The sequence below is a fragment of the Actinoplanes sp. DH11 genome (genome assembly GCF_020873875.1).
GTDB lineage: Bacteria > Actinomycetota > Actinomycetes > Mycobacteriales > Micromonosporaceae > Actinoplanes.
Window position 1 is genome coordinate 57068 of record NZ_JAHWGU010000030.1, and the last position, 53204, is coordinate 110271.

Consider the following 53204-nt stretch of genomic DNA (forward strand, 5'->3'; position numbering starts at 1 on the left):
GCCGGCTCCGCACAGCGCCGGCCGATGCCGCCACACACGCCGGCCGGCCGACGCCGTACCCGCGTGAGGTCAGCCGCCGCGTCCCCTGCGGCCCGGACCACGACCGGAAGGCACCGCACATGACCATCAGGTACGGATTTCTCAGTACTCATCCGCCGACCCGCTGCGGCCTGGCGACGTTCAACGCCGCCCTCGCCGGTCAGCTCGACCGGACCGGCACCCCGGGCGGCATCGTGCGGGTCGCCGCGGCCGGTGACGACTTCCGACCGGCACCCGGCGTGGTGCACACCTGGACGGCCGCGGACCCGGCCGGCTGGCGGGACAGCGCCGAGGTGCTCAACACCTTCGACGTCGCCGTGGTCCAGCACGAGTACGGCATCTACCCCGGCCGGGACGGCGGCGAGGTGCTGTCCGTGCTGCGCCGGCTCACCGTGCCGAGCCTCGTCGTCCTGCACACCGTGCTGACCCGGCCCACCCCGCGGCAGAAGTCGCTGCTGGAGCAGGTGGTGGCGGCCGCCGGCGCGGTCGTGGTCATCTCCCGGGCGGCCCGGGACCGGCTGCTGGCGGGCTATGCCGTCGACGCCACGAAGATCTCGGTGATCCCGCACGGCGCCTCCGACTACGCGGGCGCACCGGACCGCCGGTACGAGCGGCCGCACCTGCTCACCTGGGGCCTGCTGGGGCCGGGCAAGGGCATCGAGTGGGCGTTGCGTGGCCTGGCCCGGCTGCGGAGCCTCGATCCGATGCCGGTCTACACGGTGGCCGGCCGCACCCATCCCAAGGTCCTGGAACTGCACGGCGAGGCGTACCGGGCGGGTCTGCACCGGCTCGGCGCGGACCTGGGGGTCGCGCACCACGTGCGGTACGAGTCGGCGTATCTCGACGAGGCGGCGCTGGGCGGGCTGGTCCGCTCCGCGGATGTCGTCGTGCTGCCGTACGACTCCACCGAGCAGGTCAGCTCCGGTGTGCTGGTCGAGGCGGTGGCGGCGCGGATCCCGGTCGTCGCGACCGCGTTCCCGCACGCGGTGGAACTGCTCACCGACGGGCCGGGCCTGCTCGTCCCGCACAAGAACCCGGCCGCCCTGGCCACCGCCGTGCGGCGGATCCTCACCAAACCCGGTTTCGCCGCCGCCCTGCGGGAACGCAGCGGGCACGCCGAGCCGGCGCCGCGGTGGCCGGTCGTCGCCCGGCGCTACCACGAACTCGCCGCCACGCTTGTCGCCGCCCGGGCCCGTCCGGTCGCCGGGGTCAGCACGTGACCGTCCGGGCGGTCATGACGGCGAGGCCCGGCCGGGCCGTCCCCGCGCCCACGTTCGCGCATCTGGTGCGGCTCACCGACGACACCGGCCTCTTCGAACATGCCCGGCACGCCACCGCCCGCCGCGAGCACGGATACTGCACCGACGACGTGGCCGGGGCCTGGTGGTGACCTGCCGCGAACCGGACCCGCCGGCCGAGGTGACCCGGCTGACGGAGCGCTATCTGAGCTTTCTCACCCACGCCCAGGACGCCGACGGCGCCTTCCACAACCGGCTGGGGTTCGACCGGGTCTGGACCGATCAGCCCGGCCTGGGGGACTGGTGGGGACGTGCCATCTGGGGGCTGGGCACCGCTGCCGCCCGGTGCCCGGCACCGTGGGTCCGGCAGGAGGCGCTCCTCGCCTTCACCCGGGGTGCCTCCTGCCGGTCCGCCGCGCCGCGGGCCATGGCGTTCGCCGCGCTCGGTGCCGCCGAACTGCTGCGCGCGGAGCCCGGCAACGAGGCGGCCGCCGCGCTGCTGGCCGACGCCGCCGCGGCCATCGGGACGCCGGACGACGACCCGTGCTGGTCGTGGCCGCACGATCGGCTCACGTACGCCAACGCCGCGCTCGCCGAGGCCGTCATCGCGGCCGGTGACCTGCTCGGTGATCCGTTGATGCTGCTGTCCGGCCTGCGGATGCTGACGTGGCTGCTGGACATCCAGGTCAGTGGCGGTCACCTCTCGGTCCTGCCGGCCGTGGGCTGGCAGCGTGGCCGCCCCCGGCTGCGGCACGACCAGCAGCCGATCGAGGTGGCAGCCCTGGCGGACGCCTGCGCCACCGCCGCCGCCGTCACCGGCGACGAGGTCTGGCACCTCGGCCTGCGGCGGGCCGCCGGGTGGTTCCTCGGTGACAACGACGCGGGTCAGGAGATGTGGGATCCGGCGACCGGGGGCGGGTACGACGGGCTGACGCCGCGCGGGCCCAACCTGAACCAGGGCGCCGAGTCCACCCTGGCCCTGATCTCCACCCTGCAGCACCACGTCCCGCGAGGACACCCGGTGTGACGGGCGTGGGCGTCGCCGGCGGGTGGATCAGCCCGGCGTCACCCGGCGGACGACCAGGGCTCGCACCACGTCCGGCCCGGCACAGTCCGCGGCGGCCGTGGTGACCTGACCGGTGACCGTGACGCGGGCGCCGGCGGTCAGGGTCTCGGCGGGCGTTCCGGTCAGGCTCCACCGGCGCTCGCCGACCAGCAGGAGCGTGCAACCACCGGCCTGTTCGACCACGCCGGTCAGCGTCCGGTCCCCGTGCGGCAGCCCACCCGGCAGCTCACCGGGACCGGGCGGCGCCGGGGTGCCGGCCTCCGCGGCCGGGGTCGACCCGGAGGGCGTGGCCGATGTCGGCGGCTCCGAGCCGCAGGCGGCCAGCGGCGCGAGGGCGGCGACGGCGAACAGCAGGATCGTCAGGGCGCGCATGGCGGTCACCGTCTCCATACCGGGTTGGACGGCCGCCGCGGTCGTGCGGCTCCCGTGTGTCACTGACTGTGAAAACGACCGTACCGGCGCAGCAGCCGCCACTGCAGTGCCACGGCGGCGACCGTCAGCAGCAGCATGACCAGGGTCGCGGCCGCGGCGTAGCCGTACCGCAGGTACTCGAACGCGTTGCGGTAGGCGAACAGCGGGATGTACGTGGTCGCGTACGGCGGCGGGCCCCCGTCGGTGACGACGAGCGCCGGCACGAACGAGAACTGCAGGCTGCCGATGGCGTCGCGGATCAGCAGCAGGCCGAGGACCGGGGCGATCAGCGGCAGCGTGATCCGGCGCAGCACGTCCCAGGCGGTCGCGTCCTCCAGGGCGGCGAGCTCGTAGACGTCGGGCGGCAGCGCGCGCCGGGCGGCGAGCAGGATGACGAACATCTCGCCGATGGTGAACAGGCTCATCAGGACGATCGCGGCGCGGGCGTCGGCCGGGTCGGTCAGCCACTGCGGCGGGGTACGCCCGAACACGGTCAGCCCGTTCGTGCCACCGAGCCGCAGCACCTGGCTGATCGGACCGTACAGCGGGTTGAGCAGCCAGAGCCAGAGCAGCCCGTACGCGATCTCCGGCACCGCGGTGGGCAGCACGGACGCCGTCCGGGCCGTGCTCGTCCCGGGCGCGCGGCGGTGCAGCAGCAGGGCCAGGCCGAGCGCGGCGAGCAGCCGCAGCGGCACCGCCACGGCGCCGAACACCAGGGAGTTGACGAGCGCGGTCCGGAAGATCGGGTCGGCGGTCAGGGCGGTGAGATTGGCGGTGCCGGTCCACCGCGGCGGGCGGATCAGGTCGTACTCGGTGAAGGCCAGCGCGAGCGTCACCGCGAACGGCGCCAGGACCAGCACGATCAGACCCACGAGGTACGGGGCCAGCAGCACCGCCAGCTGCCGGTGCCCCCGGTCGGGCCTCACCGGCCGGCCACCCGCCGGCCGGCGGCGTCGAAGACGTGCACGTCGGCCCAGCCGACCGCGACCCGGACCGTCGTGCCGGCGGCGGGGCGGGAGTTCGCCGGCACCCGGGCGGTGAGCACCGGGCCGCCGTCGGGACGCAGGTACGCGTACGCGTCCTCGCCCACCACGTCGACCCGCTCGACGACCGCCGCCGTACCGGTGCCGCCCAGCCGGACCGCCTCGGGCCGGAAGCCGAGCTGCCGGTCGGGCGGCAGGTCCGCCGGTATGCCCTCCGGAGTGAGCGGCCCGCCCGCCGGCACCACGTTCATCGCCGGGGAACCGACGAACCGGGCCACGAACAGGGTGGCCGGGGTGCGCCAGATCTCGTCCGGCGTGCCCAGTTGCTCCAGCCGCCCGTCCCGCAGCACCGCGAGCCGGTCGGCCAGCACCAGCGCCTCGGTCTGGTCGTGGGTGACGTGCACGGTGGTGACGCCGAGCCGGGCGTGCAGTGCCTTCAGTTCGCCGCGCGTCTCGGTCCGCAGCTCCACGTCGAGGTTGGACAGCGGTTCGTCGAGCAGGAACAGGTCGGGTTCGCGGACCATGGCACGGGCCAGCGCGACCCGTTGCCGCTCGCCGCCGGAGAGCTGCCCCGGCCGCCGGTCGAGCAGGTGGGCGCAGCCGACCGCGGTGGCGGCCGTGACCGCCCGCTCGCGGGCCGCGGCCCGGGGCACGTCGCGCACCTCCAGTCCGAAGGTGATGTTGTCGAGCGCGGTGAGGTGCGGGAACAGCGCGTACGACTGGAAGACCATCGACACGTTGCGCCGCCCCGGCCGCAGGTCGGTGACGTCGCGGCCGCCGATCAGCACCCGGCCGGTGGTCGCCGGTTGCAGGCCGGCGACGACCCGCAGCAGTGTGCTCTTGCCGGCGCCGGACGGCCCGAGCACCACCAGCAGCTCACCGCGGGCCACCCGCAGGTCGAGTTCGTGCAGCACCGGCGCCTGCCGGTACGCGGCCGACACCCCGGCCAGCTCCAGTCCGGTCCCCGTCATCCATTGATCATTGCGGATACTCACCCCGGGCGAACAGGGGCCGGGTCTGTTCGTCGAGTTCCCGGATCACGTCGTCCAGGCGGTCGCCGCGGTACAGCGCGTTCTCCAGGATGCCGCCGGTGACGTCCTCGATCTCCGGCCAGGTGGAGACGGCAGGCAGCGCGCGAACCGTCGGGATGGCGTCCAGGAAGACCTTGGCGCTGCGCGGCGGTTGCGCCGGCCCGAGGAAGTCCGGGCTGGTGGACACGCCGATGTGCGACGGCACGGTGCGCCCGGTCGCCGCGATGATGCGCTGGCCCTCGGCGCTGATCGCGTACTCCAGGAAGTTCCACGCGGCAGGCTTGTTGCTGCCACCGCGGGTCATGCAGTACGCGTCGGAGTGCAGCACGCCGACCTGCTGCCGGTAGACCGGCAGCGGCGCCACGTCCCACTCGAAGCCGGTGATGGACCGGAACGTGGTGGTGGACCGCCGGGACGACAGCAGCATCGCCAGCCGCCCGTTGGCGAACCGCGACTCGTCGTCCTCGGACTCGACCTCCTCGTCGGTCGGCACCACCCCGTACGCCAGCCGCAGATCCACCAGGTTCTTCAGTGCCTCCCGGGCGGCCGGGCCGTCCAGGGTGAGCCGGGTCGGCCGGGCCGGGTCGTCGACGATCTCGCCGCCGTTCGACCAGACGAACGGCGCCAGCCGGATGATCGAGGGTTCGATGCCGACGCCGTGCACGGCAGGCCGCTGCGCCGCGCCCTCGCTCTCGGTGCCCCGGATGATCCCGCCCCGCGCGTCACGCGTCATCGCGGTCGCCGTGGTGAGCAGGTCGTTCCAGGTCCAGCCGGCCTTGGGCAGGGCGACGCCGTACTTCTCGAAGAGCGTGCGGTTGTAGTAGACGGCGAGGCTGGAGACGTTCTGCGGCAGGCACAGCTGCCGTCCCTGCCACCGGAACGCGTCCATCGCCACCGGGTAGTAGTCGGCCGGATCGATCACCGTCGAGGCGGCGATCCGTTCGTCGAGCGGCTCGATCGCGTCCTTGACCGCGAACTGGCCGTAGAACCGGTAGTTCATCAGGAACAGCTCCGGCGGCGCGCCACCGGCGACCGACGTGGCCAGCCGGGCGATCAGATCCTTGCGGTCGCTGGCCTCGACCAGCTGCACCGGCCGGCCCGGACGGGCTTTGCCGTACGCGTCGACGAGCGTGCGGTACGCGGCCAGCTCCTCGGGGGCGCCGAAGACGAGCAGCCGCACCGGGCCGGCCGCGTCGGTGTCGTCGCCACCGCCGTCCGCGCAGGCCCCGGCGGCGCCGGCGAGCAGGGCGCACAGCAGCAGGGCGGCCAGTTTTCGCAGTGTGGTCACCGGAATCGTCCCGTCGGGTCGTCGGAGTGGAAGAACCAGCGCTGGGCCAGCACGAACACGACCACCGGGGGGACGGTGGCCACCACCGCACCGGCCAGGAAGACCGGGAAGTTGGTGGGGTCCAGGACGGCGAGCGAGCGCAACGCCAGCGGCAGCGTGAAAAGGTCGCGGTCGTAGACGTACACCAGGGGGTCGAGGAAGTTGGACCAGGTCAGGATGAAGCTCAGGGCGGTCAGCCCGGCCGTCACCGGCCGGACCATCGGCAGCGCGAACCGCCACCAGGTGCGCATCGGCGTCAGGTCGGCGAGCCGGCAGGTGTCGTAGAGGTCGGCCGGCAGCGCGCGGAACGCGAGGTAGTAGATCAGCACGTACAGCGGGGAGGCGCCCAGCAGGGCCGGCGCGACGAGCGGCACCAGGGTGTCGGTCAGCCCCAGCCAGCGGAAGATGACGAACCGCGGCAGCAGCAGGGCGGTGGCCGGCGCCATCAGCGCCAGCAGGGAGGCCGCCACGACCACCCCGGTCACCCGCCGCGACGTACGGGCCAGCGCGAAACCCGCCCAGGCCGCGATCAGGACGCTCAGCGGCACCGCCAGCGCCGCCACCGCCAGCGAGTTGACCGTGGCGCGGACCAGCCCACCGAGCGGGACGGCCTCCTGGTAGCCGGCGACCGACAGCGGATCGGGCACCAGCCGGGGTGTCGGCGGGGGCGGCTGCCCCGGCTCGGTCAGCGAGCCGGACACGAGCAGCAGCAGCGGGGGCACGAAGACGAGCACCACGAAGGCGGCGCCGAGCGTGCGCCACCACCGGGCCGTCCGGGTCGGAAAGGATGCGGGACCGCGCCGGCGGCCCCGCATCGTCGTCGTCCGGGTCACTACTTCTTCAGGTCCAGCTTCCAGGCGCTCAACCCGTGCGAGGCCGCATAGAGGATGCGTTTGCCCGGCACCACGGTCAGGCCGGTCACCTCGACGTTCGGCATGCCCGCGGCCGCCTTCACCCACGCCGACGTGCCGCTGGGCAGCCGCAGCACGCCGAAGTCGGTCGCCGCGTAGAGATCACCGGTGACGTCGTCGCGCACCAGATCGGTCACCGGCTGGTCGCCGAGGTTGGACGACCGGTCCGTCCAGGTGCTCGCCCCGTCCGCCGCGACCCGCACCTCGAACGCGTGCCCCGGCGTGGCCGGCGTGTTCGAGTTGAAGCCGCTGTACGACACCCACGCCCGGCCCGGGTCGGTCGCGTCCGGGTGGATGCTGCTGACGAACCGGTTCGGCAGCAGCCGGTCGTCGTCGATGCGGGTCCAGGTCACCGCCGAGGCCGGTTCGGCGTCGGCGTTGCGGGAGACGAACACCCGCCCGGTGGTGGTGGCCGCCCACGCGGTGGACGTGTCCGCCGGTGAGCGCTCGATCGCGGCCATCGCGCCGCCGGCCTTGTCACCCCAGACGGCGTCGGTGAGCGCGGTCGGGCCCAGCTGCTCCCAGTCGCCGCACTGCTCCTCGAAGGTGCCGGTCCACCCGTTGCAGATCCGGTTCGCCTCGGCCAGGGACCGGTCGCCCAGGCCGAACGTCTTCGTCCGGTAGACGCTGAGCCCGGTGCCGGCGAACATCGTCCCGCTGACCTTCGGATCGCTGATCACCGGCGCGTAGAACTGCGTGCCCGGCTGCGCGTCGATCGGTTCGCCGACGTAGATCCAGTCGCCGGTGTCGCCGTTGTCGAAGTTCACCTCGATCTGGACGCCGGTGTAGGTGTGGAACCGGAACTCGGGACGGGCCACGTCGAACCCGGACTGCCCGCCGTCACCGATGATCGTGTTCAGCCAGCGCCGCCGCTGGCCCTTGTTCTCCCACGTGCCGTTGTCCTGGGTGCCGCCCTGCAACAGGTTGCTGTCGTGCGGGCTCACCGACAGGCTCATGAACTGCAGCGTCGACAGTCCCTCGTTGACGGCCTCCAGCTTCGACGGGATCCGGGACAGCATCTGCCGGCACCGGGCGAGCTGCGGTGCGGTGAGTGCCCGTTGCGGGTCGTCGCACCACGCCGAGCGGTCGACGAAGCGGCCGCTGGAGCGCATCACGCCGCCGTCGTTGGCCTCGAAGAACTGGTACGGGTTGCGCGGGTTGACGACGATGTCGTGCTGGTCCGGGTGCAGGCCGTTCGGGTGTAGTTCGTCGGTGCCGTCGAAGGTCATGTCGGTGCCGCTCACGCCGGCGTCGGTGGAGAGGACCACGGCGCGTTTGTTGGCGATCGTCTCGCCGTACACGTAGGACCCGCCGGTGTAGACCACGTCGGGGTGGCCGTCCGGGGAGTGCACGAACATGTCGTACCAGCACTGCGCGCCGCACTGGTTGTAGGTCGCGTAACCGGGGTCGGCGACGTTGGCACTCGTCAGGTCCTGATAGGCGGGCGCTCCGGTGGACACGTCGTCGCTGCGGAACAGCCGGGAGTACGGCGTGCCGATGTTGCCCTCGTACACGTACATCCGGGTCTTGCCGTTCGGCAGCCTCGTCACGTCGAACGCGGCGCGGGTCTGGAACACGGTCGGCGCCAGGGACGGCTTGATCTGCGTCCAGGTGGCGCCGGCGTCGGGGGAGCGCCAGATGCCGCGGGCGTACGACGACGCGTACACGATGTCACTGTTGCCCGGATCCAGCTCGAGGTGCCGCACGCCGCGCGGTGAGCAGGTGGAGTTGTTCGCGAACTCCTCGGCGCTGCCCGTGCACTGCGCCGGGTCGGCCGAGCCGTTGTGCACGAACTTCCAGCTCTTACCGGAGTCGGTGGACTTGTAGAGGCCCCACTTGGCGGCGTCCGGCACCGGGCGGGTGACACCGGAACAGCAGACGCTGGACATGCCCCGCAGGGCGGTCGTGGTCGCCACGTACAGCGTCTTGCGGTCGCCGGGCTTGACGACGATCTCCCCGATGCCCTTGCCGGCCAGTTCCTTCTTGCCGAGCGGGCCCTGCCAGGTCAGCCCGCCGTTCACCGACCGGTAGAGACCCACGCCGGCGACACAGCCGGAGGCGCAGATGTTCGCCTCGCCGGTGCCGACGTAGATGGTCAGGCCGGTCGGGTCGTTGCGGTCGATGGTGACCGCGCCGGCCGCGTTGATGCCCAGCGGGCCGCCCAGGTAGAGCCACTTGGGCTTCGCGGCCAGGACGTCCAGGGTGGCCCAGACGCCGCCGCCGGCCGGGGTGATGTAGGCGCGGCACAGCCCCGGCACGCACCGGTGGCTGATGGCGATGGAGGTGGTGCGGCCGCCGGCCACGTACTCGTTCGGCACGTAGTTGTAGGAGTTGCGGAACTCGGTGAACGGGTAGAGCGCCTCGCTGGGGCCCACGTTCGTCCAGCGCCCCTGCGCCGAGCGGTTCCGCGGCGCGGCGCGCCCGTCCGCGGCGGCGAACGCCGACCGGGACCGGTCCACCTGGGCGACCGAGATGGTGTCGGCCGGGTACGCCCGCTCGTCGAACTCGCCCTGCCCGAGCGCCCCCGGGGTGTCGAGCACGCCGCCGTTGGGTGCGGCCTGGCGCAGCCGGGCCAGGTGGGCGCCCATCGCCCCCGGCAGTTCGCCGTCACCGGCCGCGGCGGCCGGTGACGCCGGGACGGTGGCGCCGGCCAGATGCACCCCCACCACGCCGCTGGTGGCGACAAGCGTGCCGATCAGTGCTCCGATGAAGATCTGCCGACGTCTGCGGTTCACGAGACCATCGCCCCTCCCAGGGTGCGCCGCCCAGCGCGAACCGATCGGTGACCGTCACTGTCAGCGTCTCCAGGGAGGATGGCAAACGCAGCGATGACTGACAATGTCTCGGGCCGGATGATTCTCCCTGCGCGCGGCTTTTCCCGTTCTTGCGGCCCGCTGCTTGACAAGAGCCGCCCGGATCGGGTCCCCGCGGACCTGGTGATCCGGCCCGATGCGGCCGGACATCTCACATCGGGCCCGTTCCGGCCGACCATAAGGCCATGGGATACGGGGCTCGCCGATGAACCGACTGCCGGTGCTCGTCTCACCGTACGGCCCTTTCGCTGATCTCGCGCTGCACGTGCACGATCTGACCATTCGCGGTCACCACACGGAGACGCTGCTCGCGGCGGACCGGGCCGAGGCGATCGCACTGATGCTCGGCGACCACCGCACCCACCGGATCAGCCGGCTGGGCCGGATGTACGCGCTGAACGCCCTCGGCCGGCTCGACGAGTCCCTGCGCATCGCCGAGGACCTGATCGCCGAGCAACCGGTGCTGGGCGGCCCGAAAGCCACCGATGCCAAGATCATGGCGGATGTCGCCGGGGTGCTCATCCACCTCGGGCGCATCGACGACGGCCTCCACCACGTCGCCCGGGCGATGGCCCTGCTCGAGGTGGCGCCGCGCAAGGGGCCGCGGTATTTCTCCGCCATGGCGTCCCTGGCGGACGCCGCCCGCGGCGCCGAGCTGTTCGAACTCGCCGACAGTGCCATGCGCCGGGCCGTGGAGTCGTTCGAGTCACCGGACGACCTGTACCGCTCCGCCGCCGAACTGACGCACACCGAGCTGTGGCTGGAGTGGGCGCTGCGGCTGGAACAGGTCGGCCGCACCGAGGAGGCCGCCGTCCTCATCGACCGAAGCGTGACGGTGCTGCAGTTCTGGCTCGGCCAGGGCCTCGACTCCCCGGTCGGTGCGGCACTGCTCGCGGTCTGCCACGCCAAGTCCGGGCGGACCGCGGAGGCGTTCACCGCGGTCGGCGAGCTGCTGCCCCGGATGCGGGCGTCGGGCCAGCACCACGAGGCCCGCCTGCTGCACCTGGCGCACGGCCTGGCCCTGCGCGCCGGCGGTCACTGGCGGGAGGCCCGCCGCGAGTTCCGGGCCGGCCTGGAACTCGCGGTCCTGCGGTCGCAGCGGCTGCTCTTCCAGTACGAACTGGCGATCACCGCGGTGCACGAGTTCCCGGGCGAGGTCACCCAGGCGGTGCTGGAGTCGCTGCGCGGCCACGTCGAGGCGCTGTGGCAGCTGCGGCTGGACCGGCGCACGATGCTGCGCCAGGCGTACCGCCGGGTCGAGCTCGAGGCGGCGCGGACGACAGCGGACCTGGCCGCCACCTCGGACGCGCTCACCGGGCTGGGCAATCGGCGGATGTTCGACCGCCGCATCGAGGCGGTCGCGGCCGGGGGCTCGCTGCTGCTCATCGACGTGGATCACTTCAAGGAGATCAACGACCGGTACTCGCACGGCGTCGGCGACCGGGTGCTGGGCGAGATCGCGGCCGTGCTGCGCTCACACTGCCGGCACGACGAGGTGGCGATCCGCTTCGGCGGCGACGAGTTCGCCCTGTTCCTGAACACCGGCCCGGACGAGGCCCGGCAGGTCGCCGAGCGCATCCGCCGGGTCATCGAGGCCCGCGACTGGAACACGATCGTGCCCGGCCTGACGGTCACCCTCAGCATGGGTCTGGCCGCCTGCCAGGCCGGCGAGCCGGGCCGCGACCTGTACGACCGTGCCGACGCCCACCTCTACCTGGCCAAGCGATCCGGCCGCAACCAGCTGGCCGCCGTCTGACGTGACCCGGGTCAGGAGTCGGCGGACGCCTTGGCCTCCCGCTCGTACCGGCGCACGAACCGCACCAGCTCCACCACCGAGGTGACGACGGTGAGGGGAAGGGCCACGATCAGGGACAGCGCCGCGCCGCTGCCGAGGAGGTCGAGGAGACCGGGCTGATCGTCCATGGCGCCGGTGAACCCGTGCACGCCGTGGCAGTCGCTCCCCGCACAGGCCCGCGCGGCGGCGCGGCTCTGCATGAGGGTCAGCACCAGCGCGAGCACGACGCCGCCGAACGCTGTGATCGGTGCCATCAGGGCGAACCAGAGCCGGTACTCGAGGGTGCGCCACCAGGATCGGACCCACAGCAGCACGACGGCGCCGGGCAGGATCCAGAGCATCCACGGGTACGGCACCTCCGGCACGATGCCACAGCGGCGCACGCCGGCCGCCGGAGTCCTACGCTCGGACATCGATGCCGACCACTTCGCCAATATCCGGCCACCCTCCACAGTGGGACGATGCAGTTCCTGACCGAGGACCGGAGGGGGACCGTGTCCAGTTTGGGAGTGGTGATCCCGACGCACCGGGGTTCGGCGCTGCTCAGCCGCAGCATGACCTCGCTGGCCGGGCAGACCGTGACACGTGACGTGCACGTCGTCGTGGCCGTGAACGACGCGCGCGCCGACAGTTACGACCGGGCCGCCGAGCTAGCGCCGGCGCTGCGGGACGCCGGTCTGACGTGCCGGGTGGTGCGCACCCCGCAGGGGCGTTCCGCCGCGCTGCGGACCGCCGACCGCCTGCTGCCGGCCGGGGCCCGGCTCTACCTCGACCAGGACGCCGCGCTCTCGCCCGGGGCGGTCGCGACACTGCTGACGGTTCTGGCCCCCGGCACCGGGATTCATTTCGCCGCGCCCGGGATGCGGCTGGCGCCGGCCCGCAGCGCGGTGACCCGGGCCTACTTCCGGATCTGGCGGGATCTGCCGTACGTGCGGCGCTCGCCGGCGACCTGCGGGGTGTACGCGGTGTCCGCCGAAGGCCGCTCCCGCTGGGACGAGGTGCCCGACCTGCACTCCGACGACAAGTGGGTGCGGTGGCATTTCGCCCCGGAGGAACGCCGGGTGCTCGCGGCCGAGTGGTACGAGGTCGTGGCCCCCGACGGCCCGGCGGACCTGGTGCGGGCGCGACGCCGTTACCACCGCGGGAACCGGGAACTCGTCGGCCTCGCGGCGCGGCCGCCCTACCCGGACGACCACATCCGCCACCGGGGGATCGTACGATCGCTGCTGTCGAACCCGCCCGCCGCCGCCGTCTTCCTCGCCGTGCACGCCGCCGGCCGGCTGACACCGGGCCGGGCGCACGGTGACTGAGGTGGGCCGGCGCGTCGACCTCGTGATCCCCGCCCACAACGAGCAGGCCCTGATCGGCACCTGCCTGGCCGCGGTCGTCGCGGACGTGCGCGACCTCGACGCCCGGATCGTCGTGGTGGCGAACGGGTGCGACGACGCCACCGCGGACATCGCCCGCGCCGTGCCGGGCGTGACGGTGCTGGAACTGCCCGTCGCGTCCAAGCCGGCGGCACTCAACGCGGCCGGCGAGCACCTGCGGGACTGCCCGGTCGTGTACCTCGACGCGGACACGGTGATCACCCCCGGCACGACCCGTGCGCTGCTGGCGGCGATGACCGCGGCCGGCGGCCCGGTGCTGGCCGGTCCGCGCCCGGTCCTGGTGCGTCCGGCCGACCCGGTGACGAGGAGTTTCGCCACCGTCTGGTCGCGGCTGCCGGCGGTGGCCGGCGACGTGATCGGCGGCGGGTGCTACGCGGTCGACGCCGAGGGCCGCAGACGGTGGGGCGACTTCCCGGATGTGGTCGCCGACGACGCGTTCGTGCGGTCGCTGTTCGCCCCGGACGAGCGCCGGGTCGTCGAGGACGCCGGCTTCCTGCTGGTCCTGCCGTCCGGCGCCGAACTGAGCCGGGTGCTGGCACGCTGGCGGCGCGGCAACGCCGAGCTGGGCGCCTCGGCGTCACCGGCGGCGGGCGGCGGGCGGAACGCGCGGGCGGTGCTCGCCGAGCCCGGATTGTGGCGGCACATCCCGGCCTTCGTCTGGGTGCAGGCAACGAGCCGGATGCGCCGGCGCCGGCGATGGGCCCGGGCTGACGGTGTACGGGCGAGCGGCGCCCGGGCGGACGCTGCCGGGTTGGGCGCCGCCGGGTCTCCGGGCGCCGCCGGGTTGGGCGGTGCCGGGTCTCCGGGCGCTGCCGGGTTGGGCGCTGCCGGTTTGGGCGGTGCCGGGTCTCCGGACGATCTCGTGGTGATCGGTTCCGGTCAGGTCGATACGTTGCGCGCCCTGGCCGCCCGGTTCCCCGAGGCTGGCCTCTACACCGGCCCGGTGACGCGGCCGGCGTTGCGCGATGCCGTCGCGTACGGTCTCGGTCGCCGGCCTCACCGGCGCCCGCCGCCGGTGTTGCTGATCCGGCGCGCCCTGCTGGAGCGGCTCGGCGGCGCCGACGCCCGGTTCGGTGCGCACGGCGCGGTCGCCGACCTGTGCCTGCGTGCCCGCCGCCGGGGAATCACCCCGATGTCCGTCCTCCCGCCGCCCACCGCGACCCCGCGACACAAGGCCCCGCACGAAGCGCGAGCCGGCGCTGCAAGATCATCCGGCACGGTCTGAGCGGCACGGTCTGAGCGGCACGGTCTGAGCGGCAGCGGCAGCGTCTGAGTGGCACCGGCTGAGCCGGGCCGGCGCCGTCAGGAAGCCGGCTCGGTCTCGTCCATGTGATCGGCCCGGTCGTCGATCTTCTTCGCTTCCGCGGTGACAGCGTCGGCCCGGGCGTGCAGCCGAGCCGTCGTCAGCAGGTCCGGCGACTCCTCCGCGCTGCGATGCATGCGGGCCTCCACCCGTTCCAGCCGTTCGGCGGTGTCGTGCATCGCGGCGGACGTGCGCTGACGGGGAGTGAGCTCATCGTGGTCGGGCACGACCAGGCTTTTACCCGCTGTGACGGATCATGAACCCGCGTACAGCCGGTCCATGCCGAGGATCTCCAGGACTCTGCGGACGGCCGGTTGCGGGTTCACCAGCCGCAGGTCGATGCGGCGATCGAGGGCGGTGCCGTAGGCCTCGTCGAGGACCGCGACCCCCGAGGAGTCGCAGAACGTCACGTCGGCGAAGTCCACCACGACGGTACGGGTACCGGCCCGCCCGGAGGCCGAACGCAACGCGGTGTGCAGGTCGTCCGCGGTGTCGAGGTCGATCTCCCCGGTAACGGTGACGCAGGTCGTGCCCGCCGGTCCGTGGTGCAGTCGAATGGTCAAAGGGTCCTGTTCCGGTGGCTGGTCAGAGCCGCCGACTGTACCGGCTCGGCCGCCCCGTCCCCAGCCGCCGCCACCGATCTGGCCGGTCGGGGCCAAAGCCGCCCGGCCGGCCGCCGGCGAAGGCCCCCGCGGCGGCCTCGGCGATCACCGGGGTGGCCGGTCACCCGGCGGCCGTGACGGCGGCGCGCCCGGAGCCCCCGGAGTCGCCGGTTCGCCGCCGCGGCCGCTGCTCACCTGGATGACGACGACGCCGTTCTTGACGGTGCGGCCGCTCGGGTCGGTGCCGGCCGCCGTTCCCGCCGGGCACGTCGAGTCGACCTCGCGGCCGATGTCCACGGAGAAGCCGGCCCGTTCGAGACGGTTGCGGGCCCGGTTCAGCGGGTCGCACTCGACGTCGGGGATGGAGCGGCGGTCACCGTACGCGATCCGGCGGTTCTCGGGTCGTTTGAACTGGACCCGTTCCCGGCCGTCCATGTAGTCGGCGAGCGTCCGGTACACCGCCGGGTTGACCTGTTCGTGGCGGAGCCGGTCCCGGTGGTTCTGGTAGTCCGGGTTCACCAGGTAACCGGCCACCACCAGGCTGGTCGTCCCGGCGACCAGGGAGGCGGTCCGGTCCCGGTCGGTGGTGCCGGTCTTGCCGAAGACGGGGTGGCCGACCGCCCAGCGGGTGTCCCGGGCGGTGCTGCCGTTGCAGCGGCCCAGCAACGACGAGTCGCCGACCGGGCAGCGGGCCGCGTCGACGGCGGCACGGGCCACGTTCTCGTCGGTAGCGCGGATGCAATGCGAGCGGCCGACGTCGAGTTTCTGGCCCTCCCGGGTGATGATCTGCTCGATCGGGGTGGGCGGGCAGTGCATGCCGTCGGCGGCCAGGGTGGCGTAGGCGTTAGCCATGTCCAGCGGGGTGGTCGCGGAGACGCCCAGGGTGAAGGCGCCCCACTGGTGCGCGTTGCCGGGCTTGGCGAGTTCGGCGTCCGAGGAGTCCCGGAACTGGATGCCGAACCGTTTCGCGACGGCGACCACGTTCTCCGCGCCGACCCGTTCTTCCAGGGGTACGAAGTACGTGTTGATGGATCTGCCGAACCCGGTCCACATGTTGTAGACGCCTTCACCGCCGCCGCCGGAATTGCTCGGGCACCAATAGTGGGTGCCTTCGCAGGCGGACCGGTTCCCCCGGTCGATGATGTACTTCGACTGGTACCGCTTCTCGGCCTTGATCGTGTAGGCGAGCGGGTAGTTCTTCTCCAGCGCCGCGATCAGGGTGAAGATCTTCATGACCGAGCCGGCCTGATAGCCGGTGATGTCCCCACCGCCGGTGAGTAGCGGGTTCGTGGTGTTCGGGTACGAACCGCGGACGCCGTTGCGTGCCTTGCGCGGGTCGGAGGAGATCTTGTTCTGCGGTTTCTCCGGGTCGTCCAGCTTGTATTTGCGGTTCGCCGCGAGCAACCGCACCTTCCCGGTGCCGGGCTGGACCGCGGCCAGCAGCAGGGCGTTCTTGTTCTTCTCGGAGATGAGGTCGGAAATCCGCGAGCGGGCTTTCTGCTGCGCCTTGACATCCAGCGTGGTGGTGATCCGGTAACCACCGCTCTTCAGGCGACGCTCCCGATCGTACGGCGTGGGTCCGAACTCCTCCCGGCCCATCCACCACCGGTAGAAATAGTCGCAGAAGAAGCCCCAGTTGTTCTTCGCCACCGAGACGCACCCGTTGCTGACCGGCCGCACCTCGCGCGGGATCGGCTCCTTGATCGCCTTGTCGGCCTGTGCCTGGGTGATGGCGCCCATCTCCACCATGCCGGGCAGCACGTAGGCGTTGCGCCGCTGCTCGATCTCCTCGTGACCCTCGGGGGTGGTCGGGTCGTAACCGGACGGTGCCCGCACGATGCCGGCGAGCATCGCGGCCTGGCCGAGGGTCAGGTCCTTGGGCCGTTTGTTGAAGTAGACCCGGCTGGCCGCGAAGATCCCGTAGGTCTGCTTGCCGAACGGCACGATGTTGAGGTAGCGCTCGAGGATCTGGTCCTTGGTGAGCTGTTTCTCCAGCTCCAGCGCGTACTTCATTTCGGTGACCTTGCGTTTCGGCGTGTCCTTGGTGGCCTCGATGACGTCACTCGGGCTGGTCGCGGAATAGGCCAGCGACATCCGCACCCACTGCATCGTGATCGTCGAGGCGCCCTGTTTCGCGCCGCCCTGCTTGTTGTTGACGAGTGCCCGCGCCACGCCCCGCAGGTCGACGCCGTTGTGCCGGTAGAACTCGCGGTCCTCGGCCGCCACCATCGCGTCGCGCATGAACGTGGAGATGTCGTTGAGCGGCACGTCGCTGCGGAACTCGTCGTAGAACTGGGTGAGCTGGGTCTTGTTGTCGGCCGCGTAGACCCGGGAGATCTGCGGCGACTTGAACGCCTTGAGCTCACTGGGCAGGCTGGCGAACGCGGACTCCCCGGCGCGCAGGGTGAGCCCCGACATCGCGGCGAACGGGAACGCGGCAGCCGCCACGACCACGCCGGTGATCAGGCCGCAGACCAGCAGGACGAAGCCGTTGGCGAAGACGTTGTGATCCCGCCGGCGGATCCAGGAGCTCACCGAACCACCACCTGTGCTGGGGAACGATCCACGTCTATAACACCGCACCGTGTCAAGAGGGCGGGCCGGCGGGGATTGCCAACGTTGTATAGTTCGGGCGTGCCGCCGGGCCTGAAGGATGTCGCCGCGCGGGCGGGTGTGTCGATCAAGACGGTCTCCAACGTGGTGAACGGTTACGTCCACGTCGCCCCGGACACCCGCGCCCGGGTGCAGGCGGCCATCGACGCGCTGGGCTACGTGCCGAACGTCGCGGCCCGTCAGTTGCGCAGCAAGCGGTCCGGAGTGATCGCGCTGGCCGTGCCGGAGCTGCAGTCGCCCTACTTCGCCGAGGTGGCGGGCCTGATCGTGCAGGCGGCCGAGCGGCGGTCGTGGACGGTGCTGATCGACCAGACCGACGGGCACGCCGAGCGGGAGCGCAACCTGGTGGCGGGGTTGCGCCGGCACGCCATCGACGGGTTGATCTTCAGTCCGCTGGCGCTGACCGGCGAGGAGCTGGCGCGCGGCGGCGAGACGCCGATGGTGCTGCTGGGGGAGCGGGTGTGGCACGGCCCCGCCGATCACGTGGCGATCGACAACACGGCCGCCGCGGCGGACGCCACCCGGCATCTGTGCGCGCTGGGCCGGCGCAATGTCGCGGCGATCGGCGCGCAGGACTTCGCGTCGGCGACGACCGCGCACCAGCGGCTGGCGGGTTACCGGGCCGCGCTCGACGAGGCTGGTCTGCCGTTCGATCCGCGGCTGGTGGCCCGGGTTGACCGGTTCCACCGGGCCGACGGCGCGGCCGCGATGGCCGCGCTGCTGGACCGTCCGCGCCGGCCGGACGCGGTGTTCTGCTTCAACGACCTGCTGGCGCTGGGTGCGATCCGGACCCTGCTGGAGCGTGGTGTCCGGGTTCCGGAGGAGGTGGCCGTGATCGGGTTCGACGACATCGAGGACGGCCGGTTCAGCACGCCGACGCTGAGCACCGTCGCGCCGGACACGGCACGGATCGCCCATCTGGCGGTCGACCTGCTGGCGGAGCGGCTCGGCGGGGACGCGGTGGCGGCGACGCCGGCCCGGGAGGTGCGGGTCCAGCACCGGCTCGTGGCCCGGGAGAGCACCGCTCGCTGATCATCGAAGCATTTAACCAGTTCTTTACAACGCGGCTTCCAACGTTGTAAAAGTGACTCATGACAGTGGCTCGGCTCACACTCGACCCATCGTTCACCGTCGGTCCGGTCGACCGCCGCCTCTTCGGCTCGTTCGTCGAGCACATGGGGCGCTGCGTCTACACCGGCGTCTTCGAGCCCGGGCACCCCGGCGCCGACGACGGCGGGCTGCGCACCGACGTGCTGGAGCTCGTCCGCGAGCTGGGGGTCACCACGGTGCGCTACCCGGGCGGCAACTTCGTCTCGGGGTACCGGTGGGAGGACGGTGTCGGCCCGGTGGGTGACCGGCCGCGCCGGCTGGACCTGGCCTGGCGCTCGATCGAGAGCAACGCGTTCGGCCTCAACGAGTTCATGCGCTGGGCCGGTCTGGCCGGCGTGGAGCCGATGATGGCGGTGAACCTCGGCACCCGGGGCGTCGCCGAGGCGGCCGAGCTGGTGGAGTACTGCAATCTCGACACCGGCACCGCCGCCGCGGACCTGCGCCGCAAGCACGGCGTCGCCCGGCCGCACGACATCCGGATGTGGTGCCTGGGCAACGAGATGGACGGTCCCTGGCAGATCGGCAACCTGACGGCCGAGGAGTACGGGCGGCTCGCCGCCCGCGCCGGGCACGCCATGCGGCGCGTCGACCCGGGTATCGAACTTGTGGCGTGCGGCAGCTCCGACGGGGACATGCCGACGTTCGCGGCGTGGGAGGCGACGGTCCTGGAGCACGCCTACGACCAGGTCGACTACCTCTCGCTGCACTCCTACTACGACCCCGAGCGGTACGACGAGGCCAGCTTCCGCGCCTCCGCGGTGCACCTGGACGAGTTCGTCGACGCCGTGGTCGCCACCGCCGACTTCGTGCGCGCGAAACTGCGCCGCACCAAGAGGATCCGGCTCGCCCTCGACGAGTGGAACGTCTGGTACAAATCGCGGCTCGTGGAGCCGGAGGACCGGGACATCGAGGACACCCCGGCGCTGATCGAGGACGAGTACACCGTCACCGACGCGATGGTCGTCGGCAACCTGCTGATCAGCATGCTGCGGCATGCCGACCGGCTCACTGTCGGCTGCCAGGCCCAACTGGTCAACATCATCGCCCCGATCCGTACGCTGCCCGGCGGTCCCGCCTGGCGGCAGACGATCTTCCATCCCTTCGCACACACCGCCCGGCTGGCCCGCGGCACCGTCCTGCTGCCCGCGATCACCGGGCCGGCCATGACCACCGGGCACTACGGCGAGGTCCCCGCGGTCGACGCCGTCGCCACCGTGGACGGCACCGCGTTGACCGTTTTCGCCGTGAACCGCGGCACCGAACCGATTCCCCTGCACATCGACCTGCGCGCGTTCCCCGGGCACCGTCCCGGCGAGCACCTCGTGCTGGCGGCGGACGACCACCGGCTGACGAACACCGCGGCGGACCCGCAGCGGGTCACGCCCGATGTCCGGCGCAGCAGCACCGAGGTCCTGTTGCCCCCGGTCTCCTGGCACGCGCTCAGCTTCACCATCGAGGAGAAACCGTGAACGCACATCTGACCCGCCGCGGCCTGCTCGGCCTCGGCGCCGGCGCCGGCGGTGCCGTGCTGCTCGGCGCCTGCGGTGACAGCGGGCCCAACGAGAAGGTCACCGGGGGCGGCCAGAACGCGGCGCCGGCGGCGACCGCCTACACCGGGCCGAACGTCACGCTCGCCTTCTGGAACGGGTTCACCGGCGGCGACGGCGCGTTCATGAAGACGCTCGTCGAGCAGTTCAACGCCGAGCACCCGAACATCAAGGTGTCGATGAACGTCTACCAGTGGGTCGACTACTACCAGAAGGTCCCCGCCGCCGTCGCCAGCGGCAACGGCCCCGACCTGGGCATCATGCACGTGGACAGCGTCGCTACGAACGCCGCCCGCGGGGTGATCCTGCCGCTGGACGACCTGGCGAAGTCGCTGAACCTGACCGAGGCCGACTTCTCGCCGCCGGTGTGGCAGGCCGGCGTCTACAACGAGAAGCGGTACGGGGTGCCGCTCGACGTCCACCCGCTCGGCCTGTTCTACAACAAGGAGGTCATGGAGAAGGCCGGTCTCGACCCGGCGAAGCCGCCGGCCACCAACGACGAGTACATGGCCGCGCTCGACACGATGAAGTCCGCCGGCATCCAGGGCAGCTGGGCCACCCCTTTCCAGTTCACCGGCAGCATGTGGTTCCACAGCCTGCTCTGGCAGTTCGGCGGTGACCTGTTCGATGCGGGCGCCCAGAAGGCGACGTTCGCCCAGGACCCGGGCGTGCAGGCGCTCACCTGGTACACCGACCTGGTCAAGAAGGGCTACAGCCCGCGCAACGTCGCGCAGGACGCCGACCTGGTGTCGCTGCGCAACGGCAAGAACGCGCTGAACTGGAACGGCATCTGGACGGTCAACACCCTCGCGCAGGACAAGAACCTGCAGTGGGGTGCGGCGCCGGTGCCGCAGATCGGCACCCAGAAGGCGGTGTGGGCGGGCTCGCACCAGTTCGTGCAGTTCAAGCAGCGCAGCCAGGACGACAACAAGCTGACCGCCGGCAAGGTCTTCATCAACTGGATCAGCCAGAAGTCGCTGGAGTGGGCCAAGGGCGGGCAGGTGCCGGCGCGCAAGGACGTCCGGGAGAGCGCCGGGTTCAAGGCTCTGCCGGAGCAGGCGGCCCTGGCACAGCAGATCGACTACGTGCACTACCCGCCGTCGGTGCCGGGCATCGGGGACGCGCTGAACACCGTGGTCACCGCGGTCAACGAGTCGGTGCTGCTGCGCAAGGAGCCGGCCAAGGCGCTGTCCGACGCGGCGGCCAAGGCCGATCAGATCCTCGAGCAGAACCGCAAGAAGTACGGCGGCTGACCATGACCATGCTCCAGGAACGGGAGCAGACCGAGGGCGGGCAGGTGTCCCCGGGGATGCGGCGTAACGCGTCGTTCACCCCGTACCTCTTCCTGTTACCCTATTTCCTGCTCTTCGGCACGTTCATGCTGGCGCCGGCGGTCTACGGGCTGTGGATCAGCCTGCACGACTGGGACTACCTGCTGCCCGGCAAGCCGTTCGTCGGGCTGGACAACTATCAGGCGTTGTTCGACCCGGCGTCGGCGGTCTACGACTTCTTCTGGCAGTCGATGCAGGCCACCGGCGTATTCACGGCCCTGAGCGTGCCGTTGCTGCTGGTGGCGCCGCTGGCCGTGGCGCTGCTGCTGAACCGCAGCTTCCCCGGCCGCACGTTCTTCCGGGCCACCTACTTCGCGCCGTACGTGCTCGGCGTGGCGGTCATCGGTGTGCTGTGGCGGTTCCTGCTCGACCCGAACCTGGGTGCGGTGAACGCGCTGCTCGGCGGCAGCACGCCGTGGACCACCGACCTGCCGTGGGCCTGGTTCTCCCTGGTCGGGGTCACCGTGTGGTGGACCCTGGGGTTCAACGCGGTGATCTACCTGGCCGGGCTCCAGGACATCCCGCGCGAACTCTACGAGGCCGCCCGCATCGACGGCGGCGGCAAGTGGGCCGAGTTCCGGCACGTGACGCTGCCCGGGTTGCGGCCGGTGCTGCTCTTCGTCGTGATCAACACAGTGTTGCAGGCGGCCAACATGTTCGGTCAGTCCTATCTGATCACGCAGGGCGCGCCGGGTGTGGAGACCCGTACGGCGATCATGTATATCGCCCAGACCGGTCTGCGCGACTTCAAGATGGGCAGCGCGGCGGCGATGAGTTACCTGCTCACCCTGGCCCTGCTGGCGATCAGCCTGATCATTTTCCGCCTCTTCCGGACCAGGGATTGATGCCATGAGCCGCGTCCGAGGTATTGCCTGGTACACCGTCCTGCTCGGCCTCAGCCTGATCTTCATCGCCCCGCTGGTGTGGATGCTGCTCACGTCGATCAAGACACCGGGGGAGGCGACCCAGCTTCCGCCGACCGTGCTGCCGCAGGACCCCACCACCGAGGCGTACGGCACGCTGTTCGAGACCGGCTCGCAGACCCCGGTGCTGCGCTGGTTCCTCAACAGCATGCTCGCCGCCACCGGGCAGGCCGTCCTGGTGCTGATCGTGGCGTCGATGGCCGCCTATCCGCTGGCCCGCATGCAGTTCCGGGGCAAGAATTTGTTCTTCGGCATGATCCTGGCGACCCTGTTCGTGCCGATCTTCACGCTGATCATCCCGAATTTCCTGATCATCGACCGGCTCGGCTGGCTGGACACCCTGTGGGCGCTGATCGTGCCCGGTGCGGCGAGCGCGTTCGGCGTGTTCTTCCTGCGCCAGTTCTTCGAGAGCCTGCCCCGGGAACTCGAGGAGGCCGCCGTGCTGGAGGGCGCCAACGCGTGGCAGGTCTTCACCAAGGTGATCCTGCCGCTGTCCAAACCCGGACTCGCCACGCTGGCGCTGATCAGCTTCCTGTCCAACTGGAACGACTTCATCTGGCCGATCTACGTGCTGTTCAGCCCGGAGAGCTTCACGCTGCCGCCCGGCCTCGGCATCCTCCAGGGCGCATACACGATCAACTACCCGGTGGTGATGGCCGGTGCGGCGATCGCCAGCATCCCGGCGCTGCTGCTCTTCGTGCTGGCGCAGCGCTACATCATCGAAGGCGTCTCCCGTTCCGGTCTGAAGGGATGACCATGCGCTTCCTCGTGGTTCTGCTGGCCACGGCCGGGCTCCTCACGCCTGCCGCGGCGCGTGCCGACGACCGCACCACCTACACCAACCCCGTGTCGGCGAGCTTCGCGGACACCTTCGCCGACCCGGTGATCATCCCCGGCGAGAACCGGGACTGGTACGCCTACGGCACCAGCGACCCGCTCCGCGAAGGGGAGGGTACGCCGCACCGCATCCCGATGGCCCGGTCCACCGACCTGGTGAACTGGTCGTACCTCGGTGACGCGTTCGGTGCCGGCCAGTTGCCGTCCTACGCCCGCCCGACCGCCGCTCTCTGGGCACCGGACGTGCGCAAGGCCGGCAAGGGCTACGTCATGTACGTGACCGTCACCGAGACCGAACCCGACGGCGCGTCCGCGATCGGCGTGGCCACCGCACCGGCACCCACCGGCCCGTGGACGTTCGCCGCCGAACCTGCCGTGCCACCGCGCGCTGCCCCGGACGGCGGATGGTGGTGGACGTTCGACCCGGCGCAGCTGACCACACCGGACGGCACCCGCTACCTCTACTACGGCAGCTACTTCGGCGGCATCTGGGTCTCCCGGCTCAGCGCCGACGGCCTGCGCACCGTCGGCGAACCCACCCGGGTCGCGATCGACAACAAGTTCGAAGGGGCGTACGTGGTGCGCCGCGCCGGCTGGTACTACCTGTTCGCCTCGTCCGCGAACTGCTGCGCCGGCCCGACCACCGGCTACTCCGTCTCGGCCGGCCGGTCGCGCAGCCCGCTCGGCCCGTTCGTGGACCGCGACGGCCAGTCCCTGAACGTGTCCCGCGCCGGCGGCACCCCGGTGATCGCCCCGAACGGCAACCGCTGGGTCGGCACCGGCCACAACGGGCTCGTCACCGACCGGGCCGGCCAGGACTGGCTGGTCTACCACGCCATCGACCGTGCCGACCCCTACCTGGACGAGCCGTTCGGCGTCAACGAGCGGCCCATGCTGCTGGACCGCCTCGACTGGATCGGCGGCTGGCCGACGGTGAACGCGGGCGCCTGGGCCTCGGAACGACAGGTGCGCGCACCCGGCCGGCACCTCGGCCCGGTCCGGCCGGCCCCGGTGCCGCAGCCCGGCCGGCTGCTGCGCGGTTCCTCCGACGACTTCGACTCCGCCGGCCTCGGCGCGGGCTGGGACTTCGTGCGCCCGGACGCCGCCGTCACGGTCGGTGGCGGGCGGCTGCGCTGGCCGGTGCAGGGCGCCGACCTCACCGGTGACTCCAACAGCGCGGGCGTCCTGCTCCGCGACCCGCCGGACGGTGCCCGCTCCGGCTCCGGCGCCGGCGCCGGCTCCCGGACCGGTTCCTGGATCGCCGAGACGAAGGTGACCCTGGACCTGGGCGAGGACACGGTGCGCAACTTCCAGCAGGCGGGCCTCATCGCGTACGTGGACGACGACCACTTCGCCCGCCTGTCCACCGTGGCCATCTGGAACACCCGGCAGGTCGAGTTCGGCAAGGAGATGCCGTTCGCCGGCGCCACGTCCTACGGCGGCACCATCGCCGGCACCCCCGGCCGCACCACCACCTGGCTGCGCCTCGCCCACCGCCTCGACAAGTCCGGCGAACACGAGTACCGCGCCGGCGTGAGCCGCGACGGCCGGACCTGGACCTGGGGCGGCGTCTGGACGCTGCCGGCGGACACCACCCCGCGCATCGGCCTGGTCGCCCACGGCGGCGCCGACCCCGCGGTCACCGCCGAGTTCGACCACCTGCGGTTCTACAACTGGTGACAGCGGCCGCCGCGGACGCGGGAGCACGGGTACGCCGAAGGGCCGCCCGTGCTCTCCGCACGGCGGCCCGGGAGGGCGCCGTCCCGCCGGAGGTCCCTCGGTGCGTCACCGCCCGCCGGCGGTGACGCACCCGGTGTCGGCCCGATTGATGATCATGTGCCCAGGCGGTGCAGCAGTGCGTCGGCCCGGTCGACGCCCGCTGCGGAGATGCTCAGCAGCAGGGCGCGTGCCGCCTGGGCTGCCGCTCGGGCCTCGTCGGTCCGGCCGAGTTGTGCCAGCGCCTCGGCCGTGCCCAGCCTGGCCTCGGCTTCTTCCAATGGTGTGGCCACCTCGAGAGCGACCGCGAGCGCCGACTCGTGGGCACGCACCGCTTCCCCGGGACGGCCCGCCATGGATTCCAGCCGGCCGAGGGAGTTGTCGACCGCTGCCTGACCCAGCCGTTCCTTCAGGGACCGGTAGAGGTCGCGGGCCTCGACGAGCCGGCTGCGGGCGTCGTCCAGCCGCTGTGCTGTGACGAGCAGGTCACCGTACTCCTTCAGGGCACAGGCCCGGCCCAGGTCTTCGCCGATCTGGTCGTACAGCTCGATGGATTCGGCGAAAGCCGTCTCGGATTCGTCGATGTGGCCGAGTTCGCGCAGCGCGGCCCCGGTGTCGATGAGGATCTCGGCTTCCAGCGATCGGTCGGCGAGCCGCCGGGTGAGCTCGCGTGCCTCGTCGAGCCGGCGCAGGGCGTCCTCGTGGCGGCCCATCAGCCGCAGGACACTGCCCAGTTTGGTGGTCGCCTGTGCCTCGACCAGCGGCAGGTCGAGTTCCCGGCCCAGGTCGCGGGCCCGTTCCAGGGCATCGATCGCCTCGGCGTAGCGGTCCATGAAGTACCAGGTGTTGCCGAGGTTGCGCAGCACGCTTGCGAGCCCTGGCTCGTCGCCGAGCCGCTCGTAGTGGGTACGGGCTTCGGAGAGCAGCGCCACGGCCTCGTCGTAGTGGTCGAGCAGGTAATGCAGGGTGCCGAGCTCGAGCAGGGCGTTCGCGACGTCGTGTTCGTCACCGGCGGCGCGTGCCAGGCCGAGGGCGGCCTGATAGTCGGCCCGGGCCTGGTCGTAGCCGCCGAGCAGCATCCGCACGGTGCCGCGTTCCAGCAGGCTGTCCACGTCGCTGGGCAGGTCGTCCAGCACGGTGAGCGCGGCGTCGTAGTCGCCGTGGTTGCGCAGTGCGATCGCCAGTTCGAGCCGGGCGCGCTCGGCGTGCCGGGTCTCGCCGAGCGCCGCCGCCGCTTCGGCGGCCCGCTGCTGCAACCGGATCACCGTGTCCCACGGGCCGGTCCGGCGCAGGTGGCAGGAGATGGCCGTGGTCATCCGCACCAGCCGAGGTGATCGGTCATCGAGGACGCCGAGACAAGCGATGACATTGGCGCGGTCGGCCGACAGCCAGGTCACGGCCTGCCGCCGGTCGCCGATCGGCGGGATGGAGCCGGTGAAGAACGACGGCGGAGCCGGATCGTCCCGGCGCGGCGTCAGGTGCCGATCGGCGAGCCATGACACCTGCTCGTAGTAGTCGAACAGGGCCCCGCGGGCCCGCTCCCGATCGTTCTCGGCGACCTCCTTGTTGAGTTCGTCAAGGTAGTCGCGGACGAGGTCGTGCATCTGGAACCTGCCGTAGACGTACTCGTCGACGAGATTGTCCCCGTACAGGCCTTCCAGGTGGGCCACGCCATCGTCGACCGGTAGCGCGCACAGTGCGGCGGCGGCGTAGCCGTCGACGTCCGCACCCGGATGCAGACCCAGGGTGCGGAAGAAGCGGCGCTGCTCGGCGTCCAATGCGTCGAACGACAGGTGGAGTGCCGCGGTCACCTCCACGTTGCGTACCCGCAGTTCCGATAATCGCCGGTGCTCCGCGCCGAGCCGGCGGGCCAGTTCCGCGACGCTGAGGGCTCTCCGGTTACGGATCCTGGCCGCAGCCAGCGAGATTGCCAGCGGCAGGTGGCCGCAGAGTCGTACCACCTCGTCGACCGGACTGTCCTCGGGAAGGTCACGGCCGACGACGCGCCGGAACATCTCCGCGGCCTCGTCCGGTGGCAGGACGTCGAGGGCGACGGTGGCCGCCTCCAGTTCGACGAGTCTGCGGCGGCTGGTGACCAGGACGAGGGTGTGCGGTCCGTTGGGCAGCAGCGGCGTCACCTGGCCGGCGTCGATCGCATTGTCGAGGACGAGAAGCGCCCGCTGGCCGGCCATGCGAACGCGCCACAGGGCAGCCCGTTCGTCGAGGGTCGCCGGGATCGCGCCAGCTGGCACCCCGACAGCTTTCAGTAGTTGTTCCAGGGCCTCCCCGGCGGTCAGCGGTGACCGGTCGGAGGTGTAGCCGTGCAGATCGATGAAGAGCCGGGTATCCGGAAACTGCCGGCCGAGCCGATGTGCGGCGTGGTTGGCGAATGCGGTCTTGCCGACGCCCGGCTTGCCGTCGACCGCATGTACGGCGATCACCGTCCCGGCCGACCGGGCGGTCTCCACGGCGGTCCGCAGCCGGTCGAGTTCGGCCGCCCGGCCGGTGAAGGTGGGCAGGTCACGTCGAAGCTGGTTCGCCAGTGGCACGCCGGGCGCCGGCGTGTCGACGTGTTGCAGCGTCCGCAGCGCGGTGTACAGGGAATTGATGTCGGCGCGCCGCTCGTCCCGCTCGCCCGCCGTGGCGTCGAGCAGTTCCAGGCAGGCGTCCACCCATGCCCGGATCACCTGCTCGTCGGGCAGGACCTTCCACTTGCCCGTCTCGAGGTTCGAGACCGTCGAGTTCCGGTAATTGATCATCCTGGCGATGTCGGTCTGGCGCAGGCCCGCGTCCTTGCGCAGCCGGGCGAGCCGATTACCCAGTTCCTTGCGTTCCGGTTCTGCCATCACGGCTCCTCGGTCTCCACGCGCGGGATTCCAGTGTGCTGCTGCCGGTCACAGGCTCGTGAACAGGGAGAACTCTGACCTCCGGGCGGTCCGTTCCAGAGTTGGGCGATCGGCCGCCGGTGGAACCGCATTCTCATTGCTGACGCGATCGAACAAGGTATCAGCGAGGAGCGATCATGGATGAGCCGGCAGAGAAGCCACGGGTACTCGCGATGAACTGCGAGTGGCCGGCGACCAAGGGCGGTATCCCGGCGTTCAACCGGTCTCTGGTGATCGCGCTCGCCGAGGCGGGGTTCCCGACCGCCTGCCTGGTGAACGCGCCGACGCGTGAGGACGTCGAGGAGGCGCAGGCGGCCGGGGTGACGATGATCGCGGCAGAACGGACGCCGGCCGGACCGTCCATGATGCTCGACTCCGAGAAGGTGCGCGCCTTCCGGCCACAGTTGGTGATCGGGCACGACCGCTTCACCGGTCCGGCCGCCTGGGTGCAGGTTCACCGCTATCACCCGGAAGCGGCTCTTGCACTCATCATGCATATCGCGCCGTCGGAGCTGGAGCGGTTCAAGGGCGCGCCCGGCGCCACGGCCAGGACGGAGGAGCGGGAGCGCATCACCCGGCGGATCGCTGCCGATGCGCAGATCGTCGCGGCTGTCGGTCCCCGGCTCCGGCGTTACGCCGAGGACCTGCTGGAGGACGGCTCCGGCGGGCGGCCGGTGCTGCAACTGGACCCGGGTCTGGGACCGACCACGGCGCGACGCCGGTCAGTACCTCCGAAGCGGCAGGTGCTCGTGCTCGGCCGGACCGATGACCGGGAACTCAAGGGCCTGGACATCGCGGCACGGGCCGTGGCCACTCTGCCCGGGCCGCCCGGACCCCCGGTCGGCCTGCTGGTCCGCGGCGCGGCCCCGGCCGAATGCGACGCCCTGCACCGCTCTCTGGTCGGCCTGTCCGGGCTCGCCCGGGAACGCCTCGACGTGCGGCCGTTCACGACGCACCAGGGCGAATTGCGCCGCGATCTGGCGCGCGCTCTTGTCTGCGTGATGCCGTCCCGCGTCGAAGGTTTTGGTCTGGTCGCCCTGGACGCGATCGCCGCCGGGACACCCTTGCTGGCCAGCGCCAAGAGTGGGGTCGCGGAGCTGTTGCGGAATCGCCTCGGCCGGCTCGCCGACCCGATGGTGGTGGACATCGTGGACGACCCGGAGACCGACGTGCGGGTCTGGCGGGCCGCTATCGACCGGGTCGTGGCCGACCCGGAGGCGGCATTCGGGCACGCCGAGGAAGTGCGTCGGCGCCTGTCCACCGGGCTGACCTGGCATCGCACCGCGACGGCGCTGGTCGCGGCGGTGCCGCACGGTGAGCGTGTCTGGTGCCGGGACGGATGCCTATGTTAAGGATGCGAAAGACTCCGAGACGAGGATGGTGCGATGCCCCGAGGCCGCCGCAGCGCTGCGGACATCCCGTCCGGGCCGGCCACGGATCTGGTGGCGCTGTTCCACCGGCTGGTGCGGGCCGGCACGCTTAACAACACCTCGATCGCGGCTCGGGCCGGCATGTCCCGCAGCTTCGTCGGTGAGCTGCTGAACGGGCGTAAGGCACCGATCCCGAGCACCGCCGCCCGCCTCGCCGCCGTGCTGGGTGCGAGTCCGGCCGAGGTGACCCTGGCGCGCCGGCTGGCCGAGCAACTGCGCGATCTGCGACGGTACGAGCGGGCCCGGGATGGCCGGGACGCGGAACGGGGCCCGGCCACCGACCTGTGGGGCATTTGCGTCGCCTTCGTGCTGGCGCTCGACACCGCACACAACGCGCTGCGGGAGTGTGCCCGTGGACGGCACGACGGCGCCCTGTCCGAGGCGGCCACCTTTGCCGTCCACGAGTCCGGTCTCTATGCCCAGCGGGAGCGCATGTTGCTCTCCGGCAGCCCGGAACTGGTCGCGGCAGCGGAGAAGGTGTTCCTCGCGCTCGTCGACATCCGCACCACGATCATGGGCGGTGCTGGTCTGGACGCGTCCGAGTACCACGCGGTGTACCACCCGTTCGCCGAGGCCATGTGGAACTTCCGCGGAGCTGTCCGTGCCGCGTTCGGGCAGGCCCCCCTCACCCCCGAACTGCTGATGCGGGCGGACTGGTCCGACCGGGACCAGTGCCGGCGTTACGGACCCTGACGGCGGTTCGCCGAACTTCACCCGACGAACCGCGCCGCCAGGTCGAATCCGCAGCTGCGGGCCGGCTCGGATGCGAGATGTTCGCTACGCGTCGCTGGCATTTGTCACCTGGTGCATCACCGGTCTTGGATGGCGGCAGATCGCAGAGCTGACCGGTCATCGGGTCCGGGCGATCGGCCGCGACGAGTCTCGTCCGCAGTGGACGATGCCGGGTCGGCCGATCGTCCATCCGCCGGCGAACGGTCGGGGCTTTCCCGGTCCCTGTCAGGTGAAAGCAACGCGCGACTCTGGCACGCGACAACTGTCGATGGCAATCTCGTGAGCCTCGGCCGGCCCGGAGAAACGTATTCGGACCGGCTGAAAGGTGCACGGCCCTGAAACTCCGGTGAGACCGAAGTGAAGGAGGCACACTGGATGGACTACGGCGCTGATTTCGTCGCAAGGATGGACCGTTTCGGGCGGTTCGTCTTCCCATTGATCGAAAGCAATGAGGACGCCGCCGATATCTGGGGTGGCACAGTGGCGCCGCTGTACCCGGTGGCGCAGGCCAACCCGGATGCGTTCGTGACGAATGTTGCCAAGGCGGTGATGCCGGCCGGTGGCTGGGCCGTTTATGGCGGCTCGCACCTGATCGCAGAACTCCTGGGATTCGATCACCGCAGCCCTGTGGCGGACGACCTGATGGGTGAGTCGCTGGAGTTCCTGCGGTCGCGAGGTGCGCCGAACTTGCATCTCACCGGATACGAGCACACGTTCTGGGTGACGCACCGCGGGCGGACCGAGCGGTGGCTGACCGGCCGCCCTAGGCCTACCGCGGCGGAGGCGCCCATCCCTGAGCTGCGGTCGGGTGAGGTGCGACTGCTGGCCCACCTGCACCCGGCCGTGGACTCGAACCTGGTGTTCGTGCGCCGGGGCGGCGACGGGTACGCAGCCGAGATCGATGCACGGTCCGGCGACGACGATCCCGGTCGTTCGCGGCACGAGTGGAAGATCGCCCCGGCGATCGACGACCTGTACTGGGAGATCGGGACGACGTTCCAGATCCCGACGTTCTGGTACGCCACGGAACTGGAGCCGTTCTTGCCGTTACCCCGGCCGCGACTCGACTGACACAAACCTATCGGAGGCTGTTCCGTGGAATGGATTCTAGTTCTCATCTATCTACTTGGCATGTTCATCGGCTCAATCGTCGTTCGCCACCGAGCTGGTGTGGGGCAGAGCCGGATCAAAATTCTCGGATCGACCGGATTCGGATTCATCTGGTTCTGGCGGATGACATTCGCGGTTGCTTTCTGGCCGATCACCCTCGTTGTCTGGCTGGCGCGCGGCCGCCCCGAACCGCACATTGTCTTCAACGAGCGCGCGGCGGAACGCCGACGCTTGATGAAGGAACGTGGAGAAGCGATTTCCTAGGAGGTGATTATGAAGTGCGCATGTGTTCAGGCGGGTAAACCGAAGTGTGCGTGGTGCAAGGAGGCGGAGGCGCACCGCATCCCGACGTCCCGTCACAACTGTCAGTGGGGCAGCTGCTCCTGAGCCGACCGGCATGTGTACCCGGTGACGGTGCTGGCGGCGGTCACAGGTCGCCGGCCAGCACCGTTTCGGCGAGCATGCGCAGGCCGTACCCGGAATCGGCTGCCATCGTGGTGAGCCGCAGGTAGGCGTCGTGCCGGGTCTCGCCGTGCCGCTCCATCAGCAGGTGCAGCGCCGCCTGGATCCGGGTCCGCGCCGTCAGTGCGGCGGTGAAGCCGGCCAGCAGTTCCCGGCCGCCGTCGTCAAGCGGTTCCCGCGTGCCGAAGCCGGCCGGCAGCTCCTGGTCCGGGTCGAAGGCGTCCCACACGCCGAAGATGAGCGGCGCCATCCGGGCGTCGTCGCGGCCGTGCAGGTTGAGGGCGGCGACCGCCGCCCCGCCGGCGGTGAACAGCGGCACGGACACGGTGGCGCGCAGTCCCAGCCGCAGAGCCTCCCGGGCGAAGCCGGGCCATCGCACGGTCGAGGCGAGGTCGGCCACGGCGGACGGCCGGCCCGAGGACAGCGCCTCGACGCACGGACCCTCCTTGTCGTCCCGCTGCACCTCTTCGAGGGCCCGGACGAGATCGCTGGTGACGGCGACGATCGTCGAGGCGCCGCCGCGGAACGCCGTGACCGAGGCGTAGTCGGCGGCGGCCACCCGGTCCACGCACAGCCGGGCGATGCGGTCCAGGTGTTCGTCGAGGCCGGGGGCCTCGTCCGGCGTCTCGGCCAGTTCGGCCAGGCTCCGGGCCAACGGGCCGTCCAGGGACTCTTCCCGCATGTCGCACCCTTCACCCGGCTCGTCGCCGCCGCTGGCCGGAAACCGACGACGCTGTCCCTGCTGTTTCCGGTGCCGGCAACGGCAAACCGAGGTTGATCCGATCGGGTGAGCGCGGGCCGTTTGAGCGCGGGCACGCCGGGCACGCACGCGACATGGCTGACCGTACAGTTTCTGACCTGCTCGTCCAGCGTCTCGGGCAGTGGGGTGTGGACCGGGTTTTCGGTTATGCCGGTGACGGCATCGATCCGATCCTGGGTGCCCTGCGCCGGGCCGGGGAGCCGGTGTTCGTGCAGGCCCGCCACGAGGAGATGGCGGCGTTCATGGCGGTCGGCCACGCGAAGTACACCGGTGGTCCCGGTGTCTGCCTGGCCACTCAGGGGCCGGGGGCGGTGCACCTGCTCAACGGCCTCTACGACGCCAAACTGGACGGCAAGCCGGTGGTGGCGATCGTCGGCCAGCAGGCGTCGACGGTGCTGGGCAGCGCCTACCAGCAGGAGATCGACCTGGTGCGCCTGTTCGGTGACGTGTGCGCCCAGTTCGTGCAGGCCGCGCACGCCCCCGAGCAGCTGCCGATGCTCATCGACCGGGCGTTCCGGACCGCCCTGGCGACCCGGAGCCCGACCTGCTTGATCCTGCCGCACGACGTGCAGAGCGCGCCGGCGCCGGACGAGCAGGCCCACCGGCACGGGGTGATGATGACCAGTCCCGGTCTGCGCCCCGCACGGGTGGTGCCGCACGAGCGGGACCTGCGGGCGGCGGCGGAGGTGCTCGCCGCCGGCGAGCGGGTGGCGATCATGGTGGGGCAGGGGGCGTACGGGGCCGCGGCCGACATCGTCGAACTGGCCGACCGGCTCGGCGCCGGGATCACCGCCTCGCTGCTCGGCAAGCCGGTGCTGGACGAGACGCTGCCGTTCCACACCGGTGTGATGGGACATCTGGGCACGACCGCCAGCGCCGAGCTGATGCGCAACTGCGACACGCTGCTGCTGATCGGCACCAACGACCCGTGGACCGAGTTCTACCCGGCGCCCGGCCAGGCGCGGGCCGTGCAGATCGACATCGACGGGCGGCAGCTCGGCGTCCGGTACCCGGTGGAGGTGCCGCTGGTCGGTGACGCGGCCGAGACCGTACGGGCGCTGCTGGACCTGGTCGAACCCACCACCGACCGGGCCTGGCGCGGCCGGGTCGAGGAATGGGTGGACCGCTGGCACCGGATCGCCGGGGCACGCGCGGCGGCTCTTGCCGAACCGGTGAACCCGCAACACGTGGTCCGGTCGCTGACCGGCCTGATCCCCGCGGATGCGCAGGTCGCGGTGGACGTCGGCTCGGTCGTCTACTGGTACGCCCGGCACCTGCGGCTGCCACCGGGTGTGCCCGCGCACCTGTCCAGCACCCTGGCATCGATGGGGTGCGGCCTGCCGTACGGGCTGGCCGCCAAACTCGCCGCCCCGGACCGGCCGGTGCTGGTGCTTGCCGGCGACGGCGCCATGCAGATGACCGGGCTGGCCGAACTGGTCACCGTCGCCGCGCGGTGGCGGGACTGGGCCGACCCCCGGTTCGTGGTGTGCGTGCTGAACAACCGGGACCTGGCCGAGGTCACCTGGGAGCAGCGTGAGATGGAGGGCGAACCGCGGTTCACCGCCTCGCAGGAGTTGCCGGACGTGCCGTACGCGCAGTACGCGGAGCTGCTCGGCCTGCGCGGCATCCGGGTCACCGCGGCCGACGCGATGGAGCCGGCCTGGGCGCAGGCGCTGGCGGCCGACCGGCCGGTGGTGATCGAGGTGGTGGTGGACCCGGCCGTGCCGCTGCTGCCGCCGGGACAGCCCTACGAGAAGGTGCGGGCCATGTACACCGGCCTGGCCGCCGAGGACAGCGCCACCGCCCGGCGGGCCGAGGCCCATCTGCGCCGGGAACGGGCCGACGAGGGTTACCAGGACCCGGCCGAGTGAGCACCCGACGTGTGTCGCGCGATCCGTGGCCGAAGCGCGGCGACGGTAATAGGGTTTCGCCGTGACCGAAACAGGCGAGGCCGAGTGGTACGCCGTACTCCGGAAGATCCTGAACGCCGCGCACCTGTGGCAGCCCGGCGACCTCGCAGAGCGGGTCGACGAGGCGCTGGCCGACGTGGGTCTGAGCGCGACCGTCTGGCTGATCGACTACGAGCAGGCCGCCCTGCACGCGCTGCCCCGGCCAGGACGGGAGACGCCGGCGCCGCTGCCGGTCGACGCGTCCCTGGCCGGGCGGGCGTTCGCGCGCGTCGCGACGATGCCCGGCGACGGCCCCCGGTGGTGGGTGCCGATGGTCGACGGCACCGACCGGATGGGTGTCGTCGAGTACCGGGCGCGCGGTCCCGCAGCTGCCGGCGACGAGACGTTCGTGCGCCGCTGCGAGATGGTCAGCGGACTGATCGGGCACCTGATCAACACCACCTCGGACCGAGGTGACCACCTGGACCGGGTGCGTCGTTCCCGGCCCATGTCCACCGCCTCGGAACTGCTGTGGCAACTGCTGCCCCCGCTGACGGCCAGCTGCGAGCGCGCCGTGATCAGCGCCGTCCTGCAGCCCTGCTACGAGGTCGGCGGGGACGGGTTCGACTACGCGCTGGACGACGACAGCGCGTACCTCGTGATCCTCGACGCCGTGGGCAAAGGGGTGCCCGCGGGCGTGGCCTGCGCGGTCGCCCTGGCCGCGATCCGGGCGAGCCGCCGGGCCGGTGGCGGCCTCGTCGAGCAGGCCCGCGCCGCCGACGCCGCCCTGATCGAACAGTTCCCGGAGGTCCGTTTCGTCACCGGGGTGCTGGCCGAGCTCCGCCTGGACACCGGCCGGCTGCGGTACGTGAACGCCGGCCACCCACGGCCTCTGCTGCTGCGTTCCGGCCGGCTGGTCAAGGAGATGGACGCGGCCCGCCGGCTGCCGCTGGGCCTGGACGATCCGGACGTCGAGGTCGCCGAGGAGGCGCTGGAACCGGAGGACCGGCTGCTGCTCTACACCGACGGGGTGACCGAGGCCCGGACACCCGAAGGCGACCAGTTCGGCCGGGACCGTCTGGTGGACCTGGTGGAGCGCAACGCCGCCGCCGGGCTGCCCGCACCGGAAACCCTGCGCCGGCTGTCCCACGCCGTTCTCGATCACCAGGGGGGCCCGCCCGATGACGACGCCACCCTGCTGATGGTGCAATGGTCGTCCGCCGCGGCACGCAGCGCCGTGCCCGAGGGCGCCCAGCCCACCGAAGAGGACGAGAGCCCTTGATGACCGACCAGATCCTGACGGCCACCACCGAGAAGATCTCCGAGTCGCTGGCCGTGGTGACCGCCGTCGGCGAGCTGGACCGGGGCAGCACGGGGATCCTGGGCGGCGCGGTCGACGCCACCGACGCCGTCCGGATCGTGGTGGATCTGAGCGGTGTCACGTTCTGCGACTCGGCCGCGCTGAACTACCTGGTCCAGCTGCACCTGCGGCTGACCGGGCAGGACGGCGTGCTCGCGGTCGCCGGTTCGCAGAGCTTCGTCCTGCGAACCCTGCGCGTGACAAACCTGGAGCGGTTGTTCCCGGTGCACGCGACGGTGGCCCAGGCGGTCGAGGCCCTGTCCTCCTGAGCCGCTCCGGCACGTGGCCATCCGGGGCCCCGCACGCTGATCGCCGCCCAGCCCGAACCTCCCTCGCACCAACCCCGTGGTCTTCCTGCCGGCCCCCGAAAGGGCCAGGCGCTGCGGGCGCTCTGGGCGCTGCGGGCGCTCTGGGCGATCTGGGCGATCTGGGCGCTTCAGGCGCTTCAGGCGCTTCAGGCGCTCAGGCGCTCCGGGCGCTCCGGGCGCTTCGGGCGCTCCAGGCGCTTTGTGTGTTCTTCAGGCGCTTTGTAGGTCCCGAGGAGGACACCACCTTCGGCATGTCCCGCTTCGGGTGTTTCGGGCGCTGGGCGCTCCGGCGTCTTCGGTGTCTTCGACCTCTCAGATGAACAGGACATTTCCGGCGAATGCCGACGTCTCAGGCGCCAGAGGCTGCGGAGGTGCCGTTCAGCTAGAGATGTTGATCTGCTAGCGGTGCGGAATCGCGGTTTCAGCCCCTTGATCACAGCAATTTCGCACCGCTAGCAGATCAACATCGCACCCGCCCGCAACGCAGCGAATCCCGGCACCACCACGCCGCACTACTCTGCCTCCCCCGCCGCCGCATCGACATCTGGCACGCCATGCCTCGCCCACTGCTGGCACAAAACAGCAGAAAAGCCCGGACTCGCTTCCTGGCGCCCACGGGGGATCCCCGCCGTGAACACCAGGTGGCTGAGGACTGGGGGCCGACGGTCGGGCCGAGCCGGGGCTTGGTCGAGGCCGGGGCTGGAGCTGGCTGGGGCTGAAGCTGGGCCGGGGATCGCAGGCGGCGGGGCTCAGCCGCTCGTGCCAGGGGTGTGGCCGGGTGCCACCGCCGCCTGGACGATCAGGGCCGCCGCGCCGATGCTAGCGGCGTCGCGGGGCTGTGCGGAGAGTTCCACCACGACCGGGTGGCGGCGGCGGGAGTGCGCGGTGCGGTCCAGGTGGGTACGCAGCCGCCGGGCGTAGATCGAGCCGGCCAGCGCGGCGCCGGGGCCGGTCAGGACGACGCGGCCCAGGTCGAGCAGGTTGACCATGGAGGTGGCAGCGACGGCGAGGTGGCCGGCCGCGCGGTCGAGCACCGCGAACGCGGCGGCGTCACCGGTGACGGCGGCCCGGGCGACCGCGTCGTAGGCGCTGGACATGGTGGCCGTGCCGACGGCGGACCCGCCGCCCGCACCAGGCGGTTCAGCCGAGGGCACGCCGCCATCAAGGGACCCGCCATCAAGGGACCCGCGATCCAGGGACCCGCGATCCAGGGACCCGCGATCCAGGGGCCCGCGATCAAGGGGCCCGCGATCCAGGGGCCCGCGATCCAGGGGCCCGCTGGCGAGGGGCAGGCCGGCGCGGGCCGCGTCGGCGACGACGGCGGCCATCGAGGCGTACCGTTCGACGCAGCCGCGGTTGCCGCACGGGCATTCCCGGCCGGCGTAGTCGATCGACACGTGGCCCAGTTCGCCGGCGTCGAAGCTGGCCCCGCGGAACAGGGCGCCACCGAAGACGAAGCCGGCGCCGATGCCGCTGCCCAGGTAGATGCAGCCGAACGCCTGTTCCCGGGACACCCGCCGGGACCAGAATTCGCCGAGGGCGGCCGCCGCCGCGTCGTTCTCCGCCATCACGGGCAGGCCGAGCCGGTCGGCCAGGCCGGCACGCAGCGCGGGCAGCCCGTCCGGGGCGGCGGAGTCGTCCGGGTACGGCGTGGGCGCGACGATCGCCAGGCCTTCGATGCGGCTCCGGGGGAGGTCGAGGCCGGCGGTGAAGTCGTCGAACTGCCTGGCGAGCCGGTCGGCCGGTGGGCGTGGCACGACTTCGCGGCCCACCACGCCGCCGGTGAGGTCGACGGCGACGCAGGTGAGGGTGTCGGGGCCGAGGTGGAACCCGATGCCGAACCGGTTGGCGGGCTTGATCGCGATGAGTTTGCGGGGTTTGCCGCGCACCGAGTCGGCGGAGCCGATCTCGTGGATGATGCCGTCGGCGATGAGGTCGCGGACGATGTTGGAGATCGACGGCTGGGTGAGGCCGGTCAGGTCGGCGAGTTCGACGCGGCTGATGGCCGCGGCGGAGCGGATGACGTCGACGATGAGTGCCCGGCTGCCGGGACCCGCGGCGGGCGCTTCACGACGTGCCATCAGAGGTACGGTCTCCGGGTCTTGTGCTGACAGGAACACCCTACCGGGAGGAACCGTTGTCTCAGGCGCCACGTCGGGTCGGGCTGGTGCTGGCACGCGCCGCGCAGGTGCTCGGCGAGGAACCCTACTACCACGAGTTCCTCGAGGGGCTGGAGCGGGTGCTGACGCCGGCCGGGGTGTCGGTGCTGGTGCAGGTGGTGACGGACCGGGCGGCCGAGTCGGCAACCTACGAGCGGTGGGCGCGGCAGCGGCGGGTGGACGGGGTGATCCTGGTGGACCTGGTGCTGGACGACGACCGGGCCGGGCTTGTCACGTCGCTGGGGTTGCCCGCCGTGGTGATCGGTGACCCGTCCACGGCGCAGGGGCTGCCGACGGTGTGGACCGACGACGCCGGGTTCGCCAAGGAGGCGATGGACTTCCTGGCCGGGCTGGGGCACGCGGTGATCGGGCATGTGACCGGGCCGCCGGGGCTGGTGCACACGCAGTTGCGGCAGAGCGGCCTGGCCGCGGAGGCGGCGGAGCGGGGGCGGACCCTGCTGGTGGCGGAGGGCGATTACTCGTTCGAGGGTGGCCGGGCGGCGGCGCTGCGGCTGTTCGCGGAGCGGCCGACCGCGATCGTGTTCGACAACGACGTGATGGCGCTGGGTGGTCTGGCTGCGGCGGCGGAGTCGGGGCTGCGGGTGCCGGTGGACCTGTCGGTGGTGGCGTGGGACGACTCGGCGCAGTGTCAGCTCGCCGTGCCGGCCCTGTCGGCGATGAGCCACGACGTGGAGCGCATCGGGGAACTGGCCGCGAACGCCCTGCTGGCGGCCATGGCGGGGGAGCCCGCAGCGGTCTATCAGGCGCCGTCGGCGCACATCGTGGTCCGGGACAGCACCCACCCCCTCCGGTGATCTGAGGTGCCGGCCCGGTCCGGCCGGAGCACATCTCCAGACTACATAAATTATTAATTTAACCTTGACGACACACGATGGGGCCGACCATGCTGGGCGCTCATCGGGCGGTCGACGCATCCGCTCGGATGAATCCCTCACGAACGGAAGAGCGACATGGCGGATAGAAGGACCTTCATCGGGATCGGCGCGGCTGTCGTGCTGGCGCTCGGCACCGGCTGCACCGGCGGGGCGGGCGAGGAGGAGCCGGCGGACTTCAGCGGCGAGGTCACCGGCGCGATCACGGTGCTGACGAACCGCACCGACCTGGCCACCACCGCCCTGCCGGAGTACGCGAAGAAGTTCGAGGCGAAGTACCCGGGCACCAAGGTCACCTTCGAGCCGGTCACCAACTACGAGGGCGACGTCACCACGCAGCTCAGCTCCGGGGAGTACGGCGACGTCCTGCTGATCCCGAACACGGTTGCCGTCGATCAGCTCGGCCAGTTCTTCGAGCCGCTCGGCAGCGTCGCGGACCTCAAGAGCACATACCGCTTCGCCGACGAGAAGGCCTTCGACGGGCAGGTGTACGGGCTGTCGATCGGCGGCGTCGCGAACGGTCTCGTGGTGAACAAGCGGGTCTGGGCGCAGGCCGGGATCACCGCGCCGCCGAAGACGCCGGAGGAGTTCCTCGCCGGGCTCAAGGCGGTCGCCGGGGCCACCGAGGCGATCCCGTTCTACACCAACTACAAGGACGGCTGGCCGCTGAGCTTCTTCAACAGCCAGCGGGCGATCCTCGGCGACCCGGCCGCCAACGAGACGTTCCCGGCCGACCCCAGCCCGTGGCAGCCCGGCAAGATCCAGCACATCACCGACGGCCTGCTCTTCGACATCGTCAAGAACAAGCTCAACGAGCCGGACCCGCTCACCACCAACTGGGAGGGGAGCAAGCCGATGATCGCCACCGGCAAGGTGGCGAGCATGCTGCTCGGCTCCTGGGCGGTGCCGCAGATGCGCGAGGCCGCGACGGCCGCCGGCGCGGACCCGCAGGACATCGTGTTCTGGCCGTTCCCCTACCAGACCAAGGGCACCTTCCACGCCCGTATCGAGGGCGACTACAAGGCGGCGGTCAGCCGGACCAGCAAGAACAAGGCGACCGCGAAGGCCTGGCTGGAGTGGTTCGTCAACGAGTCCGGGTTCGCCGCCGACCAGCAGTCGATCCCGCCGGCGGTGGGCCAGGAACTGCCCGCCGTGCTCAAGGACTTCCAGGCCACCGGCGTCGAACTGATGGAGCTGCCGGCCGCGGTCAAGAACAGCGGTAAGGAGGACGAGATCATCAAGGCGTCCGAGATCGACCTGACCGGCAACATCTACCGGCAGAAGCTGATCGACATCGCCCGCGGCGCGGCCAAGGGTGACAAGGAGTCGTACTTCGCCGAGCTGAACGAGCGATGGGGCGCCGCGCAGTCGCAGGTCATGCGGTGACGACCACGATGCGCAGGCCGGCGGCGGTCACCACGCCGCCGGTCACGCCCCGCCGCTCCCGCCGATGGACGCCCTGGCTCTACCTGCTCCCGGCCCTCGCCCTGCTGATCACGTTCACCTACGTGCCGGTCGGGAACATGGTGTTCTACAGCTTCCACACCTGGGACGGCCTCGACGTCACGATGGAACCGGCCGGCGTGGACAACTACGTGCGGGTACTTACCGACGAACGGTACTGGCGGGTCTTCCTGATCAGCGGGTACTACTTCGTGGCGTCGTTCGCGCAGATCGCCATCGCGCTGTACTTCGCGGTGATCCTGTCGTTCAACACCCGCTTCCGGAACCTGTTCAAGGGCATCCTGTTCTTCCCGTACCTGCTCAACGGCGTCGCCGTCGGGTTCGTGTTCCTCTACCTCTTCCAGCCCGACGGCACCCTCGACACGGTGCTGCGCTGGGTGGGGCTCGGTGAGCACACCCGGTACTGGCTGGGCGACCCGGACATCGCCAACATCTCCCTGGCGGGCACGTCGGTGTGGCGGTTCACCGGGCTCAGCTTCGTGCTGTTCCTCGGGGCGATCCAGTCGATCCCGGGCGAGATCTACGAGGCTGCCGAGATCGACGGCGCGAACCGCTGGCACCAGGTCCGGCACATCATCGTGCCCGGGATCCGGCGCATCATCAGCCTCTCCTTCATCCTGGCGATCTCCGGCAGCCTGTCGGTCTTCGAGATCCCGTTCATCATGACCGGCGGCGCGAACGGCACCCGCACCTTCGTGGTGCAGGCCTACGAGACCGCGTTCCAGTTCCGGCAGATCGGGCTGGCCTCGGCGATGGCGGTGGTGCTGCTGCTCGTCGTCCTGCTCATCACCTGGGTCCAGCGGCGGATCGTGCCCGACGAGGAGGTCACCCTGTCATGACCAAGGCCGCCAAGTACCTCTCGCTGATCCTGGCGTCGCTCATCGTCCTCGTACCGCTCGTCGTCGTCTTCTTCGCGGCGTTCAAGACCCACGCCGAGTACAACGCCACCGGCCCGCTGACGCCGCCGCGCAACTGGCTCAACGTCGACAACTTCGTGACCGCCTGGACCGAGGGCCGGATGCTGCTCGGCTTCTGGAACACCACGGTGATCCTGGTGATCTCGCTGACCGGCACGATCGTGGTCGGGACCCTGGCGGCGTACGCCGTGAGCCGTTTCGACTTCCCCTTCAAACGCCTGGTCCTCGGGTCGTTCCTGGTCGCCGCCCTGGTCCCCGGCGTCACCACCCAGGTCGCGACCTACCAGATCGTCAAGTCGATGGGCCTGGTCAACACCCCGGGCTCGGCGATCGTGCTGTTCCTCGGCACCGACATCATCTCGATCTACATCTTCATCCAGTTCATGCAGTCCATCCCGCCGAGCCTCGACCAGGCCGCGATGATGGACGGCGCGTCCCGGTTCACCGTCTACCGGCGGATCATCCTGCCGCTGATGAAACCGGCCATCGCGACCGTGGCGATCATCAAGGGCATCGCCATCTACAACGAGTTCTACATCCCCTTCCTCTACCTGCGCTCACCCGACCTGAGCGTGATCTCCACAGCGCTGTTCCGCTTCAAGGGCCCGTACGGCGCGCAGTGGGAGACCATCGCCGCCTGCACCATGATCGTCATCCTGCCCACGATCGTGGCGTTCCTGTTGCTGCAGCGCTTCATCTACAACGGCATCACCGCGGGAGCCACGAAATGACTGTCAGCACAGACCTGTCCGGCGCCTGGCGACTGACCGGCGACGGCGTCGACATCCCGGCGACCGTGCCCGGCTGCGTCCACGCCGACCTGCTCGCCGCCGGCCGGATCCCGGATCCGTTCCGCGACGACAACGAGAACGCCGTGGCCTGGGTGGGCCGCGCGGACTGGACGGTGACCCGGCGGATCGGCTGGACCGGCCCGCGGCCGGACCGGATCGACCTCGTCTTCGACGGCCTGGACACGGTCGCCCGGGTCGAACTGGACGGCACGACGCTCGGCGAGACCCGCAACATGCACCGCTCCTACCGGTTCGACGTGACGTCGCTGATCGGCGCGGACAGCGAACTCGCCGTGCGTTTCACCTCCGCCTACACCGAGGCGCAGCGGGTGGCGGACCTGGTCGGGCCACGACCGAACGCCTACCCCGAACCCTTCCAGTTCGTCCGGAAGATGGCGTGCAGCTTCGGCTGGGACTGGGGACCCACACTCGTCACCGCCGGCATCTGGCGGCCGGTGCGCCTGGAAGCCTGGAGCACGGCCCGGATCGCGGCGGTGCGGCCGCTGTGCACGTACACCGGGTGGGGCGGGAAGCTGGACCTGACCGCGGAGATCGAGCGCACCCGGGATCGCGCGCTGAGCGCGCGGATCCTGCTCGACGGCGCGGAGATCGCCTCGCTGGCGGCCGGCGACGACGGTGTACGGGCGGAGCTGGACCTCCCGGACGTCATGCCGTGGAACCCCCGTGGCCACGGCGAGCCCGCCCTGCACACGCTGACGGTCGTGCTGACCGATGGTGATCAGGAATTGGACCGCTGGGAGCGGCGTGTCGGGTTCCGCACCGCGCACATCGACCGCACCCCGGACGAGGCCGGCACCCGCTTCGTCATCCACGTCAACGACGCGCCGGTCCTCGCCAAGGGCGTGAACTGGATCCCGGACGACATCTTCCCGTCGCGGATGACCAGGGAGCGCTACGAGCTGCGGCTGCGCCAGGCCGCCGACGCCGGGATCAACCTGATCCGGGTCTGGGGCGGCGGCATCTACGAGGACCGCGCGTTCTACGAGGTCTGCGACGAGCTCGGGCTGATGGTGTGGCAGGACTTCCTGTTCGCCTGCGCCTGCTATCCGGAGGAGGAGCCGCTGCGCTCCGAGGTCGTCGCGGAGGCACGGGAGAACGTGACCCGGCTCTCCCCGCACCCCAGCCTGATCACCTGGAACGGCAACAACGAGAACCTGTGGCTGCGCGGTGCCTCCGGCTGGACCGAGCAGCCCGGCGGCGACCTGAGCTGGGGCGAGAAGTACTACCTCGACATCCTGCCGGCGATCGTGTCCGAACTTGATCCGTCACGTCCGTACCAGGCGGGCAGCCCCTGGTCCGGTTCCTGGGAGCACGAGCCCAACGATCCCGACCGCCAGACCTTCCACTCCTGGGAGGTGTGGAACCGGCAGGACTACCGGCACTATCTCGACTCGGCACCGCGGTTCGTGGCCGAGTTCGGCTGGCAGGCCCCGCCGGCGTGGCGGACCCTGCGGGACGCGATCTCCGACGACCCGATGCTGCCGGACTCGCCGGGCGTGCTGCACCACCAGAAGGCCGAGGACGGCAACGGCAAACTCGCCCGCGGGCTCGCGCCGCACTTCCCGGAGCCGGCGAGCACCGAGGCGTGGCACTACCTGACGCAGCTCAACCAGGTGCGCGCCGTGCGGACCGGTGTCGAGCACTGGCGTTCGCACTGGCCGCACACCGCCGGCACGATCGTCTGGCAGCTCAACGACCTGTGGCCGGTCACGTCCTGGGCGGCGATCGACGGTGCCGGCCGGTTCAAGCCGCTCTACCACGCGCTGCGCGAGATGTACGCCGACCGGGCGCTCACCGTGCAGACCCGCGACGGCGGGCCGGTCGTGGCGGTACTGAACGACTCCGCGCAGCGGTGGACCGGCCGGCTCGACATCACCGCCGTCCCCGCGGCGGTCCCCGCTTCCGCGGCGGTCTCCGCGGCATTTCCCGCTTCCGCGGCGATCCCTGCGGCGGCTCCCGCGGTGGTTTCGGTGGAGGTCGACGTGGCGCCGCGGTCGGTGGCCCTGGTGCCGTTCGAGGCGGCCGGCGCGGCAGGCGTGGCGGCCACCCTGGGCGAGGCGCGGGCGCTCTGGTTCGCCGCCGACCACGGGTACGAGGACCCGGGGCTCACCGTCACCGCCGAACGGGTGCCGGGGGGCCTGGACGTGCACGTGTCCGCCGTCGGCCTGGCCCGGGACCTGCTGCTCCAGGCCGACCGGCTGCACCCGGACGCGGTCGTCGACCGGGGCTTCGTCACCCTGCTGCCCGGCGAGTCGGCGGTGTGGCACGTCAGGGCGCCGGTCGACCTCGACCCCGGCGCGGTCAAGGACCCGTGGGTGCTGACCGACCTGGCGACCGTCCTGCGCGACCAGCATCGGAACAGCCACGGCTCGTCGTGAACGACGTCCACCCGTACCCGTAGATCACTGACCCGAAGGAAGGTCCTGCCGTGCGAATCCCCCTCGCCGCCGGCGCTGCCCTGCTCCTGGGCGCCGCCCTGCTCCCCGTCCCCGCCTCCGCCTTCCCCGCGACCGGCCGCACCACCGTGCTCAACTACCTGCGGTCGATCACCGGGACGAGCATCGTCTCCGGTCAGCACAACAAGGAACCGGCAAGCGCGCCCGGGCAGTACACCGCGCAGGTCAACGCCATCACCGGCCAGTGGCCCGGACTGTGGGGCGGCGACCTGATGTTCCGCGCCGACGACGTGAACAACCGGCAGCGCGTCGTCGACCAGGCCAAGACCGAATGGGCCAACGGCTCCCTCGTGGCGTTGACCTGGCACGCCTGCTCGCCGACCGTCGGGCGCACCTGCGAGTTCGAAGGCGGCGTGAAGACCCGGATCTCGGACGCGCAGTTCCAGCAGGTCGTCACCGGCGGCACCGCGCTCAACCAGACGTGGCGTGCCCGGATGGCCGAGGTCGTGCCCTACCTGCGGCAACTGCGTGACGCCGGGGTGCCGGTGCTGTGGCGGCCCTTCCACGAGATGAACGAGACCTGGAACTGGTGGGGCGGGCGGCCCGGCCCCAACGGCGGCGCGAAGATCTTCCAGCAGATGAAGGACTACTTCGACAGCCAGGGCCTGACCAACCTGATCTGGGTGTGGAACGTGCAGGACAACCCGGCCGGCGGCTGGTCGTCGTACTACCCGGGCACGACCTACGCCGACGTCGTGTCACTGGACGTCTGGTACAAGAATCACCCGTCGTCCGGCGACTACACGCAGGTGCAGTCGATCGCCGCGGGCAAACCGATCGCGATCGCCGAGATGGGCAAGGTCCCGTCCGCGGCGCTGCTGACCTCGCAACCGCGGTGGGCGTACTTCATGGTCTGGTCCGAACAACTGCGCGGCAACAACACGAACGCGGAGATCCAGGCCGCGTACTTCCACCCGCGCGTCCTCAACCAGGGCGAGGTCCGCATCGGCTGACGCGTTCCTGACCCGGGCCGGGCGCTCACCGGGTGCCGGGGGCGTCCGGGGTGCCCTCGTTGACGACGTACGGGCCGGTGCCGTCGAACATCGTGTGGTCGCCGAACGCGTAGGTGGCCAGCAGGTTGACGGCGTAACGGGCGTCGGTGTCGCCGTCGAGGGCTCGCCGGACCTTCTTCGCCCAGTCCTTGCGCGTCGCGGCGGTCATGTTCGCGGTGACGTCGTCGAAGTCGGCCGGCTTGTACCCGGTGCGGCCGGGTCTGCGCCCGGGCGAGAAACCGGTCCGGCGGACGTCGGCGACCAGTTCCTCGTACCAGCGTGTCGCCGTGGCCTTGCCGAACCTGGCCGCGGCGCTCTTGCTGATCTTCGGGGCGGCGACCGTGACAACTCGCCTGAACATCGTCGATCCTTCACGGGGGAGCACAGCGGGGACCGCCATGATCGCTCATGCGGACCGGTCAGCGGACACCGCCCATCAGCCGGGAGATGGGGCGGGCGCCCGCCGCGAGGACGAGACCGAGAACGATCGCGACAGCGCCGAGGATGCCGAAGTAGGCGGACTCGGTGTCGGCGCTGTAGAAGCGGGCCAGCGTCCCGGACAGCGCGGTGCCCAGCGCCACCGACAGGTAGAACAGGGCCACCATCTGGGTGTGGAAGGCGCGCGGCGCCAGTTTCGTCGACAGCGACAGCCCGACCGGGGAGAGCAGCAGCTCGGCGACGGTGAAGACGAGCAGGATGCCGGCGAGCGCGAGCAGCGGCGTGCTGTTGGGGCCACCCCCGGCCAGGGGCAGGAACAGCAGGAACGCCAACCCCATGATGATCGTACCGGCGGCGAACTTGAGCGGGCTGGACGGCTGGCGGTCGCCGAGCCGGGTCCAGAGGGCCGCGAACACGCCGGAGAGCAGGATGATGAAGACCGGGTTGATCGACTGCACCCAGGAGACCGGCATCTCCCAGCCGCCGAGGCCGCGGTCCAGGCGTTCGTCCGAGTAGATCGTGACGACGGTGAACTGCTGCTGGTAGAGCGACCAGAACGCGGCGCTGGCCAGGAACATCGGGATGAACGCGAACACCCGGCGCCGTTCCACGCCGTCGACGCGCGGGCTGGTCAGGATCACCGCGAAGTAGGCGACGGCCGCGACGACGCTGAGCACCACCACGATCGTCGACAGCCGGTCCGCGGCGAGCAGGCCGGTCAGCGCGGCCACCGCGACGACCACGACGCCGGCGGCGAACACGGCGGCGGCGATCGGCCGGCCCCGGGCGGGCAGCGGGTTCGGCACCTCACGGCCGGAGGCGGGCAGGTTCTTGCGGCCCAGCGCGTACTGGGTGAGCCCGATCGCCATGCCGACCGCGGCCAGGCCGAAACCGTAGTGGAAGCCGGCGCGGTCCTGGAGCAGCCCGGTCAGCAGCGGGCCGGCCAGCGCGCCCAGGTTGATGCCGAGGTAGAACAGCGAGAACCCGGCGTCGCGGCGTTCGTCCCGTTCGTCGTAGAGGTTACCGACCAGCGACGTCGCGTTGGCCTTCACGCCGCCGCTGCCGATCGCCACCAGCACCAGGCCGACCCCGACACCGGCCAGGCCGGGAAGCACGGCCAGCGCGATGTGCCCGGCCATCACCAGGACTGCGCTGAGGAACAGCACCCGTTCGGCGCCGAGGAGCCGGTCGGCCAGCCAGGCGCCGAGGATCGTGGAGAGGTAGACGGCGCCGCCGTACGCCCCCACGATGCTCGTCGCGGTGTCCTGGTCGATGCCGAGCCCGCCGTCGGCGGCCGCGTAGTACAGGTAGATCAGCAGGATTCCCTGCATGCCGTAGAACGAGAACCGTTCCCACAGCTCCACCCCGAACAGGTTGGCCAGCGGGCGCGGCTGGCCGAAGAAGGTCCGATCCTGCGACATGGTCGACGGCTACCCGGATCGGCGCCTCACGAACCTGGCTGGACCACCACAACCCGGACCGAACTGGCGGCGGCCACCTGCCGCACCACGTCGGCGACCTCGTCCCAGGCGGCCGGGCGGGCCAAGCCCATCGACCGGACCTCACGCCGTTCGGCGTCGTCGAGGGCGGCCGTCAAGGCGCTGCGCATCGCCTGCGGGTCCGGCGGGGCGCCGGCGCGCTGCGCGATCACCAGGTTGTAGACGAGCAGGCCGTCCGGCGCCTTCCACGTCATCATCCCGCCGAGCCGCAGCATCCCGGCGCGGCAGCGCTCCCGGTACCTGTCGTTCATCGACGGCCATCGCACCTTGAAGTCGTGCTCCATCACGCCGGCGCAGTTCACGCCGTGCGCCAGGGCGGGCAGGCCCTGTTCGAAGAGGTCACCGGCACGAGTGTCGATGAGGTCCACGGGCACTCCTCGAAGTGGGCGACGTTGCCGCCTTCCATCATGGAGTGTGAGATCAATCATGCATAGTCTCGCGGCGCCGATTCCGCTCACGGCCCGATCGGCGGCCGGGTACGCGCGTCGTCCGTACCTCATCATCGGGGCACATGAATCCGGCGCCGGCCGGGTAACCGCATGGTCATGAGGAGGTGGACGTGATGGGAGAACCAGCCGGAACCCTGACCCCGATGACCGAGTCCGATCGGATGGTGGCCGACCCCGCCCAGGACGTACGCGGACGCAAGGTGTTCGACGCCGACGGCGAGGAGGTCGGCACCGTGACGGACCTGCTCGTGGACACCGACGAGAACGCGGTGCGGTTCCTGCGCGTCGAGCACGGCGGCCTGCTCGGGTTCGGCGCGTCGTCGTCGTTCATCCCGGTCGATGCGGTCCGCCGGGTCACCGACGACGAGGTCCACGTCGACTCGCCGCGGGACCGGATAGCGGGCGCGCCGGCCTACGACCCCGATCTGGTGGACCAGGTCGACTACTACGACAAGGTGTACGGCCACTATGGGTACCCGCCGTTCTGGTCGCGGGGCTACCTCTACCCGGGATTCCCGGCCGCCCGATGAGCGGCGGCGCGCGCCCTGAGCCGTTCGGGGCGCGCGCGTCTGCCGTACGGCCGGTGACCACGGTGGCGCGCACGGTCGACAATGCACTCATGACCCTGCCCGGTACCGGCCTGCCGCCGGCCGCCGTGGTCTTCACCGGCCGTGACGGCGCGGCCGAAACGCTGCGTGCGGCGCTCATGCCCGGCGACCCGGCGGTGTCGGCGGTTGCCGGGCCGGCGGTGTCGGCGGTTGTGGGGCCGGCCGGCGTCGGCAAGACCGAACTGGTGCTGCAGACCGCGCACCGGGCGCTGGCCGACGGCTGGTTCCCGGGCGGCGTGCTCTTCGCCGACCTGTCCGGTCACGACGCCGGACGCCGCCGGTCCGCCGGTGACGTCCTGGTCGAGTGGCTGGTCGCGACGGGCGTGCCCGGTGAGCACATCCCCTCAGACGTCGCGGACCGGACCCGGCTGTGGCGGGACGTACTCCAGGCGTACACAAATCCGGGCCGCCGTCTGCTTTTGATCATCGACAACGCCGACGGCGAGGACCAGGTCCGGCCGCTGCTGCCCGGCGACGACCGGATCCCGGTGCTCATCACCTCCCGGCGCACCCTCGACCTCGACGCGCGCGGACACCACCTCGACGACCTGGGTCCCGGCGCCGCCGTCGCCCTGCTCGCCGCGGTGGTGTCCGCGCGCCGCGGCAGCACCGACCCGCGGCTGCGGGACACTGCCCGCAGCGGCCTCACCGAACTGGCCGAGGTCTGCGCCGGCCTGCCGCTCACCCTGCGGATCGTCGCGGCCCTGCTCGCCGACCGCCCCCACCTGCAACCGGAGATCCTGGCACGCCGGCTGCGCGACAGCCGCCGACCGGCCGCCCCGGCCGGTGGGCAGGCCGCCCCGAGCGATGGGCCGGCCGCCCCGGCCGGTGGGCAGGCCGCTCCGAGTGGTGGGCAGGCTGCCGTGCGGGCCGCGTTCGACGTGTCGTACCAGAACCTGTCCGACGCGCCGGCCCGGCTGTTCCGCCTGCTGCCGATCGACCCCGGCCCGGACCTCGCCACGCTCAGCGCCGCCCATCTGGCCGACATGCCCGAGCACCGGGTCACGGCCCTGCTGGCCGACCTGCACCGCGCGCACCTGATCACCGAACCCGCCCCGGGCCGGTGGGCCCTGCACGACCTGCTGCGGGACTACGCGACTGAACGACTCGCCGAGGTCGACGGTGTGGCCGGAGCCGCGCGGGCCGCGCACCGCCTCTACGGCTTCTACCGCGACATGACCGGCGCGGCGGCGGGGGAACTTCTGGCGGCCGGTTCGCTGGACGCCCCCGAGCCGGCCGGTTCCGCAGCCCCGAACCGGCCGGCGGCCCCGGGCGAAACCGGTGCTTCGGATGGGCTCGACGCCTCCGATCGGCCGGCTTTGGAGCGTTTTGGTTCTTTTGGGCGGCCGGCGGCGCCCGATCGGCACGCGGCCCTCGCCTGGCTCGACGCCGAGCTGGCCAACCTGGTCGCTGCCGCCCGCACCGGCCCCGGCCGAGGGCTGGGCGCGACGACGGTCGATCTGGCGTTCAGCCTCGCCGGCCATCTGACGTTGCGCCGGCGCTTCACCGAGGCGGTCGCCGTCACGACCCGGGCGCTGGATGTGCTGCGGACGACCGGGGAGGACCCGGCACGCGAGGGCGCCGCGTGGGACATGCTCGGTGCCGCGCAGTGCGAGCTGGGCCGGTTCGACGAGGCCGAACAGAGTTGGCAGCGGGCGGCGGCCGTGTTCGGCAACTGCGGCGACACCCACCACGCCGAGGCCGTCCGCAGCCGGCTCGACGTGCTGGCGAAGCGCCGGGAGTAGAACGGCGTCGTGCCGGTGGACTGCCGGGAGTAGAACGGCGTCGTGCCGGTGGACTGCCGGGAGTAGAACGGCATCGTGCCGGTGGACCGCCGGGAGCGCAACCCAGCCGGTTGGCCCGGCCGCCACGGGGAACCGGGAGACCATGACGGTGGACCGGCCGGCCCTGTGCCGCAGCGCGACGGTGAGCGGCAGGCGTACCCCCGACGACGTATGGGACCGCTACCTGCGCCCGCAACGCTGGCCGGAGTGGTCACCGCAGATCCGGGCCGTCGACTACGCCACCGAGACACTCGTCCCGCTGACCACCGGCAACGTGCACGGCCCGGCCGGTGTCCGGGCCCATTTCCGGATCCTGGACGTCGACGCCACCGGCCCGGTCCGCAGCTGGTCGTGGTCGGTGACGGCGGCCGGCGTACGCCTCCATCTGCGGCACACCGTCGAACCTCTCGGCGGCGGCACCCGGACCGGCCTGGTCGTGCGCGGTTTCGCGCCCGCGGTGCTGCTCTACGTGCCGCTCGCGTGGGCAGCCCTGCGGCGGCTGGTCCAGTGACGCCCGGCCGGCGGTACAGCTGATGCCCGGTCTGCGATACAGCTGATGTCTGGGCGGCGGTACAACTGCGGGTGCGGCAAGCGGCGCTTTCGCGACGAGGCGGCGGCTCGGGAGGCGGCTGCCGCGGACGAGGAGGCGTACGGGGTCGCAGTCGCCGTCTACCGATGCCCGGGCGGTCTCGCCTGGCACCTGACGGCTCACGGTTTCATCCCGGAGGCCCTGCGCTCGGTGGGGCGGCGTCTCGCGTACGAGCTTGTCGAGCACGGCTCCGTGGAGGTGGCCGAGTTCCGTACCCGGATGGGCCGTCCCGGCTCCCGCCGCTGGACGCGGGTGGAGCGTTGCGCCGAGCAGATGGCCGCGCTCGGGCTGGTACGCCGCGAGGGCGGCCCACCGGGACGTCTCGTGGCCGCGGACCTGCCGGGGTTGCGGCGGGTGGTGCAGGCAGGTCTGGACGCGTACCGCCCGTAAGCCGCAAAGCAAGCACCGCTGACCGTAAGCCGCAAAGCAAGCAGCATGGAGGCGCCGGCCTCGCCGTCCCCTGTCCGGGGCCGGCGAGGCCGAAACCGTGCGAAATCCTCGGCCGCGACGAAGCCCGTGGTGGCGCTCGCAGCAGCCGGCCGGGGCTCAGAACGGCGCGGGTCCGCTGCCGGCGAGCGACACCAGCATCTGCGTCGCGAGCAGCTTCCGGACGCCGGTGACCGAGACCGTGCCGATCTGGTCGTAAGGCAGCTCCAGATGCAGCCCGTCACTCGCGTTGTGAAGGTCGGCGCTCGTCTTGTCCGGGCGGAACGTGCCGCCCCAGCCCTGGATGCCGCCACGTTGATTGGTGCTGAGCGAGGCCATGCCTGACACATGCGTGCCGTCGACAAGGGTCAGCCTCGCCGGACCGGAGTAGGTCGTCATAGTGGCCAACCGTATCCGGCCCGCGTGGCAGAGCGACTCACTCGAGGGGGGTCGAGGCATTCCGGGCCGCGCCCGGACCCGACCGGAACGGCCAGGAGGTGCGACAACTTCCTCTTCACCCCAGAGACCGATTTTGTACGGCCGGAGCGCCTGAGCGGCCACCTATGCTTCCGCGATGAGCGACGTCTTCGTTGTCTGGCACGTCCGGCATGCCGCGTCTCCCGGCGGCCGGCCGGTCGCACATCGCGGCCCGGACGGTGCGCCGGACTGGGACGAGCAGCAGGGGGACGACCTCAAGATGCTCGGCGTATACACCACGGAACAGGGCGCTCGGGAACGCATCGAACGGGCCCGGAGATCGCCGGGATTCCGTGACGAACCGGACTGCTTCCTCGTCGACTGTTGCACACTCGACGAGGACCAGTGGTCCGACGGTTTCATCAGCGTCCCGCGCGGCGACTGACCTGCCCTCACGCCTCGGCGCAAGCGGCCAAGGCAGCCGGGTCCGCTATCACGATGCCGTGCGGTGTCACGGTGACGGCACCGGCCCGTGTCAGCCGGGCCAGGGCGCGGTTCACGGTGACGCGACTGAGACCGAGCACCCGGGCCAGCTGTTCCTGCGACCCGCGCCAGGCGATCGGGTGATGAGGACTTCGCTCGGTCGGGCGATCCGGTTTCCGCCCGGTCGGGTGATCCGGCTTTCGCCCGGACAGGTGATCCCGGAACTGCTGTGCCGGTTGATCCGCGGCGTGCTGGGGCGGGTGATTTGGGACGTGCTGGGCCGCCCGTCCCGCGACGTGCTCGGTCGGGTGATCCGGGACCTGGTGGGTCGGAGATTCCGGGTTTTGCTCAGTCAGCCACAGGGCGACGCGGGCCGCGGCGGGCAGGGTGGCGAACTGGACCAGCCGGCGCCGGGCGGCCATGGTGTCGCGGGCGAGGCGGGTGAGGACGTGGCGGCGTACCGCTGGATGCTCTTCCAACAGCTCCAGGAAGGCGGCGGACGGCAGCAGCAGCCCGGAGACCGTGGTCAGCGTCATCAGGCCCGTCGCCGGTGGGCGCCCGTCGAGAACCGCGGCCTTGTCCACGATCGCCGGGCCGGTCCACTGCTCGGGCCAGACCTCGGCACCGGCCGGCGCGCCGGCGGTCGCCACCATCGTCCCGGAGAGCAGGAACAGGACGGAACGCGGCATCTCGCCGGCCGTCCGGAGCACGGTGTCCGCGGTGATGCGTACCGGGCGACCGCGCCCAGCGACACTTTCCCGCACGGCCGGGGCTAGTACGGCAGCCGCCATTCGTGATCATGGCCGGAGTTCGAGGTTGAGACGGCGGGCGTAGTGGGCTTGTCTGGCTCGTGCTTGATGGCGGCGTCGCCAGTTCGACCAGCGCAAAGAGTAGGCGA

At 71.4% G+C, this 53204-nt stretch carries 48 protein-coding genes; 30 read left to right on the forward strand and 18 right to left on the reverse strand.

Features of this window, described 5'->3' with window-relative positions; genetic code table 11:
* Positions 1-119 precede the first annotated feature (119 nt).
* The 3 genes from LPA41_RS33165 to LPA41_RS33170 are packed head-to-tail and all read left to right on the forward strand — an operon-like array spanning position 120 to position 2304.
* Positions 120-1259: a glycosyltransferase gene (locus tag LPA41_RS33165; RefSeq protein ID WP_229075067.1), complete on the forward strand. Its 1140-nt coding sequence runs from the start codon at positions 120-122 to the stop codon at positions 1257-1259.
* Between the two features lie 14 nt (positions 1260-1273).
* Complete coding sequence (locus LPA41_RS42810; RefSeq protein WP_306469746.1) at positions 1274-1429, forward strand: hypothetical protein; 156 nt, start codon at positions 1274-1276, stop codon at positions 1427-1429.
* Entirely contained in the window at positions 1423-2304 is an 882-nt protein-coding gene (locus LPA41_RS33170; RefSeq protein ID WP_306469748.1) for a glycosyltransferase, read from the forward strand. The genes LPA41_RS42810 and LPA41_RS33170 overlap by 7 nt, the downstream gene beginning before the upstream one ends.
* 27 nt (positions 2305-2331) lie before the next feature.
* On the opposite strand, the gene LPA41_RS33175 is transcribed toward LPA41_RS33170, so the two are convergent.
* Genes LPA41_RS33175 through LPA41_RS33200 form a run of 6 tightly spaced genes read right to left on the reverse strand, consistent with a single transcriptional unit; the run spans position 2332 to position 9741 of the window.
* Positions 2332-2715, reverse strand: a complete 384-nt coding sequence (locus LPA41_RS33175) for a hypothetical protein (RefSeq protein WP_229075068.1) — start codon at positions 2713-2715, stop codon at positions 2332-2334.
* Between the two features lie 59 nt (positions 2716-2774).
* Positions 2775-3644, reverse strand: coding sequence for a carbohydrate ABC transporter permease (locus LPA41_RS33180; protein ID WP_229075112.1), 870 nt, complete (start codon positions 3642-3644; stop codon positions 2775-2777).
* Between the two features lie 32 nt (positions 3645-3676).
* Complete coding sequence (locus tag LPA41_RS33185) at positions 3677-4708, reverse strand: ABC transporter ATP-binding protein (RefSeq protein WP_229075069.1); 1032 nt, start codon at positions 4706-4708, stop codon at positions 3677-3679.
* 7 nt (positions 4709-4715) lie between these two features.
* The gene (locus LPA41_RS33190) at positions 4716-6056 is read right to left on the reverse strand and encodes a sugar ABC transporter substrate-binding protein (protein ID WP_374238238.1); all 1341 of its coding nucleotides are present in this window, start codon (positions 6054-6056) and stop codon (positions 4716-4718) included.
* On the reverse strand, positions 6053-6910 hold the full coding sequence (locus LPA41_RS33195; RefSeq protein WP_229075114.1) for a carbohydrate ABC transporter permease: 858 nt from the start codon (positions 6908-6910) through the stop codon (positions 6053-6055). The genes LPA41_RS33190 and LPA41_RS33195 overlap by 4 nt, the downstream gene beginning before the upstream one ends.
* A 17-nt stretch (positions 6911-6927) precedes the next feature.
* Positions 6928-9741 (reverse strand): exo-alpha-sialidase, encoded by a 2814-nt coding sequence (locus LPA41_RS33200; RefSeq protein ID WP_229075070.1) that lies wholly within the window; start codon positions 9739-9741, stop codon positions 6928-6930.
* A gap of 283 nt (positions 9742-10024) precedes the next feature.
* On the opposite strand from LPA41_RS33200, the gene LPA41_RS33205 reads away from it, so the two are divergent.
* The gene (locus LPA41_RS33205; RefSeq protein WP_229075071.1) at positions 10025-11575 is read left to right on the forward strand and encodes a diguanylate cyclase; all 1551 of its coding nucleotides are present in this window, start codon (positions 10025-10027) and stop codon (positions 11573-11575) included.
* Positions 11576-11586: 11 nt separating this feature from the next.
* Here LPA41_RS33205 and LPA41_RS33210 read toward each other — a convergent pair whose 3' ends face one another.
* Positions 11587-12027 (reverse strand): hypothetical protein, encoded by a 441-nt coding sequence (locus LPA41_RS33210; RefSeq protein WP_229075072.1) that lies wholly within the window; start codon positions 12025-12027, stop codon positions 11587-11589.
* 48 nt (positions 12028-12075) lie between these two features.
* Here LPA41_RS33210 and LPA41_RS33215 point away from each other — a divergent pair, with 48 nt between their 5' ends.
* Together LPA41_RS33215 and LPA41_RS33220 are read left to right on the forward strand one after the other, a co-directional pair.
* Positions 12076-12924, forward strand: coding sequence for a glycosyltransferase family 2 protein (locus LPA41_RS33215; RefSeq protein ID WP_229075073.1), 849 nt, complete (start codon positions 12076-12078; stop codon positions 12922-12924).
* Between the two features lies 1 nt (position 12925).
* Positions 12926-14227, forward strand: coding sequence for a glycosyltransferase (locus tag LPA41_RS33220; RefSeq protein ID WP_229075074.1), 1302 nt, complete (start codon positions 12926-12928; stop codon positions 14225-14227).
* A gap of 77 nt (positions 14228-14304) precedes the next feature.
* Here the strand turns inward: LPA41_RS33220 and LPA41_RS33225 are convergent, their stop codons facing one another.
* The 3 genes from LPA41_RS33225 to LPA41_RS33235 form a co-directional block, all read right to left on the reverse strand.
* Positions 14305-14532 (reverse strand): hypothetical protein, encoded by a 228-nt coding sequence (locus LPA41_RS33225; protein WP_229075075.1) that lies wholly within the window; start codon positions 14530-14532, stop codon positions 14305-14307.
* A gap of 27 nt (positions 14533-14559) precedes the next feature.
* Complete coding sequence (locus LPA41_RS33230) at positions 14560-14868, reverse strand: STAS domain-containing protein (protein WP_229075076.1); 309 nt, start codon at positions 14866-14868, stop codon at positions 14560-14562.
* A 144-nt stretch (positions 14869-15012) separates the two neighbouring features.
* The gene (locus LPA41_RS33235; RefSeq protein WP_229075077.1) at positions 15013-17442 is read right to left on the reverse strand and encodes a transglycosylase domain-containing protein; all 2430 of its coding nucleotides are present in this window, start codon (positions 17440-17442) and stop codon (positions 15013-15015) included.
* A gap of 99 nt (positions 17443-17541) precedes the next feature.
* On the opposite strand from LPA41_RS33235, the gene LPA41_RS33240 reads away from it, so the two are divergent.
* The 6 genes from LPA41_RS33240 to LPA41_RS33265 are packed head-to-tail and all read left to right on the forward strand — an operon-like array spanning position 17542 to position 24948.
* Positions 17542-18552: a LacI family DNA-binding transcriptional regulator gene (locus LPA41_RS33240; RefSeq protein ID WP_229075078.1), complete on the forward strand. Its 1011-nt coding sequence runs from the start codon at positions 17542-17544 to the stop codon at positions 18550-18552.
* Between the two features lie 59 nt (positions 18553-18611).
* Complete coding sequence (locus LPA41_RS33245; protein ID WP_229075079.1) at positions 18612-20099, forward strand: alpha-N-arabinofuranosidase; 1488 nt, start codon at positions 18612-18614, stop codon at positions 20097-20099.
* Positions 20096-21430, forward strand: a complete 1335-nt coding sequence (locus tag LPA41_RS33250) for an ABC transporter substrate-binding protein (RefSeq protein WP_229075080.1) — start codon at positions 20096-20098, stop codon at positions 21428-21430. The genes LPA41_RS33245 and LPA41_RS33250 overlap by 4 nt, the downstream gene beginning before the upstream one ends.
* Positions 21431-21432: 2 nt before the next feature.
* On the forward strand, positions 21433-22353 hold the full coding sequence (locus tag LPA41_RS33255; protein ID WP_229075081.1) for a carbohydrate ABC transporter permease: 921 nt from the start codon (positions 21433-21435) through the stop codon (positions 22351-22353).
* Positions 22354-22357: 4 nt separating this feature from the next.
* A complete protein-coding gene (locus LPA41_RS33260) occupies positions 22358-23185 on the forward strand; it encodes a carbohydrate ABC transporter permease (RefSeq protein WP_229075082.1) in 828 nt (275 codons plus the stop codon).
* A gap of 2 nt (positions 23186-23187) precedes the next feature.
* Positions 23188-24948, forward strand: coding sequence for a family 43 glycosylhydrolase (locus LPA41_RS33265; protein WP_229075083.1), 1761 nt, complete (start codon positions 23188-23190; stop codon positions 24946-24948).
* A 152-nt stretch (positions 24949-25100) separates the two neighbouring features.
* On the opposite strand, the gene LPA41_RS33270 is transcribed toward LPA41_RS33265, so the two are convergent.
* Positions 25101-27830: a helix-turn-helix domain-containing protein gene (locus LPA41_RS33270; RefSeq protein WP_229075084.1), complete on the reverse strand. Its 2730-nt coding sequence runs from the start codon at positions 27828-27830 to the stop codon at positions 25101-25103.
* A 176-nt stretch (positions 27831-28006) separates the two neighbouring features.
* On the opposite strand from LPA41_RS33270, the gene LPA41_RS33275 reads away from it, so the two are divergent.
* From LPA41_RS33275 to LPA41_RS33290, 4 genes are all read left to right on the forward strand, one after another.
* Positions 28007-29221 carry a glycosyltransferase family 4 protein gene (locus tag LPA41_RS33275; protein WP_229075085.1) on the forward strand — a complete coding sequence of 405 codons (1215 nt, stop codon included), beginning with the start codon at positions 28007-28009 and terminating at the stop codon, positions 29219-29221.
* Between the two features lie 33 nt (positions 29222-29254).
* Positions 29255-29992 (forward strand): helix-turn-helix transcriptional regulator, encoded by a 738-nt coding sequence (locus LPA41_RS33280; protein ID WP_229075086.1) that lies wholly within the window; start codon positions 29255-29257, stop codon positions 29990-29992.
* Between the two features lie 444 nt (positions 29993-30436).
* Entirely contained in the window at positions 30437-31102 is a 666-nt protein-coding gene (locus tag LPA41_RS33285; protein ID WP_229075087.1) for a hypothetical protein, read from the forward strand.
* 24 nt (positions 31103-31126) lie between these two features.
* Positions 31127-31405: a hypothetical protein gene (locus LPA41_RS33290; RefSeq protein ID WP_229075088.1), complete on the forward strand. Its 279-nt coding sequence runs from the start codon at positions 31127-31129 to the stop codon at positions 31403-31405.
* Between the two features lie 163 nt (positions 31406-31568).
* On the opposite strand, the gene LPA41_RS33295 is transcribed toward LPA41_RS33290, so the two are convergent.
* Complete coding sequence (locus tag LPA41_RS33295; RefSeq protein ID WP_229075089.1) at positions 31569-32285, reverse strand: GAF and ANTAR domain-containing protein; 717 nt, start codon at positions 32283-32285, stop codon at positions 31569-31571.
* A 152-nt stretch (positions 32286-32437) separates the two neighbouring features.
* Between LPA41_RS33295 and LPA41_RS33300 the strand changes: the two genes are divergently transcribed.
* From LPA41_RS33300 to LPA41_RS33310, 3 genes are all read left to right on the forward strand, one after another.
* The gene (locus LPA41_RS33300; protein WP_229075090.1) at positions 32438-34234 is read left to right on the forward strand and encodes a thiamine pyrophosphate-requiring protein; all 1797 of its coding nucleotides are present in this window, start codon (positions 32438-32440) and stop codon (positions 34232-34234) included.
* A gap of 61 nt (positions 34235-34295) precedes the next feature.
* On the forward strand, positions 34296-35534 hold the full coding sequence (locus tag LPA41_RS43120) for a PP2C family protein-serine/threonine phosphatase (RefSeq protein ID WP_229075091.1): 1239 nt from the start codon (positions 34296-34298) through the stop codon (positions 35532-35534).
* Positions 35534-35881, forward strand: a complete 348-nt coding sequence (locus LPA41_RS33310) for an STAS domain-containing protein (RefSeq protein WP_229075092.1) — start codon at positions 35534-35536, stop codon at positions 35879-35881. The genes LPA41_RS43120 and LPA41_RS33310 overlap by 1 nt, the downstream gene beginning before the upstream one ends.
* 788 nt (positions 35882-36669) lie before the next feature.
* On the opposite strand, the gene LPA41_RS33315 is transcribed toward LPA41_RS33310, so the two are convergent.
* Positions 36670-38001 carry an ROK family transcriptional regulator gene (locus LPA41_RS33315; protein WP_229075093.1) on the reverse strand — a complete coding sequence of 444 codons (1332 nt, stop codon included), beginning with the start codon at positions 37999-38001 and terminating at the stop codon, positions 36670-36672.
* Positions 38002-38087: 86 nt separating this feature from the next.
* Here LPA41_RS33315 and LPA41_RS33320 point away from each other — a divergent pair, with 86 nt between their 5' ends.
* The 6 genes from LPA41_RS33320 to LPA41_RS33345 all read left to right on the forward strand — a co-directional run bounded on the left by LPA41_RS33320 (position 38088) and on the right by LPA41_RS33345 (position 45574).
* Entirely contained in the window at positions 38088-38894 is an 807-nt protein-coding gene (locus tag LPA41_RS33320; RefSeq protein WP_229075094.1) for a LacI family DNA-binding transcriptional regulator, read from the forward strand.
* A 156-nt stretch (positions 38895-39050) separates the two neighbouring features.
* A complete protein-coding gene (locus LPA41_RS33325; RefSeq protein ID WP_229075095.1) occupies positions 39051-40358 on the forward strand; it encodes an ABC transporter substrate-binding protein in 1308 nt (435 codons plus the stop codon).
* Positions 40355-41275 (forward strand): carbohydrate ABC transporter permease, encoded by a 921-nt coding sequence (locus tag LPA41_RS33330; RefSeq protein ID WP_229075096.1) that lies wholly within the window; start codon positions 40355-40357, stop codon positions 41273-41275. The genes LPA41_RS33325 and LPA41_RS33330 overlap by 4 nt, the downstream gene beginning before the upstream one ends.
* Positions 41272-42084, forward strand: coding sequence for a carbohydrate ABC transporter permease (locus tag LPA41_RS33335; protein WP_229075097.1), 813 nt, complete (start codon positions 41272-41274; stop codon positions 42082-42084). The genes LPA41_RS33330 and LPA41_RS33335 overlap by 4 nt, the downstream gene beginning before the upstream one ends.
* Complete coding sequence (locus tag LPA41_RS33340) at positions 42081-44543, forward strand: glycoside hydrolase family 2 protein (protein ID WP_229075098.1); 2463 nt, start codon at positions 42081-42083, stop codon at positions 44541-44543. The genes LPA41_RS33335 and LPA41_RS33340 overlap by 4 nt, the downstream gene beginning before the upstream one ends.
* 50 nt (positions 44544-44593) lie before the next feature.
* On the forward strand, positions 44594-45574 hold the full coding sequence (locus LPA41_RS33345) for a glycosyl hydrolase (protein WP_229075099.1): 981 nt from the start codon (positions 44594-44596) through the stop codon (positions 45572-45574).
* 25 nt (positions 45575-45599) lie between these two features.
* Here the strand turns inward: LPA41_RS33345 and LPA41_RS33350 are convergent, their stop codons facing one another.
* From LPA41_RS33350 to LPA41_RS33360, 3 genes are read right to left on the reverse strand one after another with little or no spacing between them, the layout of a single operon-like run.
* Positions 45600-45974: a hypothetical protein gene (locus LPA41_RS33350; RefSeq protein ID WP_229075100.1), complete on the reverse strand. Its 375-nt coding sequence runs from the start codon at positions 45972-45974 to the stop codon at positions 45600-45602.
* Between the two features lie 58 nt (positions 45975-46032).
* Positions 46033-47472: a peptide MFS transporter gene (locus LPA41_RS33355; protein ID WP_229075101.1), complete on the reverse strand. Its 1440-nt coding sequence runs from the start codon at positions 47470-47472 to the stop codon at positions 46033-46035.
* A gap of 26 nt (positions 47473-47498) precedes the next feature.
* Positions 47499-47918 (reverse strand): hypothetical protein, encoded by a 420-nt coding sequence (locus tag LPA41_RS33360; RefSeq protein WP_229075102.1) that lies wholly within the window; start codon positions 47916-47918, stop codon positions 47499-47501.
* Between the two features lie 224 nt (positions 47919-48142).
* Here LPA41_RS33360 and LPA41_RS33365 point away from each other — a divergent pair, with 224 nt between their 5' ends.
* The 4 genes from LPA41_RS33365 (at position 48143) to LPA41_RS33380 (ending at position 51370) form a co-directional block, all read left to right on the forward strand.
* On the forward strand, positions 48143-48529 hold the full coding sequence (locus LPA41_RS33365) for a PRC-barrel domain-containing protein (protein WP_229075103.1): 387 nt from the start codon (positions 48143-48145) through the stop codon (positions 48527-48529).
* 89 nt (positions 48530-48618) lie between these two features.
* On the forward strand, positions 48619-50352 hold the full coding sequence (locus LPA41_RS33370) for an NB-ARC domain-containing protein (protein WP_229075104.1): 1734 nt from the start codon (positions 48619-48621) through the stop codon (positions 50350-50352).
* Positions 50353-50494: 142 nt separating this feature from the next.
* Positions 50495-50902, forward strand: coding sequence for an SRPBCC family protein (locus LPA41_RS33375; RefSeq protein WP_229075105.1), 408 nt, complete (start codon positions 50495-50497; stop codon positions 50900-50902).
* Positions 50903-50947: 45 nt separating this feature from the next.
* On the forward strand, positions 50948-51370 hold the full coding sequence (locus LPA41_RS33380) for a hypothetical protein (protein ID WP_229075106.1): 423 nt from the start codon (positions 50948-50950) through the stop codon (positions 51368-51370).
* A 156-nt stretch (positions 51371-51526) separates the two neighbouring features.
* Here LPA41_RS33380 and LPA41_RS33385 read toward each other — a convergent pair whose 3' ends face one another.
* On the reverse strand, positions 51527-51805 hold the full coding sequence (locus LPA41_RS33385) for a hypothetical protein (RefSeq protein WP_229075107.1): 279 nt from the start codon (positions 51803-51805) through the stop codon (positions 51527-51529).
* Positions 51806-51980: 175 nt separating this feature from the next.
* Between LPA41_RS33385 and LPA41_RS33390 the strand changes: the two genes are divergently transcribed.
* Positions 51981-52268 (forward strand): hypothetical protein, encoded by a 288-nt coding sequence (locus tag LPA41_RS33390; protein WP_229075108.1) that lies wholly within the window; start codon positions 51981-51983, stop codon positions 52266-52268.
* A 7-nt stretch (positions 52269-52275) separates the two neighbouring features.
* Here the strand turns inward: LPA41_RS33390 and LPA41_RS33395 are convergent, their stop codons facing one another.
* Positions 52276-52995: a Crp/Fnr family transcriptional regulator gene (locus LPA41_RS33395; RefSeq protein WP_229075109.1), complete on the reverse strand. Its 720-nt coding sequence runs from the start codon at positions 52993-52995 to the stop codon at positions 52276-52278.
* Between the last annotated feature and the right edge of the window lie 209 nt (positions 52996-53204).

Excerpts from the sequence above, each read along its gene's own strand:
- LPA41_RS33165 (WP_229075067.1), top strand. The coding sequence starts at position 120 with ATGACCATCAGGTACGGATTTCTCAGTACTCATCCGCCGACCCGCTGC.
- LPA41_RS42810 (WP_306469746.1), top strand. The coding sequence starts at position 1,274 with ATGACGGCGAGGCCCGGCCGGGCCGTCCCCGCGCCCACGTTCGCGCAT.
- LPA41_RS33175 (WP_229075068.1), bottom strand. The coding sequence starts at position 2,715 with ATGCGCGCCCTGACGATCCTGCTGTTCGCCGTCGCCGCCCTCGCGCCG.
- LPA41_RS33185 (WP_229075069.1), bottom strand. The coding sequence starts at position 4,708 with ATGACGGGGACCGGACTGGAGCTGGCCGGGGTGTCGGCCGCGTACCGG.
- LPA41_RS33195 (WP_229075114.1), bottom strand. The coding sequence starts at position 6,910 with ATGCGGGGCCGCCGGCGCGGTCCCGCATCCTTTCCGACCCGGACGGCC.
- LPA41_RS33205 (WP_229075071.1), top strand. The coding sequence starts at position 10,025 with ATGAACCGACTGCCGGTGCTCGTCTCACCGTACGGCCCTTTCGCTGAT.
- LPA41_RS33210 (WP_229075072.1), bottom strand. The coding sequence starts at position 12,027 with ATGTCCGAGCGTAGGACTCCGGCGGCCGGCGTGCGCCGCTGTGGCATC.
- LPA41_RS33215 (WP_229075073.1), top strand. The coding sequence starts at position 12,076 with ATGCAGTTCCTGACCGAGGACCGGAGGGGGACCGTGTCCAGTTTGGGA.
- LPA41_RS33245 (WP_229075079.1), top strand. The coding sequence starts at position 18,612 with ATGACAGTGGCTCGGCTCACACTCGACCCATCGTTCACCGTCGGTCCG.
- LPA41_RS33255 (WP_229075081.1), top strand. The coding sequence starts at position 21,433 with ATGACCATGCTCCAGGAACGGGAGCAGACCGAGGGCGGGCAGGTGTCC.
- LPA41_RS33260 (WP_229075082.1), top strand. The coding sequence starts at position 22,358 with ATGAGCCGCGTCCGAGGTATTGCCTGGTACACCGTCCTGCTCGGCCTC.
- LPA41_RS33265 (WP_229075083.1), top strand. The coding sequence starts at position 23,188 with ATGCGCTTCCTCGTGGTTCTGCTGGCCACGGCCGGGCTCCTCACGCCT.
- LPA41_RS33270 (WP_229075084.1), bottom strand. The coding sequence starts at position 27,830 with ATGGCAGAACCGGAACGCAAGGAACTGGGTAATCGGCTCGCCCGGCTG.
- LPA41_RS33275 (WP_229075085.1), top strand. The coding sequence starts at position 28,007 with ATGGATGAGCCGGCAGAGAAGCCACGGGTACTCGCGATGAACTGCGAG.
- LPA41_RS33280 (WP_229075086.1), top strand. The coding sequence starts at position 29,255 with ATGCCCCGAGGCCGCCGCAGCGCTGCGGACATCCCGTCCGGGCCGGCC.
- LPA41_RS33285 (WP_229075087.1), top strand. The coding sequence starts at position 30,437 with ATGGACCGTTTCGGGCGGTTCGTCTTCCCATTGATCGAAAGCAATGAG.
- LPA41_RS33295 (WP_229075089.1), bottom strand. The coding sequence starts at position 32,285 with ATGCGGGAAGAGTCCCTGGACGGCCCGTTGGCCCGGAGCCTGGCCGAA.
- LPA41_RS33300 (WP_229075090.1), top strand. The coding sequence starts at position 32,438 with ATGGCTGACCGTACAGTTTCTGACCTGCTCGTCCAGCGTCTCGGGCAG.
- LPA41_RS33310 (WP_229075092.1), top strand. The coding sequence starts at position 35,534 with ATGACCGACCAGATCCTGACGGCCACCACCGAGAAGATCTCCGAGTCG.
- LPA41_RS33315 (WP_229075093.1), bottom strand. The coding sequence starts at position 38,001 with ATGGCACGTCGTGAAGCGCCCGCCGCGGGTCCCGGCAGCCGGGCACTC.
- LPA41_RS33325 (WP_229075095.1), top strand. The coding sequence starts at position 39,051 with ATGGCGGATAGAAGGACCTTCATCGGGATCGGCGCGGCTGTCGTGCTG.
- LPA41_RS33335 (WP_229075097.1), top strand. The coding sequence starts at position 41,272 with ATGACCAAGGCCGCCAAGTACCTCTCGCTGATCCTGGCGTCGCTCATC.
- LPA41_RS33340 (WP_229075098.1), top strand. The coding sequence starts at position 42,081 with ATGACTGTCAGCACAGACCTGTCCGGCGCCTGGCGACTGACCGGCGAC.
- LPA41_RS33350 (WP_229075100.1), bottom strand. The coding sequence starts at position 45,974 with ATGTTCAGGCGAGTTGTCACGGTCGCCGCCCCGAAGATCAGCAAGAGC.
- LPA41_RS33355 (WP_229075101.1), bottom strand. The coding sequence starts at position 47,472 with ATGTCGCAGGATCGGACCTTCTTCGGCCAGCCGCGCCCGCTGGCCAAC.
- LPA41_RS33365 (WP_229075103.1), top strand. The coding sequence starts at position 48,143 with ATGACCGAGTCCGATCGGATGGTGGCCGACCCCGCCCAGGACGTACGC.
- LPA41_RS33370 (WP_229075104.1), top strand. The coding sequence starts at position 48,619 with ATGACCCTGCCCGGTACCGGCCTGCCGCCGGCCGCCGTGGTCTTCACC.
- LPA41_RS33375 (WP_229075105.1), top strand. The coding sequence starts at position 50,495 with ATGACGGTGGACCGGCCGGCCCTGTGCCGCAGCGCGACGGTGAGCGGC.
- LPA41_RS33380 (WP_229075106.1), top strand. The coding sequence starts at position 50,948 with ATGTCTGGGCGGCGGTACAACTGCGGGTGCGGCAAGCGGCGCTTTCGC.
- LPA41_RS33385 (WP_229075107.1), bottom strand. The coding sequence starts at position 51,805 with ATGACGACCTACTCCGGTCCGGCGAGGCTGACCCTTGTCGACGGCACG.
- LPA41_RS33390 (WP_229075108.1), top strand. The coding sequence starts at position 51,981 with ATGAGCGACGTCTTCGTTGTCTGGCACGTCCGGCATGCCGCGTCTCCC.
- LPA41_RS33395 (WP_229075109.1), bottom strand. The coding sequence starts at position 52,995 with ATGCCGCGTTCCGTCCTGTTCCTGCTCTCCGGGACGATGGTGGCGACC.